Annotated in this window: 54 protein-coding genes and 1 pseudogene (2 of these 55 running past the window's edge); 23 read left to right on the top strand and 32 right to left on the bottom strand. The window is 65.2% G+C overall.

What is annotated here, in order from left to right:
* Nucleotides 1–234, top strand: the 3' portion of a protein-coding gene (locus NED97_RS00285) for an amidohydrolase family protein (protein ID WP_252488749.1). The gene continues 831 nt to the left of window position 1, outside the view; the window shows 234 of its 1,065 coding nt (coding positions 832–1,065); its start codon lies off the left edge, out of view; its stop codon occupies nt 232–234.
* Nucleotides 234–1,004 carry an iron-sulfur cluster assembly protein gene (locus tag NED97_RS00290; protein WP_252488750.1) on the top strand — a complete coding sequence of 257 codons (771 nt, stop codon included), beginning with the start codon at nt 234–236 and terminating at the stop codon, nt 1,002–1,004. Before NED97_RS00285 ends, NED97_RS00290 begins: the two co-directional genes overlap by 1 nt.
* Nucleotide 1,005: 1 nt before the next feature.
* On the opposite strand, the gene cgi121 is transcribed toward NED97_RS00290, so the two are convergent.
* The 4 genes from cgi121 to NED97_RS00310 all read right to left on the bottom strand — a co-directional run bounded on the left by cgi121 (nt 1,006) and on the right by NED97_RS00310 (nt 5,571).
* On the bottom strand, nt 1,006–1,509 hold the full coding sequence (gene cgi121 / locus NED97_RS00295) for a KEOPS complex subunit Cgi121 (RefSeq protein WP_252488751.1): 504 nt from the start codon (nt 1,507–1,509) through the stop codon (nt 1,006–1,008).
* Nucleotides 1,509–3,857: an ATP-dependent DNA helicase gene (locus NED97_RS00300; RefSeq protein ID WP_252488752.1), complete on the bottom strand. Its 2,349-nt coding sequence runs from the start codon at nt 3,855–3,857 to the stop codon at nt 1,509–1,511. Before NED97_RS00300 ends, cgi121 begins: the two co-directional genes overlap by 1 nt.
* A 98-nt stretch (nt 3,858–3,955) precedes the next feature.
* Nucleotides 3,956–4,228, bottom strand: a complete 273-nt coding sequence (locus tag NED97_RS00305; protein ID WP_252488753.1) for a hypothetical protein — start codon at nt 4,226–4,228, stop codon at nt 3,956–3,958.
* Complete coding sequence (locus NED97_RS00310) at nt 4,225–5,571, bottom strand: hemolysin family protein (protein ID WP_252488754.1); 1,347 nt, start codon at nt 5,569–5,571, stop codon at nt 4,225–4,227. Before NED97_RS00310 ends, NED97_RS00305 begins: the two co-directional genes overlap by 4 nt.
* A 203-nt stretch (nt 5,572–5,774) precedes the next feature.
* On the opposite strand from NED97_RS00310, the gene NED97_RS00315 reads away from it, so the two are divergent.
* Nucleotides 5,775–6,020 (top strand): ferredoxin, encoded by a 246-nt coding sequence (locus NED97_RS00315; RefSeq protein WP_252488755.1) that lies wholly within the window; start codon nt 5,775–5,777, stop codon nt 6,018–6,020.
* Nucleotides 6,021–6,134: 114 nt separating this feature from the next.
* Here the strand turns inward: NED97_RS00315 and mdh are convergent, their stop codons facing one another.
* Nucleotides 6,135–7,049: a malate dehydrogenase gene (gene mdh, locus NED97_RS00320; protein WP_252488756.1), complete on the bottom strand. Its 915-nt coding sequence runs from the start codon at nt 7,047–7,049 to the stop codon at nt 6,135–6,137.
* Between the two features lie 497 nt (nt 7,050–7,546).
* On the opposite strand from mdh, the gene NED97_RS00325 reads away from it, so the two are divergent.
* The 6 genes from NED97_RS00325 (at nt 7,547) to NED97_RS00350 (ending at nt 12,167) form a co-directional block, all read left to right on the top strand.
* Entirely contained in the window at nt 7,547–8,581 is a 1,035-nt protein-coding gene (locus tag NED97_RS00325) for a metal ABC transporter substrate-binding protein (protein ID WP_252488757.1), read from the top strand.
* Nucleotides 8,582–8,621: 40 nt separating this feature from the next.
* Entirely contained in the window at nt 8,622–9,365 is a 744-nt protein-coding gene (locus NED97_RS00330) for a metal ABC transporter ATP-binding protein (RefSeq protein ID WP_252488758.1), read from the top strand.
* Nucleotides 9,366–9,415: 50 nt separating this feature from the next.
* On the top strand, nt 9,416–10,351 hold the full coding sequence (locus NED97_RS00335) for a metal ABC transporter permease (RefSeq protein WP_252490664.1): 936 nt from the start codon (nt 9,416–9,418) through the stop codon (nt 10,349–10,351).
* Between the two features lie 135 nt (nt 10,352–10,486).
* Nucleotides 10,487–10,939 carry a TIGR00725 family protein gene (locus NED97_RS00340; protein ID WP_252488759.1) on the top strand — a complete coding sequence of 151 codons (453 nt, stop codon included), beginning with the start codon at nt 10,487–10,489 and terminating at the stop codon, nt 10,937–10,939.
* A 3-nt stretch (nt 10,940–10,942) separates the two neighbouring features.
* Complete coding sequence (locus NED97_RS00345) at nt 10,943–11,368, top strand: GNAT family N-acetyltransferase (protein WP_252488760.1); 426 nt, start codon at nt 10,943–10,945, stop codon at nt 11,366–11,368.
* A gap of 73 nt (nt 11,369–11,441) precedes the next feature.
* Complete coding sequence (locus tag NED97_RS00350; RefSeq protein WP_252488761.1) at nt 11,442–12,167, top strand: Sjogren's syndrome/scleroderma autoantigen 1 family protein; 726 nt, start codon at nt 11,442–11,444, stop codon at nt 12,165–12,167.
* A gap of 80 nt (nt 12,168–12,247) precedes the next feature.
* On the opposite strand, the gene NED97_RS00355 is transcribed toward NED97_RS00350, so the two are convergent.
* From NED97_RS00355 to NED97_RS00365, 3 genes are all read right to left on the bottom strand, one after another.
* Nucleotides 12,248–12,664 carry a thiol-disulfide oxidoreductase DCC family protein gene (locus NED97_RS00355; RefSeq protein ID WP_252488762.1) on the bottom strand — a complete coding sequence of 139 codons (417 nt, stop codon included), beginning with the start codon at nt 12,662–12,664 and terminating at the stop codon, nt 12,248–12,250.
* A 212-nt stretch (nt 12,665–12,876) separates the two neighbouring features.
* Nucleotides 12,877–14,466 (bottom strand): HTTM domain-containing protein, encoded by a 1,590-nt coding sequence (locus NED97_RS00360; RefSeq protein ID WP_252488763.1) that lies wholly within the window; start codon nt 14,464–14,466, stop codon nt 12,877–12,879.
* 255 nt (nt 14,467–14,721) lie between these two features.
* A complete protein-coding gene (locus NED97_RS00365) occupies nt 14,722–17,145 on the bottom strand; it encodes a DEAD/DEAH box helicase (RefSeq protein ID WP_252488764.1) in 2,424 nt (807 codons plus the stop codon).
* A 138-nt stretch (nt 17,146–17,283) separates the two neighbouring features.
* Between NED97_RS00365 and NED97_RS00370 the strand changes: the two genes are divergently transcribed.
* Nucleotides 17,284–17,784, top strand: a complete 501-nt coding sequence (locus tag NED97_RS00370; protein WP_252488765.1) for a TspO/MBR family protein — start codon at nt 17,284–17,286, stop codon at nt 17,782–17,784.
* A 458-nt stretch (nt 17,785–18,242) separates the two neighbouring features.
* On the opposite strand, the gene NED97_RS00375 is transcribed toward NED97_RS00370, so the two are convergent.
* A complete protein-coding gene (locus tag NED97_RS00375) occupies nt 18,243–19,169 on the bottom strand; it encodes a DUF6176 family protein (protein ID WP_252488766.1) in 927 nt (308 codons plus the stop codon).
* A gap of 83 nt (nt 19,170–19,252) precedes the next feature.
* Between NED97_RS00375 and NED97_RS00380 the strand changes: the two genes are divergently transcribed.
* Nucleotides 19,253–19,900 (top strand): helix-turn-helix domain-containing protein, encoded by a 648-nt coding sequence (locus NED97_RS00380; protein WP_252488767.1) that lies wholly within the window; start codon nt 19,253–19,255, stop codon nt 19,898–19,900.
* A 28-nt stretch (nt 19,901–19,928) separates the two neighbouring features.
* Here the strand turns inward: NED97_RS00380 and NED97_RS00385 are convergent, their stop codons facing one another.
* The 5 genes from NED97_RS00385 to NED97_RS00405 all read right to left on the bottom strand — a co-directional run bounded on the left by NED97_RS00385 (nt 19,929) and on the right by NED97_RS00405 (nt 25,103).
* Complete coding sequence (locus NED97_RS00385) at nt 19,929–20,519, bottom strand: diacylglycerol/polyprenol kinase family protein (protein ID WP_252488768.1); 591 nt, start codon at nt 20,517–20,519, stop codon at nt 19,929–19,931.
* A gap of 98 nt (nt 20,520–20,617) precedes the next feature.
* A complete protein-coding gene (locus NED97_RS00390) occupies nt 20,618–20,950 on the bottom strand; it encodes a HalOD1 output domain-containing protein (protein ID WP_252488769.1) in 333 nt (110 codons plus the stop codon).
* A 46-nt stretch (nt 20,951–20,996) separates the two neighbouring features.
* Nucleotides 20,997–22,124, bottom strand: a complete 1,128-nt coding sequence (locus NED97_RS00395; protein ID WP_252488770.1) for a bacterio-opsin activator domain-containing protein — start codon at nt 22,122–22,124, stop codon at nt 20,997–20,999.
* Between the two features lie 353 nt (nt 22,125–22,477).
* Nucleotides 22,478–24,259, bottom strand: a complete 1,782-nt coding sequence (glyS, locus tag NED97_RS00400) for a glycine--tRNA ligase (protein WP_252488771.1) — start codon at nt 24,257–24,259, stop codon at nt 22,478–22,480.
* Complete coding sequence (locus NED97_RS00405) at nt 24,252–25,103, bottom strand: CBS domain-containing protein (RefSeq protein ID WP_252488772.1); 852 nt, start codon at nt 25,101–25,103, stop codon at nt 24,252–24,254. Before NED97_RS00405 ends, glyS begins: the two co-directional genes overlap by 8 nt.
* A gap of 136 nt (nt 25,104–25,239) precedes the next feature.
* Between NED97_RS00405 and NED97_RS00410 the strand changes: the two genes are divergently transcribed.
* Both NED97_RS00410 and NED97_RS00415 read left to right on the top strand, forming a co-directional pair.
* On the top strand, nt 25,240–25,401 hold the full coding sequence (locus NED97_RS00410; protein WP_252488773.1) for a DUF7556 family protein: 162 nt from the start codon (nt 25,240–25,242) through the stop codon (nt 25,399–25,401).
* A 117-nt stretch (nt 25,402–25,518) separates the two neighbouring features.
* Complete coding sequence (locus NED97_RS00415; RefSeq protein ID WP_252488774.1) at nt 25,519–26,037, top strand: hypothetical protein; 519 nt, start codon at nt 25,519–25,521, stop codon at nt 26,035–26,037.
* Nucleotides 26,038–26,107: 70 nt separating this feature from the next.
* Here the strand turns inward: NED97_RS00415 and NED97_RS00420 are convergent, their stop codons facing one another.
* From NED97_RS00420 to NED97_RS00445, 6 genes are all read right to left on the bottom strand, one after another.
* A complete protein-coding gene (locus tag NED97_RS00420) occupies nt 26,108–26,263 on the bottom strand; it encodes a hypothetical protein (protein WP_252488775.1) in 156 nt (51 codons plus the stop codon).
* A gap of 242 nt (nt 26,264–26,505) precedes the next feature.
* A complete protein-coding gene (locus tag NED97_RS00425) occupies nt 26,506–27,822 on the bottom strand; it encodes an ABC transporter ATP-binding protein (protein ID WP_252490665.1) in 1,317 nt (438 codons plus the stop codon).
* Between the two features lie 16 nt (nt 27,823–27,838).
* Nucleotides 27,839–28,957: an ABC transporter ATP-binding protein gene (locus tag NED97_RS00430; protein ID WP_252488776.1), complete on the bottom strand. Its 1,119-nt coding sequence runs from the start codon at nt 28,955–28,957 to the stop codon at nt 27,839–27,841.
* 2 nt (nt 28,958–28,959) lie between these two features.
* Complete coding sequence (locus NED97_RS00435; RefSeq protein WP_252488777.1) at nt 28,960–29,955, bottom strand: ABC transporter permease; 996 nt, start codon at nt 29,953–29,955, stop codon at nt 28,960–28,962.
* A gap of 2 nt (nt 29,956–29,957) precedes the next feature.
* Nucleotides 29,958–30,956 (bottom strand): ABC transporter permease, encoded by a 999-nt coding sequence (locus tag NED97_RS00440; protein WP_252488778.1) that lies wholly within the window; start codon nt 30,954–30,956, stop codon nt 29,958–29,960.
* Nucleotides 30,957–31,057: 101 nt separating this feature from the next.
* Nucleotides 31,058–32,734, bottom strand: a complete 1,677-nt coding sequence (locus NED97_RS00445) for an ABC transporter substrate-binding protein (RefSeq protein WP_252488779.1) — start codon at nt 32,732–32,734, stop codon at nt 31,058–31,060.
* Nucleotides 32,735–33,008: 274 nt separating this feature from the next.
* Here NED97_RS00445 and NED97_RS00450 point away from each other — a divergent pair, with 274 nt between their 5' ends.
* The 5 genes from NED97_RS00450 to NED97_RS00470 all read left to right on the top strand — a co-directional run bounded on the left by NED97_RS00450 (nt 33,009) and on the right by NED97_RS00470 (nt 40,280).
* Nucleotides 33,009–33,428, top strand: coding sequence for a PPC domain-containing DNA-binding protein (locus tag NED97_RS00450; RefSeq protein ID WP_252488780.1), 420 nt, complete (start codon nt 33,009–33,011; stop codon nt 33,426–33,428).
* A gap of 1 nt (nt 33,429) precedes the next feature.
* Nucleotides 33,430–37,059 carry a DNA polymerase II large subunit gene (locus NED97_RS00455; protein ID WP_252488781.1) on the top strand — a complete coding sequence of 1,210 codons (3,630 nt, stop codon included), beginning with the start codon at nt 33,430–33,432 and terminating at the stop codon, nt 37,057–37,059.
* Between the two features lie 161 nt (nt 37,060–37,220).
* Nucleotides 37,221–38,756 (top strand): alkaline phosphatase, encoded by a 1,536-nt coding sequence (locus NED97_RS00460; protein WP_252488782.1) that lies wholly within the window; start codon nt 37,221–37,223, stop codon nt 38,754–38,756.
* Nucleotides 38,757–39,041: 285 nt separating this feature from the next.
* Entirely contained in the window at nt 39,042–39,341 is a 300-nt protein-coding gene (locus NED97_RS00465) for a DUF7130 family rubredoxin-like protein (RefSeq protein WP_252488783.1), read from the top strand.
* A gap of 39 nt (nt 39,342–39,380) precedes the next feature.
* Nucleotides 39,381–40,280, top strand: coding sequence for a ketopantoate reductase family protein (locus tag NED97_RS00470; RefSeq protein WP_252488784.1), 900 nt, complete (start codon nt 39,381–39,383; stop codon nt 40,278–40,280).
* A 94-nt stretch (nt 40,281–40,374) separates the two neighbouring features.
* Here the strand turns inward: NED97_RS00470 and NED97_RS00475 are convergent, their stop codons facing one another.
* On the bottom strand, nt 40,375–40,728 hold the full coding sequence (locus NED97_RS00475; RefSeq protein WP_252488785.1) for a NifU family protein: 354 nt from the start codon (nt 40,726–40,728) through the stop codon (nt 40,375–40,377).
* Nucleotides 40,729–40,799: 71 nt separating this feature from the next.
* Nucleotides 40,800–41,117, bottom strand: a complete 318-nt coding sequence (locus NED97_RS00480; RefSeq protein WP_252488786.1) for a DUF5783 family protein — start codon at nt 41,115–41,117, stop codon at nt 40,800–40,802.
* Between the two features lie 163 nt (nt 41,118–41,280).
* On the opposite strand from NED97_RS00480, the gene NED97_RS00485 reads away from it, so the two are divergent.
* Both NED97_RS00485 and NED97_RS00490 read left to right on the top strand, forming a co-directional pair.
* Nucleotides 41,281–41,664: a hypothetical protein gene (locus NED97_RS00485; protein ID WP_252488787.1), complete on the top strand. Its 384-nt coding sequence runs from the start codon at nt 41,281–41,283 to the stop codon at nt 41,662–41,664.
* Between the two features lie 514 nt (nt 41,665–42,178).
* Nucleotides 42,179–42,934: a CehA/McbA family metallohydrolase gene (locus NED97_RS00490; protein ID WP_252488788.1), complete on the top strand. Its 756-nt coding sequence runs from the start codon at nt 42,179–42,181 to the stop codon at nt 42,932–42,934.
* Here NED97_RS00490 and NED97_RS00495 read toward each other — a convergent pair.
* The 5 genes from NED97_RS00495 to hemC form a co-directional block, all read right to left on the bottom strand.
* Entirely contained in the window at nt 42,931–44,463 is a 1,533-nt protein-coding gene (locus NED97_RS00495; RefSeq protein WP_252488789.1) for a DHH family phosphoesterase, read from the bottom strand. The two genes, NED97_RS00490 and NED97_RS00495, sit on opposite strands and share 4 nt — an antisense overlap.
* A gap of 143 nt (nt 44,464–44,606) precedes the next feature.
* A complete protein-coding gene (locus tag NED97_RS00500; protein WP_252488790.1) occupies nt 44,607–44,957 on the bottom strand; it encodes a hypothetical protein in 351 nt (116 codons plus the stop codon).
* 184 nt (nt 44,958–45,141) lie between these two features.
* Entirely contained in the window at nt 45,142–45,885 is a 744-nt protein-coding gene (locus tag NED97_RS00505) for a uroporphyrinogen-III synthase (RefSeq protein ID WP_252488791.1), read from the bottom strand.
* A gap of 5 nt (nt 45,886–45,890) precedes the next feature.
* Nucleotides 45,891–46,703, bottom strand: a complete 813-nt coding sequence (cobA, locus tag NED97_RS00510; protein ID WP_252488792.1) for a uroporphyrinogen-III C-methyltransferase — start codon at nt 46,701–46,703, stop codon at nt 45,891–45,893.
* Nucleotides 46,704–47,840 carry a hydroxymethylbilane synthase gene (gene hemC, locus NED97_RS00515; protein WP_252488793.1) on the bottom strand — a complete coding sequence of 379 codons (1,137 nt, stop codon included), beginning with the start codon at nt 47,838–47,840 and terminating at the stop codon, nt 46,704–46,706. It lies immediately after the preceding gene.
* A gap of 128 nt (nt 47,841–47,968) precedes the next feature.
* Here hemC and NED97_RS00520 point away from each other — a divergent pair, with 128 nt between their 5' ends.
* Nucleotides 47,969–48,337, top strand: a complete 369-nt coding sequence (locus NED97_RS00520) for a group I truncated hemoglobin (protein ID WP_252488794.1) — start codon at nt 47,969–47,971, stop codon at nt 48,335–48,337.
* 29 nt (nt 48,338–48,366) lie between these two features.
* Here the strand turns inward: NED97_RS00520 and NED97_RS00525 are convergent, their stop codons facing one another.
* Together NED97_RS00525 and hemL are read right to left on the bottom strand one after the other, a co-directional pair.
* Nucleotides 48,367–49,053, bottom strand: coding sequence for a hypothetical protein (locus tag NED97_RS00525; RefSeq protein ID WP_252488795.1), 687 nt, complete (start codon nt 49,051–49,053; stop codon nt 48,367–48,369).
* 86 nt (nt 49,054–49,139) lie between these two features.
* A complete protein-coding gene (hemL, locus tag NED97_RS00530) occupies nt 49,140–50,486 on the bottom strand; it encodes a glutamate-1-semialdehyde 2,1-aminomutase (protein WP_252488796.1) in 1,347 nt (448 codons plus the stop codon).
* A gap of 106 nt (nt 50,487–50,592) precedes the next feature.
* On the opposite strand from hemL, the gene NED97_RS00535 reads away from it, so the two are divergent.
* Nucleotides 50,593–51,528: a DMT family transporter gene (locus tag NED97_RS00535; RefSeq protein ID WP_252488797.1), complete on the top strand. Its 936-nt coding sequence runs from the start codon at nt 50,593–50,595 to the stop codon at nt 51,526–51,528.
* A 77-nt stretch (nt 51,529–51,605) separates the two neighbouring features.
* Here NED97_RS00535 and NED97_RS00540 read toward each other — a convergent pair whose 3' ends face one another.
* From NED97_RS00540 to NED97_RS00550, 3 genes and pseudogenes are all read right to left on the bottom strand, one after another.
* Nucleotides 51,606–53,249, bottom strand: coding sequence for an ammonium transporter (locus NED97_RS00540; protein ID WP_252488798.1), 1,644 nt, complete (start codon nt 53,247–53,249; stop codon nt 51,606–51,608).
* 479 nt (nt 53,250–53,728) lie between these two features.
* Nucleotides 53,729–54,754, bottom strand: coding sequence for a porphobilinogen synthase (gene hemB / locus NED97_RS00545; protein ID WP_252488799.1), 1,026 nt, complete (start codon nt 54,752–54,754; stop codon nt 53,729–53,731).
* Between the two features lie 50 nt (nt 54,755–54,804).
* A pseudogene (locus tag NED97_RS00550) lies at nt 54,805–55,338 on the bottom strand (SDR family oxidoreductase); the annotation flags it as partial.
* A 184-nt stretch (nt 55,339–55,522) separates the two neighbouring features.
* On the opposite strand from NED97_RS00550, the gene NED97_RS00555 reads away from it, so the two are divergent.
* Nucleotides 55,523–55,544: the start of an MFS transporter gene (locus tag NED97_RS00555; protein WP_252488800.1), read on the top strand. The gene runs 1,151 nt beyond the window's last position; the window shows 22 of its 1,173 coding nt (coding positions 1–22); the start codon lies at nt 55,523–55,525; its stop codon lies beyond the right edge, outside the window.

A 55,544-nucleotide genomic window follows, 5' to 3' on the forward strand; every position in this document is an offset into this window, starting at 1 on the left:
GACTGGCTCGTCGAGGAAGTCGTGGAAGCGGAACTGACCCAGGAACACCGCGCGGAGTACGGCGTCGAGTGGGATCTCGAGACGAAGAAGAAGGTGATGGGGGAGAACGCGGCTAAGCTGTACGACATCGACATCGAGGAGAAGAAAGCTCAGTTCCGCGAGGACGAGATCAGCCGGGAGTTCGGCCTCGAGGATCACTACGCGAGCGAGGAGCCCGCGGCTGCGGACGACTGATGACCGAACGCACTCCCGACGGCCCTTCCCGCGAGGCCGTCCGCGACCGCCTGGATCGCGTCACCGATCCGGAACTCGACCGCTCGATCGTCGAACTCGAGTACGTCGACGCGATCGAGATCGACGGCGGCCGCGTTACCGTTCACGTCACGCTGCCGACGGCGTGGTGTTCCCCGGCGTTCGCCTGGATGATGGCGGCCGACGCGCGCGAGGAGGTCGAGGGGCTCTCCGGCGTCGCCGAGGGACGCGTCTATCTCCGCGAGCACATGCACGAAGTCGAGATCAACCGTGGGATGAACGCGGGGCTGCCCTTCGAGGACGCGTTTCCCGACGCCGACGACGCCGTCGACGCGGTGCGGGCGGAACTCGACCGGAAGGCCAGAACCGCCCGTCAGTACGACGCCGTCGAGACTCTTCTCGAGGCGGGGCTCGATCCCGCGACGATCGTCTCGCTCCGTCCGCGAGATCTCGAGCGCACCGACCGGGACGACCGCGCGACGATCTACCTCGCGGATCGAGCGGTCGCCGTCTCCGTCCCGGCGGAGCCGATCGACGACTACCTCGAGAAGGCCCGCGAAACGGGACTCGTCGAGACGTCGGCTGACCCGCTGTTCCTGACGCCCGAGGGCGAGCCGATCGACTCCTCGGAGTTCGAGCTGGTCCACCGTCGGGGACGGCTGGCGAAGGTCAACATGTCGAGCCAGGGCGGCATCTGCGACGGGTTGCGGGAGTCGAGGGAGCGACGGCTCGGCGACGCGGCGTCCGGCTGAGTCACTTCTCGACCTCGAGCAACGCCACCCGTTCGCGGACGAGCGCTCCGAGCCCCGCGTCGGTCGCCTCGCGTTCGGCGTCGGTGATCTCGAAGAACGACTCGAGGGTCCCCTCGTCGGGCTCCTCGAGCGTCGGTTCCGCGCCGGCGAACGCCTCGAGGCCCCGAACGTCCTCGAGCGCCGTCGCCTCGTTACCCTCGCTGCCGTCGACCAGCACCACCGCGCGGTTCTCGCCCTCGCCGACGCCCATCTCGAGCGCGCGGTCGATCTGCCGGCGGCCGGCGGCGTACAGCAGGATCTCGACGGCTCGATCGCGAGCGACGTTCTCGCCGCGGTCGATGGCCCGGTCGGCCAGGTCCGCGGCGCGCTCGAGGTGACGCCGGTCGGCGATATAGCGCGCGTCGAACGCCTGTATCGTCGTCTCGTGACGGTTACCGATCTCGCCAAGGTCGGCGACGAACGCGTCGAGGTCGTCGATCGAGAGCCGGCACTCGAGTAGCTCCATCAGAAGTCACCCAGGCTGGACTGGCTCTCGTCCTCGTCGGTCGCCGCCGTCGCGCCGTCGGTGGATCCGTCGCTCGAGCCCGTCGCCGTCGCGTCGGCCGCCGACTCGACCGCCTCGACGCCGTCCATCGACGGATCCTCCCGACCGACGTTCTCGAGGATGTTCTCGGCCGTCTTCTTCCCCTTGAGCGCGCCGAGTACGACGCCCTTGTCGGCGGATCTGAGATCGGCGGGCTCCTCGATGCCGACCTCGTACAGCTGTCGGGCGCGCTTGCGGCCCACGCCGCGGACCGAGACGAGCTCGAGTAATTCCTCGCTCACGCCGTGCTCGACGCGGGCGCGGGCCTCGCGGACGGCGACGGCCCACTCGCTGTCGATCTCGGTCGCGAGCGACTCGGCCGCCCCCAGTAGCCACTCGGCGGTGTCGACCTTTCCGCGGAGGTCGCCCGGACCGATCTTGTAACGCTCCGTAATCGCCTCCTCGTCGTCTTCCTCGGCCCAGTCCTCGAGTAACTTGCCGGTCTTCAGCGCGGCGAGCCAGTCCTCGAACCGGTCCTCTTCGAACTCGCTGGGCGCGTCGCCGAGCAGTTCGGCCTCGCGTTCGTAGTAAAGTTCGCCGAATTTCTCGTCTTCGCCCGAACGGAGGTAGAGTTCGTACATGTCCGGCGTTCGAGAGACGAGCTGGTAGAGTCCGACCGCGGTCGGCCGCTCGTCGGCGTCCTCGAGCCCGTGGACGATCTCGGCGGCGCTCATCGGATCGAGGTAGAGCCGCGAGACGGTGTGACCGAGGCTGGTGGCCTCGAGTCGCTCCTCGCGGCCGCCGCTCGCGTCGTCGGCGAGGTCGGCGGCGGAGGTGAACGCGCCGGCGTCGTCGGTTCCGTCGTCGCGCTCTCGCACGATGAAGTCGTTGCGCTCGAGGTAGTCGAGCACGTCGTCCGTCACGGTCTCGAGTCGCCGGGCCTCGGTCGACTGACTCGCGTACAGCGTCGCCTCGAGGAATTCGAGCAGTCCCTCTCGCGTGCGGGCGAAGCCGGAGGCGATAGTGGCGAGCACGTGGGTCCGCAGGGCGGGTTCGGCGGCGAGTTTCGAGCGGACGGCCTCGGGGTCGGCCCAGACGTAGCGGTCGAACAGCTCCTGGCTCTCGTCGTGGCTCTTGGCGAGCAGGACCGCCTCGCCGTAGGGGTCGAGCCCCGGTCGGCCGGCACGGCCCATCATCTGGTGGACCTCGAGGACGTCGAGCGGCGCCATCCCGCCGGCACTCGGGTCGAACCGCCGCCAGTCGCGGACGATCACGCGCCGGGCGGGGGTGTTCACTCCTGCGGCGAGCGTCGGCGTCGCCGAGATCACCTTCAGCAGGCGCTCGCGGAAGGCGTCCTCGACGATCGACCGCTGGGTGCTCGAGAGCCCCGCGTGGTGAAACGCAGATCCCCGTTCGACGCAGTCGGCGAGATCCCGGCTGGTCTCCGTGTCGCTGTCCTCGCGGATTTCCTCGGCTAGTTCGGACAGGTCGGCGCGCTCGCCGTCGGTCAGTTCGCGGCTCGTCACCTGGCCCAGCCTGCGAGCGGCGGCCTCGGCGTTCCGCCGGGAGTTGACGAACACGAGCGACGAACCGCCCTCCCGGACGATGTCGCGGACGAGCGCGGCCTCCTGCTTCTCGCTTCCCTCGACTGGCACCTCGCGCGTCGAGCCGTCGTCGAAGTTCAGCGCGTTGCCGTAGTGGACGCCCATCCGGAGGTCGATCGGGCGCCAGTCCGTGTCGACGAGCGAGGCGTCGAGCCAGTCGGCAATCTCGTCGGCGTTGCCGACGGTCGCCGAGAGCGCCACGGTCTGGAGCTGGGGATTCAGCTTCCGGAGTTTGGCGAGGGTTACCTCGAGCGTCGGTCCGCGGTTCCGGTCGTCGATGAGGTGGACCTCGTCGCTGACGACGCAGGTGAGCTCGGAGAGCCAGTCGGCGCCGTTGCGGACGAGCGAGTCGACCTTCTCGCTGGTGGCGACGACGATGTCCGTCGTCGCGAGCCAGTCGCTCGTCGACTCGTAGTTGCCCGTCGTCACGCCGACGTCGACGCCGAACTCCTCGTAGGCCTCGAACTCGGCCTTCTTCTCGCTGGCGAGCGCCCGCAGCGGGACGATGTAGAGCGCCTTTCCGCCTCGTTCGATCGCCGACAGCATCGAGAGCGCGGCGATCATCGTCTTCCCGCTGGCGGTCGGAACGGCGGCGACGAGGTTCTCGCCCTCGGTCGCGCCGGCCTCGACGGCCTTCGCCTGGGGCGGGTAGAGCTCCTCGATCCCCTCGCTCCGGAAGTGCTCGAGCGCGCCGGGCGGGAGCCCCGATAGCTCCTCGATATTCATTACCCGCTGTTGGCGCGTGCCTCGGTTTAAACTGTCGTCTCCGTCGCTCCTCGTCGACTTCCCCTATCCCGCTCTTTCGCCCTCGTACGCTCCCCCGCCTACCCGACGTAACCGAGCGCCTGCAGTCGCTCCTCGACGGCGGACCCGTCGGCTTCGTGCTCGAGAGCCGGCTCGTACGTCTCCCGATCCGTCGCGGACGTGGTCTCCCACGGAACCGTCCGAACCGCGGGGTGGAGACAGCCGACCGGGTGATCGTAGATCCCCCACTCGCCGACGTGACGGTCTATCGACTCGCGAGCTACTGGTTCGTGATCGCAGTCGGCGGCGCCGGGGCGCTCCGGGTGATCAAACGCGTCTGTCCGCCGTTTCACTCCTCCGAACTGACCTCGTCCGACTCCCGGAGGACGACGGTCGAAATCCGCATTCCCTCTACCTCCGTCACCTCGAGGGTGTAGCCTCCGACCGTCACCCGATCGTCCGTCTCCGGCGGCCGTCCGAGCCGGTCGAGAACCAGGCCGCCGACCGTCTCGACGGCCTCGTGTTCGAACTTGGTCTCGAGCGCATCGTTGACCGACGAGAGCGTGACGCCGCCGTCGATGACGATACCGTCCTCGAGTTGGTCGCGGTCGATCGAGGGTTCTCGCGCGGGGACGTCGAACTCGTCGCGGATGTCGCCGACGACGACCTCGACGACGTCCTCGACGGCGACGATACCCTCGAAAACTCCCCACTCGTCGATCACGGCCGCCATCTGGACCCGCTCGTCCTGTAGCTTCGAGAGGAGGTCGGCGACGGTCGTCGTTTCCGGGACCACCGGGAGATCGCGGGCGAGTTCGCCGGCGGTGACGGTCGCGGCGGTCTCGTCGTCGGGAAGCGTCTCGCCCGCCCGGATGACGTCCTTGGCGTCAACGAGACCGATCACCTCGTCGGGATCGTCGGGGTCCGTGACGGGGTAGCGGGTGTGTCCTTCCTCGACGATGACGCGTCGTAGCGCCGCCAGCGGAAGATCGGCGGGGACGCTTCGAACGTCGGGACGCGGGACCATCACCTCGCTGGCCGTAACGTCGTCGAGTGTGAACACGCTCTCGACCATCCGAACCTCCTCGGCAGCGACGTTCCCCTCCTCGCCGGCCCTCGAGAGGGCCATCCGAAGTTCTTCTTCGGTGAGCGTCTCGTCCGTTTCGGAGGCCGGCGGAATCCCGAGCAGTCGGGTGAAGGCGTTCGCCGTCCCGTTGAACACGATGATCCCGGGAACGAACAGGTAGTAGCAGAACTTCATCGGCGTGGAGACGAACAGCGCGATTCGCTCGGCCTGCGCGATGGCGATCGTCTTCGGCGCGAGTTCGCCGAACACCACGTGGAGGAACGTGATGGTGCTGAAGCCCACGGCGAACGCGACGAGGTGAACCAGTCCCTCGGGAAGGAACTGGCCGGCGACCGGTTCGATGAGCGCCGCAACCGCCGGTTCACCGATCCAGCCGAGGCCCAGCGAGGCGATGGTGATTCCCAGTTGGGTCACGGCGAGGTAGTCGTCCAGGTTGTCCATCGCCTCCTGAAGCGTCTCCGCGCCTCGCCGTCCCTCCGCGACGAGCGATTCGACGGCCGTCGCCCGCACGCGGACGTAGGCGAATTCGGCGGCGACGAAGAAGCCGTTCAGCGCGACGAGCACCAGCGCAGCGGCGATTCGGGCCGTGGAAAAGACGAGATCTACCATCGCCACTCCAGCGGCCGCGACTCGCTGCGTGCGGTTCGCGGTGACGGGTTCAAACGGCCGATCATGGGTACACAACCACCGGGCGGCATTAAACGATACTGGCAGCAACAGCCAGCGTGGCTCGAACGGGACGGGGCCGAAACCGGCGGCGCGTTCGAGACGTGACCGCTAACGATTTACGACGATCGATCCAACCCTCGCCCATGAAGGTCGAATTCGACGAGGACACCTGTATCGGGATGTACCAGTGCGTCGCCGAGTGGGACGCCTTCGAGGCAGACAAGTCGGCGGGAAAGGCGATCCTCGAGGGCAGCGAGGAGGCCGAGGACGGTATCTTCGTCCGTGAGGTCCCCGAGGACGCTGAACTCGACGCCAAGTTCGCCGCCCGGACCTGCCCGGTCGACGCGATCACGATCTACGACGACGGCGGCGAACAGCTGATTCCCTGATTCGCGGCCCCCGGCCGTTCGGCAGCTACGATATCCGCCCTCGCCGACGCGGTCGCCGCCGGAAATCAACTCGGTATCCGGCGGGCGCAAAAAAGCGGTCAACTCGCCGGTTGATTACGCGATCTCGTCGTACTGCTCCGAGAGCTTCTCGGCGGCCTCGCCGAGCTGGTTGCGCTCGAACTCGGTGAGATCCCACTCGACGATCTCCTCGACGCCGTTGGCGCCGAGCTTGACGGGAACGCCGAAGGCGGTGTCCTCGTGGCCGTACTCGCCCTCGAGCTTGACGCTCGCGGGGAGGACCTCGCCCGTGTCGCGGAGGATAGCCTCGACCATGTGGCCGACGCCGGTCGCCGGGCCCCACTCCGTGGCGCCCTTCTTCTCGATGACGTTCATCGCCGAGGTCTGGAGTTCCTCGAGCAGTTCGTCTTTCTCGTCGTCGGTGAACTCGAGGTCCTGACCGTTGACGCGGACCTTCGAGAAGGCCGGGACCTGCGCGTCGCCGTGCTCGCCGAGGATCGTCGCGTCGACGTTCTGGACGGGCGCGTCGAAGCGCCGGGAGATCACGTAGCGAAAGCGAGCGGAGTCGAGTCGGCCGCCGAAGCCGACTACCTTCTCGCGTGCGCGCTCGCCCGATTCGTAGAGGTGGCGGTTCAGCAGGTCGACCGGGTTCGAGGTCGTGACGGTGATGAAGTCGTCGTTGTGCTCGGCGATCGAGGAGCCGATGTCCTCCATGATCGGCGCGTTGTCGCCCGCGAGATCGATCCGGGTCTGGCCGGGCTGGCGCGGGATACCGGCGGTGATGACGACGACGTCCGAGCCGGCGGTGTCCTCGTAGTCACCCTGCCGAATCGTGGTGTTCGAGTCGTAGGCTGCGCCGTGATTGGCGTCGGCAGCCTGCCCGATCGTGTCGTCTTCCTTGTCCGGAATGTCGACGAAGACGAGTTCGTCTGCAACGTCCCGAAGTGCGATGTTGTAGCCTGCGGCGGCCCCGACCGTTCCGGCCGCGCCGACCACGCTAACTTTCGTCATACCACGTAAACCTGGACCTGCCCTCGCGTTAAATCCGTCGGATTCCCCACGATCGCTGGAGAATGACGATAGATGATACGTCGATCGTCGAACTTCTATCGCTCGCGAGCGGTCGCCGAACTCGGACGGCTCATTAGGCTCGTCAAATAAAGAAGTTGTAGTACTCTAACTCTAGCCGTACAGTACCCTCTATTCAACGGTGGGGTGCTAATTACGCACGGTGGAAACGCGTTGGCACGCGCATAAGCGCTGAGTGCCGGCGAAATTGGCCGACCAAAACTCTACCAGACTGGAGGAGTGTCGATCACTACCGTCAGAATTGCCTCGTTCGAGCCGATGACCGTCCGACAGTAACCATCAACGTGATAACTCCGTTATCGGACGAGACGAATCACTCCGTCACCAATAACGAGTCGGACTCGGAATGGAATTAGACTAGTCAAAATATATCTTTTGGACCGTAAACTTTATTAGTTGGGGATGGGGACAAACAGCTGATGAACGACGGCCCGAACCCTGGTGAATCGGAGCTGCATAGAATAACGCGTCGAACTGCCCTCGCCGGTGCTGGAGCTCTCGTTACCGGGCTAGCTGGATGTGCCGGCGACGCTTCGAACGAATCGACCGGGGAACGGAGCGTTGCCGTTGCGTCGTTCTTCACGTTCTACGATTTTGCGCGAAAAGTCGCTGACGGAACGCCCCTCTCGGTCGATAACCTCGTACCGACCGGCCTTCACGGGCACGGGTGGGAACCGGATCCGTCGATCACGCGAGATATCGTCGACGCGGATGCGTTTCTTCACGTCGGCGCCGATTTTCAACCGTGGGCCGATCGCGCTATTCGGACCGTCCAGGACGACGGTGCTGACACCCGCCTGATCAATGTTCGAGAGGGAATCGAGTTGATCGACCTCGCGGATACTCTCGAGGAGGAAGAACAGGTGGGCGACGGAAAGGACCCTCACTTCTGGTTAGATCCCGGGCCAGCGAAACGCTCCGTCGACAACATCGCAAGCGGTCTCGCGGAAATCGCTCCCGACTACGAGAGCGAATTCGACGAAAACGCCGAGGACGTCAGGTCGAAACTCGACGAGATCGACGCCGAATGGGAAGCGATCTTCGACCGGGCGGAGCGTGACGTCGTTTTCCTGGCCGCTCACAACGCGTTCGAATACGTCGCACAGCGGTACGATGCGACCATTCAGCCGCTGGTGACGAACCTCGCTGCGGATGACGACGTTCGACCCGCGGACATGGAGCGTGCACAGGATACTATCGCGGACAACGACATCCGCTACATCGGCGCAGCAGTTTTCGAACCGCGTCGTCCAGCAGAACAACTGCTCGACCAGACGGCCGTCGAAGCGTACTATCCGGTGACGCCGTACGCCGGTACCACGGAAGCGTGGAACGATCGAGGCTGGGGATACTTCGAAATCGCCCGGAACGTCAACATGGAGACGTTCAAGATCGTTCTCGATGCGGCGGAACCGGACTCCGGCTTCGACGAGGAATGGCGAAACTTCGAGTGAGAGATCGAACAACCCCAACAACCTGAAAAACACCCTACCAATGACACTCATAGAAGTCGCGAACGTCTCGTTCGGGTACACAACCAGTCCCGTCGTGCGAGACGTCTCGTTTACTACCGAATCCGGCGAGTACGTCGGAGTTATCGGTCCCAACGGCTCCGGAAAGAGTACGCTTCTCCAGTTGATCCTGGGACTGCACAAACCTGACGAGGGCGACGTTCGACTGTTCGGCCGTCCGTCGCGGGACTTCGTCGATCGAGAGCGCGTCGGCTACGTCGCCCAGGACGTCACCGAAAACACCAAAGAAATGCCGATCACCGTCGCGGAAGTCGTTCTCATGGGGAGGTTCCCCCACGCGGGGTTCGGTCGTGTCACCGCCGAGGATCGAGAGCGAACCCGCGAAGCGCTTCGGACGGTGGGCATCGAACACCTCGCCGACAGGCGCGTTACGAAGCTCTCCGGCGGCCAGCGACAGCGCGCCTACATCGCACGAGCGCTCGCGGGTGAGGCCGACCTGCTCGTGCTCGACGAACCGACCGTCGGGGTAGACGCCGAATCGGTCGAGGCGTTTTTCGACCTTCTAGATGCCCTCAACACCGATGGCATGACGGTGCTACTCGTCGAACACGATATCGGAGCCGTCCTCGACCACACGGATCGCGTGATCTGTCTGAACGGAGAACTGTACTTCGACGGGCCGCCGGCCGAGTTCGTCGATACCGACGCGTTGGATCGAGCCTACGGAACCGATATCCGTCGAGAAGACGGGGTGACGCCATCGTGACGTTCGAACTCGCCTGGGCGATCGGGTTACTCAGCGCCCCTTACGACGCGATGGTCTGGCTGCTCGAGCGCTGGAGCGATCTCCTGTCGTCCATCGGCGGCCAGTTCGGTATCGGGATGCTCGAGTACGGATTCATGCACCGGGCGTTTCTGGTCGGTATCCTCATCGCGGTGATGGCTCCGCTGATCGGCACGTTCCTCGTTCACCGCCAACTGGCGCTCATCGGCGATGCGCTCGCGCACACCGCGTTCGCCGGCGTCGCGGTGGGATTGTTCGTCAACGCCGTCCTCGGAACGGGAATCTCGCCGTATCTCACAGCAGTCGTAGTCGCCATGACCGCCGCGCTGGCGATCGAGTTGATCTCCGAGGTGACCGACGCCTACAACGACGTCTCGATGGCGATCGTCCTTTCGACGGGGTTCGCCCTCGGTGCCGTGTTGATCAGCCTCAATGCCGGTGGTCTCGCGGTTGGCGTCAACCAGTACCTCTTCGGAAATCTCTCGACGGTCTCGAACCAGAACGCGATCATCCTCATCGGGCTGTTCGTCGTGATCGCGCTCGTCGTCGGCATCACGTACAAGCAACTGCTGTACGTGACGTTCGACGAGACGGCTGCACGCGTCGCCGGACTCAACGTCCGCTGGTACAATCGGATTACGGCGATGCTCACCGCGATGGTCGTCGTCGGCGCGATGCAGATTATGGGTGTGATCCTCGTCGCAGCGATGCTCGTCGTACCGGTCGCCGGTGCGGCCCAACTCTCCCGGAGCTTCCGTGAGGCGCTGCTTGCCTCTGTCGTCCTCGCGGAAATCGCCGTCCTCGCCGGGATTACGCTGTCGTACCAGTACGAGACCACTGCCGGCGGAACGATCGTACTCGTTGCGGTCGCCATCTACATCGTCGCTGTCCTGATCGGCAAAGTACAATCGCGTCGGGAACCGGTCACGGAAACCCAGTCGATCGCAGACGAACAGCCGGCGGATTGATCTCTGTGGTTCCTCTCGACGGCCGCACGGACGGGGCTCGGTCTCGCCGGACGTCTCCTCGCCCGCTCTCGAAGCGAGTAGGCCGAGAGCGACGCGACCGAATCCGTCTTTGCGCTCGGCGTCGCGGTCTCGAGTATGCGCGTCAGCGTTATCGGCGGCGGTGCGATCACGAGCGAGGCGGAATCGCGAGCGGAGGAGATCGGTCGGGAACTCGGTCGACGGGGACACGCGGTCGTCTGTGGCGGCCGCGGCGGCACGATGGAGGCGGTCTGTCGCGGCGCGAAAGCCGAGGGTGGGACGACGATCGGTATCCTCCCCGGCGAGCGGCGGACGGCGGCGAACGACTCCATCGACACTGCGATCGCGACCGGTCTCGGCCACGCAAGGAACGCGCTCGTCCCGATGAACGGCGACGCGGTCATCGCGCTGGCCGGCAGCCACGGTACGCTCTCGGAGATCGGTTTCGCCGGGATCTACGATCGACCGATCGTCGGCCTCGAGACCCACGACGTTCCCGGCGTCGAAGCCGTCGAGACGCCCGCGGCGGCCGTCGACGCCGTCGAGAACGCGCTCGAGGAGGAGCGCTGATCGATGACGACGCACGATGCGGATCCCTACGCGATTCGCGAGGAACTGCCCGATCCCGAGACGTTCGCCGCGCTCCGGGAGGCCGCCGACATGCCCCCGCGTTCGCCGGAGGGCGTCGAACGCGGGCTGCCGAACTCGATCTACGGCGCGATCGCGGTCCACGAACCGTCCGGCGAGGTCGTCGGCATGGGTCGGATCGTCGGCGACGGCGGGACCGTCTACCAGATTTCGGACATGGCGGTCCACCCGGACCACCAGCGGCGGGGGCTCGGAACGCGGATCATGAATTCCCTGGAGGCGTATCTCGAGGCGGAAGCCCCGCCGCGAGCGTACGTCAACCTCGTGGCCGACGTCGACGGCTTCTACGAGCGGTTCGGCTTCGAGGAGACGCGTCCGGCCTCGAAGGGGATGTATCGCCGCACCGAGTGAGCCGAATTTCGAGGCGTCGAGCGGCGCGGCGGTCTCCGCAGCTTTTTCGACTTTCCGGCGCGTCGAGACGAGTATGAGCGACTTCGACAAGGAAGCCGAGCGCGAGAAGCTTCGCGAGAAGTACGAGCGCGACGAGGCCGACCGGAAGGCCACCCAGCGGATGAGCGATCTCCTACTGAAGGGCGCCACGATGACCAACACCCACTGTGGCACCTGCGGCGACCCGCTCTTCCAGCAGGACGGGACGACGTTCTGTCCTAGCTGTCACGGGAACCCCGACGCCGTCCAGGGGACGGATCTCGAGGCCCGGGCGGCAGAGGAGTCGGCTACCCAGTCGGCGATCGAGCCCGACGATACCGATCGACCCCAGTCCGGAACGGCCACCGACGACGACTCGGCTACCGCCGAAGACGCCCCCGGTGCGTCTTCGGAGACGCCCCCGAAGCGGACGGGACAGACCGCCGAAACGGACCCCGCCGGCGACTCGAACGACCATCCCTCGTCACCGCCGTCTCGATCGACGCCGGATCGCGACGTCCGAACCCAGTCGTCCGGAACCGACCCGTCTCGAGGGAGTGAGACGAACCGAGCGCAGCACGACGAACATCACTCCGGATCGAGCGGCACGCCCCCAACGAACGCGTCACCGCCGAGCGGTCTCGACGACGCCCACGGCTCGCTGGTCGCCGCGCTCGAGAAGTTCGCGCGGGAGGCCGCCGAGACGGACGATCCGCGGTACGCGAAGGAGTGTCTGGAAGCCGCTCGCGAGGCGAGCGAGACCCTCGACGTGCTTCGGTAGTACCCACCCCAGCGTCGACCGCAGGGTCGAACCGATCCCCACCGCCTGGTTCGACCCTGCAGGGCAGGCTGAGGACGTCACTAGTCGAGGAACCGTTCCTGGACGTTTCCGGTCGGCATCATACACTTGTCTTTCTTTCCGAACACCCGATACCGGTTGGCGGCGACCAGATCGTACCCCCAGTCGCGCAGTCGTCGCGGGAGGAATCGCAGCGGGCGAGCGAGCGCGTAGATCCCGCCGAGGATGGCGGCGATCCTGACGACGGCCGAGGACTTGACGTACGCGTCGTCGCCCTCGATCAGGACGATCGAGTCGAGTTCGTCGTCCGCGAGACCGTACTCGGCGAGCAGCCGCCGGCCGACGTCGGACTGGAGCGACGCGAAGTGAAAGACGCCCTCCGTGTCTCGCGGGACGAGAAACTGGACGAAGCCAGCACAGAGGTTACAGACGCCGTCGAAGAGCACGATCGGCTCCTCGTCGGGGATCTCCTTGCTCATCGAACGGGTGACCGTTCGCGCCGATCGAAATTCAGCGTTCCGGTCACCGTTTCGAGGGCGGCTTCGTGTCCCGTCGCTCTCGGGCTACGCGGTCTCGTGGATGAGAGTAACGACTGCAACGATTTACACACCGATCGCACTGTCCGCGGTTCTCGCTTGCTTCGCTCGCTCCGAACCGCGCTCCCGTCGTGCGATCGGGTGTGCACCGACTTTCAGTGGCCACTATAGCTCCCCGGCGGCTGTATCTCGGTCGGCTCGTTGCCGTCACAGCCGTACTGGTAGACGAGTCCCGTCTGTCGCTCGCGGTCCGCCGGCGAGGCCGTCGTGTTCATTTCCACGTTCTCGGTCACTCGGTACATGTTCACGTGGGTGAGCTCCGAACCGCGTTCGTTCTCCCACGCAGTGCAGATGTACTCGGCTAACTTCTCGGGCGCGTCGTTGATACCGTGGTAGCCGCCGCGGCGAACGCTGTTCATGTAAAACCGCTCTCGGTACGTGCCGTACTGTTTCTGGAGTTCGTCGTACGGCCGATCGTAGGAGACTGCAGCCCGGCCGTTGTAGACGTCGATCACGTCACCGTCCGCGGTCTGTGCCGGAAAGACGTAGTAGCCGTCGGTCGTCCGCGGCGTCGGCGCGAAGACGCTCCAGTCGGGTTGGTCGATGCTGAACTGCTGGGCGGTCCCCTCGATCCGTTCCTCGACGACCGTCTCTTTGTCGACAACTCCGATCGGCGCGAACGAGAGGGTCGTGAACAGTGCCGTCGAGATGACGATGACGCCGATGCCCGCGCTGTAGGTCGCCTGTCTCGCGCGTCGTTGCCGCTCGCTATCGAACCGGACGTTCGGGACGGAGGCCGCGAACCGACCGAGTTCGGCTCGTCGGTCCGCAAACCGGCGGCGGTCGATCTCGAGGTACCGAGCGACCGCCCGCAGATCCTCCCAGAACTGCGCCTGGAGGAACAGGGTGAGGCCGGCGATCGCGACGTACGCGAACGCGCCGATTCGCACCGTGAAGATGAACGACGCGTGACCCGCCATGAAGATCGCGGCGAGTAGCATTCGTCGCCGACCGACCACGAAGAGCAGCGCCCACGAAGACAGGAGCATGATGAACCACAGCAGCCCACCGATCTGAAGCAGGGTCTGGAACTCGCGGAGGTACGGCGCGAGGAAGTACGTCGTGTCGCCCAGTCCCATGATCAACGGGGTCGCCTCCCCGGTGGTCCACAGGTCGTTCTGCGCCTTGTGGTAGCCGTTGACGGAGTACATGAACACCATCTGTCCCAGGATGAGTGCGGAGGCGATATTCGCGACACTCGTCCGCGGTTCCCGGTCGGCGTGGACGGCGTCGACCGACCACCGTTCGCCGAGCGGGAGGAAGATGGCCCAGAACAGCAGCAGTCGGAACAGCGTGTCGGCGTAGCTCAGGACCAGCGGATTGTGGTGGTCCAGCGAGACGACGAAGAGAAAGGAGAGGATCGTCGCGATCCGCGTCTTGTAGCCGACGATTAGCTGTATCGCGATCAGTCCCTGCAGGATGAACAACGCGGCGATGAGCAGCGGATCGGTCGTCAGGTGATAGAACGAGAACGCGCCGTCGGCACTCATCGACCTCGCGAGCGACTGTGGGACGACGCCGTCGTTCGTGTAGAAGTACGTGAAATTTCGACTCCGAAGCAACAGATCCGCGACGATCAGCAGGCCGACGAACACGCGGAACGCGGCCAGCGCTCGCGTATCGATCCGGAAGGAGTCGGCGAGACCTCGCCCGATCCGACTCTCGAACCCGGTGTCAGTCGCCATCTGTCTCCGGCGTTATGTGTCGTTGGCTCACGTCCGTCGCGTTCGAGAGTCGCGCGTCGTTGCGTCTGGTCTCGCGGTGTAAGTCCTCGCTCATCATGAGAGATCACAGATCGATGTACTCTCCGCTCTCTCCCTGACCGAATTAGCGAGCGCCACTCGCGTCTACTCGAATCGCCTCTGGAGGGAACGGGTGGGTTATCTCTCACACAATCGACACCGAACTGATATATATTTTCCGCTCAGTCTCCGGCTCGCTTACTCGTCGTACTCGCTGCCGATGACCTCTCGGATCCGCTCGGCGGTCACTCGTCCGACCCCCTCCGCCTCCATCAACTCCTCTTCGGCCGCGATCATCACGGCCTCGACGGTGCCGAACTCACTGAGTAACGACCGCGCCGTGACGGGGCCGATCTCGGCGATCGAGGAGACGACGTACTCCTGCTGTTCGGCCAGCGTCTTCGCCTGCTTCTCGCCGTGGACCGAAACCTCCCGATCCGCGGTCTCCTGCTCGCGGCCGGCGATTACCGCGAGCAGGTCGGTCGTGTCGGCCTCGCTCTCGGTGCGGAGAACGCTCGCACCGAAGTCGACCGCGAGACTCGAGAGCGCGCCCCGGACGGCGTTCGGGTGGACGTCGCGCTGCTCGTACAGTCCCTCGCCCTCGACGATCACGATCGGACGCGCGTAGTGACGACCCATCGCACCGACCTGCTCGAAGACCGACCGTTCGCCGCCGACCAGCGAGTCGACGAAGTCGGCGACGGACTTTCGCTCGACGACGACCCGATCCGACAGGACGTAGTCGCCGACGTCGAGCGTCTCGAGGCGCACCTCGTACTCGTCGCGTCTCGAGAGTTCCCGCGCGATGTTGGCGTCCATCTCGCGCTGGTCGGCGACGACCTCGACGGTATCACCCTCGGCGTGGGGTTCGTGGGTTTCGACCACCTCGTCGCTGGTACTCGATTCCGAGTTCTCCTCTCCAAATTTTTGCAGTCCCGGCTGATCTGAAACCCCCTCGTTTCCGCTGGAACCCCCGCCTTCTGCTTGCGATTTCTCGTCTTTCCCGTCCACTTTCTCTCCGGTGTCGAACGCGGCCAGCGACTGCTGGGCGGCGTCGAGTTCGTCCTCGAGGTCGTCGGCTATCCCCTTCAATTCGCGCAGTTCCGACTCCATCTCCTTCTCGCGGCGCTGTGAGATCCAGAAGTAGGCCTCGTCGCGAGTGTCTTCGGCCATCAGGACGACGACCCGTCCCTCGGACTGACGCCCCGTTCGGCCCTTGCGCTGGATCGACCGAATCGCCGTCGGAACGGGTTCGTAGAAGAGCACGAGGTCGACCTCCGGCACGTCCAGTCCCTCCTCGGCGACCGACGTCGAGACCAGCACCTCGAACTCGCCGGCGCGGAAGGCGTCGAGCACCTCCTGCTGTTGGTTCTGGGTCATCCCGTCGGAGCCCTCCCGGTCCCCCTGTCCGACGAACCGTTTGGCGTCGAAGCTCTCGGAGAGGAAGTCGGTCAGGGCCTCGGCCGTGTCGCGCGATTCCGTGAAGATGATCACGCGCTCGCCGCCCTCGAGCCCCAGCGTCTCGGCGAGGAGCATCCGCGTCTTGCGGTACTTGGGGTGGAGTTCGTCGAAGTTCTCGGCCTTCCGCATCGCCTCGCGGACCCGCGGATCCGAGACCATTCGCTGGCTGGCCTTCGACGCACCCGACGAGCGGGCCTGGTTGCGCTGGCGATCGAAGTACCGCCGCAGGGCCTCGACGCTCTGGGTCTCGACCAGGGTGACCGCCTGCCGGAGTTTCATCACCTCCGCGTGGACGGACATTCCCTTGAACCCTTCCGACTGATCGTTGTTGATCAGCTCCTGGAGTTCCGCGCGCATCCGGTTCAGGTCCTTCTGGGACTGGTCGGGTTGGGTCGACGACGCGACGCCGAGTTCCTTGAGCTTCCCGAGGCGGTCTTTGATCACCTCGTTCAGCGCGTCGCGGATCTCGAGCACCTCGTCGGGGAGGTCGATCCGCTTCCACTCGACCTCGGTGTCGTGGGTGAACTCGGCGACGTCGGCGTCCTCCTCGGTCATCACCTCGACCTCCTGGAGACCGAGGTTCTCGCAGACCTCGAGGATGGCCTCCTCGTCGCCGCCCGGCGACGCCGACATTCCGGTGACGAGCGGCTCCCGGGCGTCGGCGTGGTAGCGCTCGGCGATGTAGTTGTACGCGTAGTCGCCGGTCGCGCGGTGGCACTCGTCGAAGGTGCAGTGGGTAACGTCGGCGAGCGAAATCCGACTGCCGACGAGATCGTTCTCGATCACCTGGGGGGTGGCCATCACGATCGTCGCCTCCTTCCATAGTTCGGCGCGGTCGTCCGGGCTGACGTCGCCGGTGAAGACGACGATCTCGTCGTCGGGAACCTTGAGCGCTTCCCGGTAGAACTCCGCGTGTTGCTGGACGAGGGGCTTCGTCGGGGCCAGCATGAGCGACGTCCCGCCGACCTCCTCGAGTCGCCGCGCGGTGACGAGCAGACTCACCGTCGTCTTGCCCAGCCCCGTCGGGAGACAGACGAGCGTGTGGTGGTTCGCGGCCGTCCCGGCGAGTTTCAGCTGGTAGAGCCTGCGCTCGAGGAAGTTCGGCTCGAGCAGGGGGTGATCGATAGTCGGCTGGCCGCCGTCCTCGTCCGTCGCTGCCATTGTCGGGCGTTCACCCTCGCTGCGAATAAGGGTTCTCGTACCGCGGTGAAAGTGGTACGGTCCGTCTGAACGACCGGGAGAGTAGAGAGTTCGGCTCGCTGGCCGCTGATATAAACGCCCACGCCTCCTGCGAACGGTATGGAAACCCGGACTTCGACTCGACGACTCCCCGACGGCGAGTCGATACTCGCCGCGATCGGGTTCGTCGTCCTCGTCAACGTCGTCGGCAGCGTCCCCGGCGTTCTCTCCTCGCCCGACACGGCCTGGTTCGGGAGTCTCGAGAAGCCGTGGTTCTACCCGCCCGATATCGCGTTTCCCATCGCCTGGACCCTGCTGTTCACGCTGATAGGGATCGCGCTCTGGCTGGTCTGGCGAAGCGACGCCGACGGTCGGCGACTCGCACTGGGGCTGTTCGTCGCACAGATGGCGTTCAACGTCGCCTGGACGCCGGCTTTCTTTACGCTCGAGGCGCCCCTGGTCGCGCTCGGAATCATTCTCGCACTCTGGGTGCTCGTCACGGCTACCGTCGCCGCGTTCCGGCGCGTCGACCGTCGTGCCGCGGCGTTGCTCCTCCCCTATCTCGCCTGGGTAACGTTCGCGACGGTGCTCAACTTCGAACTCTGGCGGCTGAACGCCTGATACGGGCCGTTCAAGAGCTTCGGCAATCGAGTACGCTCAACCGACCGTCCCTCGTGGCGCGCGCTGCGTCGCGGCGAGCGATAGCGAGGCGCGAGTGAAACGAGCGCCTCGAAAAGCGAATAGTGCGAGACCAGAGGTCTCGCATAGCATGCGAACGGACGCGTAGCGTCCGTGAGCAGACGGTGACCGTAGGGAACCGTGAGCCGAGCGAACCGCGGCACGAACTCGTGCGTGGGATGAGCGAGGGAGCGACGCGACCGAGCGTTAGCGCGGAACCGGCGGTTCCGCGAACCATGCGAACGGGTGCCGCGCACCCGTGAGCAGAAATCGGTTGGGGAGGGTGTGGTGACTCAGCGTGTTTCGCACGAGCAGGACGCTTTTTCTGGAAACCCACGGTGAAAGGCCCGGCTAGCTGGTTACCGCGACTCATTGCAGGCCATCGAATTTCGATCCGCGCCTCAACACTCGTCGGGTCGACGCGGCCGATCCGGATCGACCGCGTGTGCGAGTATTTCGACGTCGGTCTCGAGCGGATACTCGAGGATCTGTGCCGGGTCTTCGAGCACGCGTCCGAGCACGATCTCCGACCCTCTTGCGACCGGATTCCAGGTATCGTAGTAGGCGTCGTACACCCGTTCCATTTCTTCGGTCTCCATGTACCCGCAAAGCACGTAGCCGTCGGATCGGCGCTCGAGGAATATCGACTCGGTGTGCATGTTCTCGGCGTCGAGCATCTCCGCACTCCAGCGCTCGATCGGGCCGAGGTCGAGTTCGCCGCTCTCGACGCGACGCGAAATCCCGGCGAACCAGTCCGCGAATCGCTCCGGGAGTCCCGGCTCGAGCCCCATCTGCACCAGCTCGACGTCGACGCCGGTGTCCGGGCCGGCGACGACCGGCCCGTCCCGTTCGCCCGTCGCGGTGCGCGGCCGGACCGGGTTGACGGCGTGGACGAGCAGTTCGTGGTCGACCGCGTCCCCCTCGTCGGCGATCGCCTCGTGCTCGAGGGGAAAGGCCGCCTCGACCCGTGACTCCGGTTCGTCCCAGTCGACCATCGCGGACCGCGGGAGCTCGACGTACCAGATCACTTCTGAGTTCTCCCCGCCGGTGTCGAGAAACAGCGACGCCGTGGTCGCGCCCTCAAGGCCGAGCAACTGGTCGGGATCATCGTCGCCGCGCGTCTGCGAGACCGCTTCTCGAACCGACTCGAGTCGGCCCTCGTCGATGCGTCGGCGGACGAGAAACGCGCTCGCGTGGCGTTCGGTGATCACTCCAGGCTCGGTCGTGGCCGACGCGGAACGCCTCCGGTACCGCGCGTAGCCGATCCCAGCGGCGACGGTGATTGCTCCGAGAACGACGCTCCGGCGAACCCACGGACGGACGTTCATAGCAGATAGTTGGTGGCGATGGCGTTCGCAGTGTTCCCGAAACCTATCGCCATTTTAAGTGTCAAGCGCCTGTACGACCGGTCGTGAAGTCGGTCCGAATCGAACTGCAGTACGCGCCGGAGGCGCTCTCCCCGATCCACGAGGGGATCTGTTCGTCTCCCGATCTCGAGCGAGAACTGATCCTCGGCGGACAGGCGGTCGAGGGCGTCGAGACGATCACGTCGTTCGTCTTCGGCGATCCCAAGGCGTACGAGCCGCTGGTAGCCGACCGGGACCTGGTTCGCGAGTACGAGATTACGCCCGTCGAGGACGGCTTCTTTCTCTACCTTCGCCAGGAGCTCGGTCCGGAGGGACTCTCCTTACTGAACGCGCTCGCACAGGATACCGTCGTGGTCGTCCCGCCGATCGAGGTTCGATCCGACCGGACGATGCGACTGACGCTCGTCGGCCACCCGGACGATCTCAGAGCGATTCTCGAGACGGTTCCGGACGGGGTCTCTATGAGCGTGCTGTGGGCCCACGACGAGTTGACGGTGGCCGATCAGTCCGTTTCGGACCGCCAGCGCGAGGCGCTGCGGGCTGCTCGGAACGTCGGCTACTACGAGGTTCCGCGCCGGAACGGCATCGAAACCGTCGCCGCCGAACTCGAGTGTGCCGTCTCGACGGCCTCGGAACTGCTTCGCCGGGGCGAGGCTCGAGCGGTAGAACACGTACTCGACGGCGGGCCGTGAACGACAGCCGGCGGACGTCCCCGAACCGCTACGCCGGCAGGAAAACAAGCGCCAGATACGCCAGCACGCCCGCGTAGATCGGAATCGTCAGGTTGTCGTCGACGATGAAGTCGCCGACCCGTAGCTTGACGCCGTCGGCGATCGTCGCACCCACCGCCGCCCCGAGCACGGCGAGGGGATACTCGTAGAGGAATGGGGCGGCGAGGAGGACGCTCACGACGAACATCGTGACGAGCACTTTCGCTCCCTTGACCCGCTTCAGGCTGTTGTCCGACACCGCGCCGCTGATCGGATCGCCGACTGCGAGCATCAGCATCGACGGCAGGGCGATCTCGGCCGGAAACAGGAGGACGACGGCAGTCATGCTGACCATGTAGTAGCCGTAGCCGGCGAACTGGTTCCGCTCGTACTCGCGGGTCAGTTTCTCGTAGATCCACCACTCGAGACCGACGCGCAGTCGCAGGAACTCGAGGCCGATGACGCCGAGAGCGAGCACCACCATCAGGAGCTGAAACCGCTCCCAGGTGAGACCGAGATCGAGAGAGTCCGCGAGGAGATACAGCGCGACCAGCCCCGCCCCGCTGGCGTGGACGAGACGGCGCTTTAGTTCGTCAGCCATCACCGCAACCCTCGAACGACGATACCTTCAGTCCGTCGGTTACGTTCGCGACGCGACCGACCGCACCAGACGCAGTCGCGCGAGGCTCGTTCCGTGGCTCACTCGTCTGGCTGCTCGACGACCACAGTCCCGCGGCTCGAAACGGTTACTCGACAGCCCTCGTACGAAAAGCCCACTTCGACCGGCGTTTTCCGGGTCGACGCCACGAGCCCGGTGAGTGATTCGGGATCGATGGCCGCGAACAGCGGTTCCATGGCCGCGGGTTCGCGGTTCGTGACGGCTGCCACGGTTTCGACGATCGTCACGACGACCGTGTTGTACTCCGTGTCGAAACGAGCGTGTGACGCTTCCGTCGCCGGGTCGTGTCCCACGCCGTCCTCATCGAACGGACCGACGGGCGTGGAATCCGGTGTGGTCGTATTATCGTTCATTACCCTCCCTATAGCAGACGTCGTGGTAAGAGGGCACGCTGACCAGTCAGCGTGCGTCCGCGCCGGACTTCTCGAAGAGGTGGCGAAAGACCGTCTGCTGAGCCTTGCGAAGGTGCTGGTTGAAGGTCTGTCGCGTCACGCCGAACCGGTCCGCCAACTCGTCGCCGGTGCTGGTCCGCGGCGTGTCGAAGTAGCCGCCGAAGTAGGCGGAATTGAGCACGGCGAGTTGCCGATCGGTGAGCGCGTCTGCGACGATATCGTACAGCAGATGCGGCGAGTAGACGAGTTCCTCGGACACCAGTTCGACGCTGGGGTGGAACCGCCGAATCCCGTCCGCGGCCAGCCGGGGATCCACGTCGCCCGGAATCTCTCCGCGGAACCTGACCTCGTCGGAAGCGATGGCGATGTCGCGGGCGCGGCCGCCGAGGGAGAAAAACACCTGGGATACCGTCTCGGATTCCGCGTGGGCTTCGATGCGATTGTGACCGTCGATCGAACTGAGCAACCGTGCGTCGGTGAAGTGCGGGACCTCTTCAACGGCGTTGACGAAGTCACTCGCCGAGAGATCCGGCGTTCCCATGTACTGTACGGCCGTCCCGTCGGGGAGCAAGACGACGGAGTCGATGCCGATCCGCGTTTCGTAACCCTCAGTGCGAAGGGAGGGTGGGACTGCCGACTGCTTCGCGCGGAACTCGAGGTGCCGGACGTGGTCGCTGGTCAACTGTTCCTCGCGTCGCTTCAACGCGGTCACGTCCTCGAACGAGACGACGACGTACTCGACGGCTCCGTCCTCGTCCAGAACGGGGGCCGAATTGCTCGAGAACCATCGCTCGGAACCGTTCGGAAGCTCGATCCAGTGTTCGAAGCCGAGCACCGGTTCGCCACTCTCGAAGACGCGTGTGACCGGGTTTTCGGATACCGGAACGGGCGCTCCATCGTCGTAGTAGATGTTCCAGTCGGAGTGATCGTACGCTCGGTCGGCGAGTTCCTCGTTCGTGAGACCGAGCACCTCTACTGCACGTCTGTTTGCAAAGGCGAAGGCGCCCGTCGAATCGACCACGACGGTGCTAACCGGATTCACGTCGAACACTCGCTGGACGAGGTCCTCCAGGGGCCTGCGCCCCGGCTCGTCCGTCCGGCGGTCGGCCGATTCGTCGTCGCGAAGTTCGCTCATCGACGAATCCGTCACGGCTTCATCGTCCGTCGGAGGTGTCGACGGTCTCCTTCGAAACGGCTACGTCCGTCGCTTCCCCGTTCGCTACTGCGATAGCCAGGTCCCGTTCGTCGCCCGTGGACCCAACTGACGCTGCGTCCGAACGACGCCCCGCCGAATCGATGTCGGTCCATACCCTCGGTATGGATCCACCGGATAAATGTGTTCCACTGGTCTCAAATTTGAACGGACCACGGTACGACAGCGCGTCCCCGACGAGTTGCCGCGCCGTTCGCGCTCGATGGCGGGGTGGCGCGGCTCTCACCGGAAGCCGCGGGGCTCACGGTCCGGCCGAAACGACGTCGAGTTCGCGTCTACAGTTCCTCGAACTCGAGTTCGCCGGCGCGAAGCGCCGCCAGCGTCTCCGGCAGGTCGTCGATCGGCAACCGCTTCTGGCCGGTCGAGTCGCGCTCTCGGACCGTAACTGACCGCTCGTCGGCCTCCACGGTCTCGTAGTCGACCGTCACGCAGAACGGCGTGCCGACCTCGTCCTGGCGACGGTAGCGTCGGCCGATGTTGCCCGAGTCGTCGTACGTCACGGCGAGCCCTTCGGCGCGAAGCGCCGCGGCGATGTCGCGGGCCTCGGCCTCGAGCTCGTCGTCGCTCTGCAGCGGGAAGACGCCGACGAAGGTGGGTGCGACCTCCGGATCGAGGTCGAGGTAGGTTCGTTCCTCGCCGTCGACCTCGTCCTCGCTGTAGGCGTGGTGCAGGACGGTGTAGACTAATCGGTCCACCCCGAAGGAGGGTTCGACGACGTGCGGCGTGATGTGTTCGCCCGCCTCGGTCTGCTCCTCGACCGCGAAACCGGCCTTCTCGACGGGTAGCCCGTGGCTCTCGCCCTCGAGGACGATCTCGACCGACTCACCCTCGAACGCCGACCGATCGCGGCTCGCCAGCTCCTCGAGCTTCCGTACGACGGCCTGTGCGTCGCCGCCGAACTCCGGACCCAGGTAGCTCATGTCGGGATCGACCGTCGCGCGTTCGACCGTCTGTGGCTCGTCGTACTGCTTGAAGACGGTGAATCGGTCGTCGGAGTGCTCCTGGTGTTTCGAGAGGTCGTAGTCGCTCCGGTAGGCGAAGCCGGCCATCTCGATCCAGTTGCCGTCGATCTCGCTCTCGGCGTCCCAGCAGTCCGCGGCGTAGTGGGCCCGTTCGCCGGAGAGGTGCTGACGGAACCGGAACCGTTCCATGTCGACGCCGACTGCGTCGTACCACGGCTTGGCGACGCCGAGGAAGTACGCGACCCACGGACTGCCGATGACTCCCTCGTCGACGGCGTCACCGATCGTCATCCGGATCTCCTCGCCGTCCTCTTTGTTCTGCTCGCTCGCAGAGTAGAGCGTCACCTCGACGTCTTCGACGCGCTCGAGCGGCGGTTCGTCCGCCTCGGGGTCGATAAAGTACTCGAGTTCGGCCTGCGTGAACTCGCGGGTCCGAATAATGGAGCGGCGCGGGCTGATCTCGTTGCGGTAGGCCCGGCCGATCTGGGTGACGCCGAAGGGAAGCTGATTGCGCGCGTACTCCTTGAGGCGGGGGAACTCGACGAAGATGCCCTGGGCCGTCTCCGGGCGCAGGTAGCCGGGATCCGAGTCGCCGGGACCGATGTTCGTCGCGAACATGAGGTTGAACGCCTCGACGGCCTGACCCGCGAGTCCGGCACCGCAGGAGGGACAGACGAGTTCGTACTCCGCGATGACGTCCTCGACCTCCGGGATCGGAAGGCTCTCGGCGTCCTCGTACTCGGTCTCGTCCTCGACGACGTGGTCCGCGCGGTGGCTCTCGCCGCAGTCCGGACACTCGACGAGCATGTCGTCGAAGCCGTCGAGGTGGCCCGACGCCTCGAAGACGGGTTCGGGCATGATCGTCGGCGCGTCGATCTCCATGTTCCCCTCCGCGACGGCGAAGCGGTCGCGCCAGGCGTCCTCGACGTTGCCCTTCAGCGCGGCGCCCTGCGGACCGAAGGTGTAGAAGCCGCCGACGCCGCCGTAGGCGCCGGAGGACTGGAAGAAGTAGCCCCGCCGCTTGGCCAGTTCGACCAGTTTCTCGCTCGTCGATTCGTCCGTCTCGTCGACGTTCGTCTGCTGTTGTTCACTCATAGAGTGCCTCCAGAAGATCGACGTCGCGGGCGATGCCGACGAGTTGCTCGCCTGAGACCATCGGGATCTGTTCGATGTCGTTGCTGATCATCAGCTGTGCGGTTTTCTGGACCGATCGCTCGGCCGAAACCGTCACCACGTCGTCGCTCATGAACTCGCGAACCGGGCCGTTCGGGATCTCGATGTCCCGCGTCGGCAGGTAGCGGCTCCCGACGCCCTTGACGCCCTCCCACGACCACTCGGAGTCCTGGTCGGGGAAGTTGTCGCCGGTCTCCTCCTCGCCCTCGACGATGCGGGCGACCTCGATGATGTCGACCTCGGTAAGCACGCCGCTCATTCGGCCGTCGTCGTCCAGTGCAACCGTGTAGGGGACGTTCGCGTAGTAGAGTTCGCGCTCCGCGACGGGCAGGGGCGCGCCCTCGTAGGTCGTATTCACGTCCTCGCTCGCGTGCGAGCCGACGGCGGCGTCGGTCTCCTGGTCTCCCGCCGCGATCGCGTGGATCACGTCGGTCACGGTGACGATCCCTTCGAACTCTCCATCGACGACCGGTACACGACGTGCGCTTTCGTCGACCATCAGCCGCGCGACCTCCTCGAGCGTGGTCTCGGCCGTCGTCGTCGGGACCTCCTCCATCAGCATGACGAGCTGGTCCTCGTCCGGCTGCTCGATCAGCGCGTCCCGGGAAACCAGTCCTCTGTACTCGAGCCCGTCGTCCGTCTCCGTGACGACCGGGACGGACGAGAACGACTGTTCCTGCAGGTACTCGAGGACGTCCTCGCGAGTACCCGGAAGTTCGACGGTTACCACGTTCTCCCGCGGCGTCATCGCGTCGACTACGTTCATATTCCCACGGTACGGCCAAAATAAGTATAAACCCAGTGTTTCACGCGCTTCCCCGTCTGTTCCGTTTTCCGAGCAGTCGCGAAACCGGATGTTCCGATTCGACGCGTTTATATGTGGGTGGTATTGACATACGTACATGGTGTTAGACACTCACACTGTCTCCTCCGAGGATACGGTCGTCGGCTCGATCGACGCGACCGAGTCGAGCGACGAGTTCATCATCGCGGACATCGCCGTCGACGACGCGTGGCTCTCGATGCGGGCCGACGACGCGCCGACGCTTCCGGCGATGCGGTGAGTCCCGCCTCCTGGAGACGTTCGCTGCGAGTGCGCCCCAGCGGAACGAATTCGCGCGAGTGATCGGTTCCCCGCGCATCGTACACTATTTGATTCTCAGGCGCCTGAGTCGCGATAGATGGTTGGTCCGCGCCCTCGAGACGACCCTGGACGGGACGCGAGTAACGGACGCCGAAGCGAAACGGATACGTCCCGGTATACGACCGCGACCTTCCTTTCGGCGCTCATTCCGGCGGCGGTCGCCCGGCGGGTCGTCCGGGTTTCTATCGAGACCGACCGGGACGTCTACGACCGCGACGACCCCGTCGAGATCACCGTCGACTTCAAGAACCCGCTGCCGGTTCCCGTCAACGTTCCGACGCCCGAACAGCGCCGCTGGGGGTGGACGATCGACGGCCGACTCGAGGCCAGCGACGAACGACGGTACACCCGTGACCGCCCGTCCTCGTTCGACTTCGGCGGCGGCGAACGAAAACGAACGTCGTTCACCTGGAACGGTCGGTTCGAACGCGTCCGCGACGGGGCGCACCGCGAGTCCGTGCTTCCTGACCCCGGCGAGTACGAGATTCGCGTCTTCGTCGCGACACACGAGGGTGCCTTCGAGCCTAGCGACTCCACGACGATTACGATTCGGTAGCGGACGAACTGCGGTCAGCGGAAAACGAGAACTGCTCTCCGTCCGGTCACGCCGAAATCGCCTTACCGAGTTATCCCGTGAGGAACCCGCCCGCGGGAATCTGCGTATCCGGACGCCCGTCCTCGCCCCCCTGTACGCCCGAGAACCGCGGGGAGTGATCGATCGTGCGCCGTACCTTCGCGGTGATGCCGATCGCCGTCGTCAGAACTGACATAATCTTACTCATGTACGAGTTAATAATGGCGTCAGTGGTTTAAGGCTTTTTGCGGTTATTGACCGTGTTGTATAATCGCTATCAACGATATTAGTGAACCACTCACAACGTGATAGAATATCAGTAAACGGGATAGTGCCGTCCGAGTGACGTTCGACGTCCCGTGAATCGGTGCTCGACATCGATCCCGCCCGACGGTCGATCGTTGACGCCCCAGAAACCGCGAAAATCAGCGATTCGTCCGTTTCGACTCGCTATCGGTGGAGGTGACAGGCCGCGAAGTGGGTGTCGGTCCCGTACTCCGGTTCGATCTCGTAGGCGGGCTGTTCCGTCGCACAGATGCTCCGCCGGGCGAACGACTCGAGCAAGCGTTCGCGCGCCTCGTCCCAGTCCTCCTGGTACTGTTCGTCCTCGTCGCGCCGCTGCTTGCGACCGGTGGCGATGAGGCCGATTGCCTCCTCGACGATCGCTCCCGCCTCGCCCTCGGGAACCGTGCCGCCGAAGAACTCGAGGCGGAGTTCCTCGGCCGTCATCGGTTCGAACGTTCGTCGCTTGACCGCGCGCATGAACGCCCGGGTCTGGTCCCACTTCTCCTCGGTCAACTCGTACTCGTCGGGCGCGATCAGACGCGGACACCGGGTGCGGAACCGACAGCCCGAGGGCGGGTTGACCGGGCTCGGAACCTCTCCCTCGAGGACGCCGCGTGCGTCACTCTTTCGCGGATCGGGAACGGGAATCGACTCGAGCAGCGCCTTCGTGTAGGGGTGCTGTGGGTTCTCGAAGAGCTCTTCCTTGTCGGCGAGTTCGACGATGTTCCCGAGGTACATCACCGCGACGCGGTCGGAGATGTGCCGGATCACCGAGAGGTCGTGGGCGATGAAGAGGTAGGTGAGTCCGAACTCGTCCTGTAACTTCTCCATCGTGTTTAGCACCTGCGCCTGGATGGAGACGTCCAGTGCGGAGACGGGTTCGTCACAGACGATGAAGTCCGGATTGACCGATAGCGCACGCGCGAGGTTGACCCGCTGGCGCTGCCCGCCGGAGAAGGCGTGGGGATGTCGGTTGTAGTGGTGGGGGTCCAGTCCGACCTTCTCGAGCAGTTCTTTCGCCCGCGACTCTCGACCCTCGTCGTCTAACATGCTGTGGGCGCGCATCGGCTCCTCGATGATCTGGCCGACCTTCATCCGCGGGTCGAGCGACGCCTGCGGATCCTGGAAGATCATCTGGATCTCGGAGCGCTTCCGGCGAAGTTCCTCGCCGCTCAGCGTCGCGAGGTCGTCGCCTTTGAAGTTGATGGTCCCCTCGGTGGGCTCGAGGAGCCGGAGGATCGTCCGTCCGAGCGTACTCTTTCCACAGCCGGACTCGCCGACGAGTCCGAGGGTCTCGCCGCGCCGGATGTCGAAGCTCACGTCGTCGACCGCCTTGACGCGCTGTTGTCCGACGCTGATCGGCGGGAACTGGCTGGAATCGAACGAGACGCCGCTCAGCAGACCCGAGTCCTGGGTGAAGTACTTCTTCAGCCCGTCGACCTCGACCAACGACTCGCCGTAGGCGATGTCCTCGCCGCTCATCTCGGAGCCGAGCGGACTACTCACTCTCCTCACCTCCGCTCGGCGTGCCCGCGGTCATCTGCGGCTCCTTCTCGAGCGGAACGCTCTCGTCGTAGCCGACGTCGAAGACGTCGTGCTTGACGCAGGCCGCGTTGTGGGGGTGGTCGTCCGCTCGATCGACCTCCCTGTTCTCGGGATGGACTCGCTGACAGACCTCCCTGGCGTCCGGACAGCGCGGGTGGAACCGACAGCCGGAGGGCGGCGAGATCGCCTCGGGCATCACGCCCTCGATCGGCTCGAGTTCGCCGACGGTCTTGTCCGGACGCGGCATCGAGTTCAGCAGCGCCTCCGTGTAGGGGTGCTTGGTGTCGTGGAACAGTTCGTCCACCGGCGCCTGCTCGATGATCTCCCCGAGGTACATCACGTTCACCCGGTCAGCGATCTCCGCGACGACGCCCATATCGTGGGTAACCCAGATGAAGCTCGTGTTGTACTTTTCCTGGAGATCGTCGACGAGGTCGATGATCTGGCCCTCGACGGTGACGTCGAGCGCCGTCGTCGGCTCGTCGGCGATGATGAGGTTCGGTTCGCAGGCCAGCGCCATCGCGATGAGCACTCGCTGGCGCATCCCGCCCGAGAACTGGTGGGGATACTCCTCGTAGCGCTCCTCGGGGTCGGGAATGCCGACCTCCCGGAGCATAGTGATCGCCTCCGTCCGGGCGTCCTTCCCCGAGAGGTCGCGGTTGAGTTCGATGAACTCCCGGAGCTGTCCCCCGACGGTAAACACCGGGTTGAGCGTCTCCATCGGGTCCTGAAAGATGACGGCGATCTCGTTGCCCCGAATGCGGGTTCGAATCTCCTCGTCCGAGAGCGTGTCGTCGCGCTTCCGGAGCTCGCCGTCGGGACCTTCCTCGAGACCGAAGATGGTCTCGCCCTTGTAGGTGATTTCGCCGCCGACGATCTCGCCGGGACTCTCGACGAGCCGGAGCAGACTCATCGAGGCGACGCTCTTGCCGGCACCGCTCTCTCCGACGAGTCCGACGATCTCGCCCTCGTGAACGTCGAAGGAGATCCCGTCGACTGCGCGTACTGTACCGGCGTCCGTAAAGAACTGCGTCTTAAGGTTCTCGACGCGGAGTAGTGGTTCAGAACTCATTGTTAGTCGTTAATTCGTGGGTCGAGTGCGTCCTGTAAGCCGTCGCCGAAGAGGTTGAAGCCCATGATGGTGATCATGATCGCCAGTCCGGGCCAGATAGAGAGCCAGACGTTCGAGTGCATGTAGCCGTGAGAGGTCTGGAGCATCGCACCCCAGTCCGGGGTGGGCGGCTGGGCGCCGAAACCGAGGAACGAGAGCCCGGCAACGATGAGTATCGTCACGCCGATCTGGAGCGTCGCGTACACGAGCACCGGCGCGAAGCTGTTCGGGATGACGTGGCGCAGAATGATATTGCGATCTTTCACCCCGGCGGCTCGGGCCGCTTCGATATAATCCATCTCGCGGACGGACAGCACCTCGCTGCGGATGATCCGCGCGAACACCGGGATGAAGGCGATTCCGACGCCGACGATCGCGAACCGGACGTCCGGGCTCCCGCCGCTGACGAAGACCGTGAAGACGATGATGAGGATCAGCGGGGGGATCGCGTACACCGTCTCGATGGCTCGCATCAGGACGTCGTCGACCCAGCCGCCGTAGTAGCCGGCGACCGCGCCGATGGCCGTGCCGCCGACCAGTCCGAGGAAGGTCGCGGCGAGCCCGACGCTGACCGAAACCTGCGCACCGTAGATGATCCGGGTGAAGTAGTCCCGTCCGTTCGGATCGGTTCCCAGTGGGTGTGAGAGCGATCCGTCGGCGTGGAACACCGGGGGCTGGTTCGTTTCGGCTTCGCCGGGCGCCGGCAGCCGTTCCGGATGCTCCAGGATGGGGAGCGCCTCGGCGATCGCAAAGTCCGAGACCGTATCGAACGTGATTCGGGAGAGGTTGCTGTCGATGATAGTGAAGGCCGTAATGGCCAGCACGAACGAGATGACGTACAGTCCCCAGCGTGCGGTCGTATCCCGTTTGATCTTCCCGAGGGTGTTTCTCCACCCCGTCTGGGTCTCTTTGGTAGCCGGTTCGGTTCCGCTTTCGACCTGTGTTTCACCTACAGCCATCGTTACTCAGCCTCGCCGTACGTGACGCGCGGATCGATGTACGCGTACGCGATATCTGTGATAATGACGCCGATAACGAACATTGTTGCAATAACCATCGTGATGCCCATGATAAGCTGGTAGTCCAGCTGGATGATCGCCTCGTAGAACAACCGTCCGAGTCCGTTGATGTTGAAGACGAACTCGGTGAGGACGGCGCCGCCGAGCGCCGTCGACAGGTTGAGTCCGACGATCGTGATGATCGGCAACTGGGCGACCTGAAACGCGTGCTTTCGGAGGATCGTTCGCTCGGGCACGCCGTACGCCCGGGCGAGCTTGACGTACTCGCCCTGTAACGACTCGATCATCTGGGTGCGTTCGACGCGCATTAGCGTCGCCATCTGCAGCGTTCCCAGCGCGACCATCGGCAACAGCAGGTATCGGATAGTCTGGTAGAAGTGCTCGAGGTAGCCGCTGTGGCCGTAGACCTCCGGCGACCACCACGGGTAGACGAGCCCCGCCGACGGGAGCCAGCCGAGCTGGACGGCGAAGATCAGGATCAACATGATTCCGATCCAGAACGACGGCGTGCTCACGCCGATCAGCGCGATGATCCGGGAGACGTGATCGAACGGCTCGTTGCGCCGCTTCGCGGCGAGGATTCCCAGCGGGATCGAGGTGATGAGCGCGAACACGTACGCCGATAGGATGAGCAGCAGCGTCGGTCCGATTCGACTGGCGATCAGCTCCGAGACGGACCGATTTCGGTGGAAGCTGTAGCCCATATCTCCCTGTACCAGTCCCGCCATATAGTCGAGGTACCGTTCGTGAAGCGGCCTATCGAGGCCGTACTGTGCCTCAATTCGCTCGATCTGTTCCGGAGTGACCTCCTGGCCTTGTACCATGAGTCTGACCGGATCCCCCGGTGTCAGGTTCGCGAGGATGAATGTAAGGATAGAGATACCGATCAGGACCGGGATTGCTTGGATGAATCGATAGGTTGTGTAGCGAAGTAGTCCCATATCTTGGACTGTATTCGGATTATTCTTCGTGATTATTTAGTTCCTTCTTTGCTCTCCCGCGTAAGCGAGGAGGAAAACGATGCGCCGCGCGCTGACGCGCGTTACTCGTCGATCCAGGTGTTCTGGTAGTCGGAGACGATGCGCGGATTGTAGCTCACCGAGGGGTGGGCGTGGAGGTCTTTGACCTCCTCACGGGCCGCCATCGTGTTGTGTTCGGAGTAGGCCGGAAGCACCGGGAGATACTCGATGATCTCCTCGGTGACGTCGACGTACAGATCGCGCCGTTCGTCCTGGTCGGCGCTCTCTCGGGCGTTCAGGATGTTGTCGTGGAAGTCGCCCTCTCCCTCGTAGAAGTGGCCCTGGCCGACTCCGGCCTGACTCTCGTGGAACAGGTTGTAGTAGTACACGTCCGGGTCCGGACCGCCGGTCCAGCCGAGCAGGTACATCTCGTAGTCGTCGACGTTACCGGTGTTGTACGTGTCGACGAGCGTCGCGAACGACATCCCCTGTACGTCCGCACCGTAGCCGATCTCGCTCAGTCGCGAGCCGATCCGCTCGGCCAGTTGCTCCCGCGGACCGCCCTCCGGGGCGATGATCCGCGGCTCCCAGTCGTCCGGGACGCCGGCACCCTCGAGGAGTTCTTGAGCCTGATCGGGGTCGTACTCGGGCATCTCGTCTTCCCACTCGTCCATCGGGAACTCCCAGCCACCCGACTCGTTCGTGACCTCCGGGATGGGGCTCGACAGCGGGTCAGCGGCGGGTCCGAGGTGCTCGTTGACGAACTCGCGCATCGAGAACGAGTGACCGACGGCGCGTCTGACGTCCGGATCGGTCGTCTCACCCTCGTTGCAGTTGAACGCGAGGTACATGTACGAGGGGCTCCGGCTTCCGTGGATACGGACGCCGTCCGCTCCGTCCACTTCGTCCCACTCGGTCGCCGGAACGGTGTCGATGACGTCTGTGTCCCCTGCGAGGACCTGGGCGACGCGGTTGGCGTCGTCCGGTGCCGCTTCGAAGCGGATCCGCTGGACGTACGGCTGCGGTTCGTCCCAGTAGTCGTCCCACCGCTCGAGTTCGACGTACTCGCCGGGCTGGAACTCGGCAAACTGGAACGGACCGGAGCCGACCGGGTCCGTGTTGAAGGCCTCGGTGTCTTCGGTCCGGACCGCTTCGGGGACGACCGGGACCGCCATCGTCGACATCGTAAACGGACCGTACGGGTGCTCGAGGGTGACCTCGAGCTGGTAGTCGTCGACCGGTTCGGCCGACTCGATCATCCCGTACGTCGCCGCGTTCTGGGTTTCCTCCTCGACCGGTGCCGTAAAGGAGTGGGCGACGTCGCTGGCGGTGACCTCGTCACCGTTGTGGAACTCGATTCCCTCCTGAATGTCGAAGAAGTACGTCTCGCCGTCGTCCTCCTCTTCGGGCATCCCATCTGCGATCTTCGGCTCGAGGTTGAGTTCGTCGTCCCACTCGTAGAGGCCGTCGAATACCAGGTTCGCGACCTGCATACTGTACGAGTCGAAGGAGACGACGGGATCGTAGTCCTCGTCCGGATCCGCCGGCTGCAGGAACTCGAGTTCACTCTGCCGGGCGGCTTCCTCGTCGTCCGGCTCTTCCCGATCGTGCTGGTACTCGCTGATGTCTGCGACCTCGTCGTCGCCGTTACCGTCGTCGTCTCCGTTCCCCCCGATGCACCCTGCAATGGTTGCTGCGGAAACTGCACCACCCGTGGCGAGAACTCGCCGTCGGGCCCATAATTGCTGGTTGTTTGCCATTCTCACAGTAATGGCCGTGATAACAAGACATATATGTTTTGGTCTATCGTGAATGATACCAGTTATCACCTCTCAGTTCGGTAGGCCGATCCCCTCTCGTCCCTCTGGCTGAATTTTTTCGTGATTGTAAATATATAATTTAAGCATTCAGACATCTGGGACGCACCCCGTTTCGTCGGGACGACGCCATCAGAATTGAGACTGCGCTCTCGCGAGTCGCCCTCGTCGTAGGCGACCAGTGGTCTTTTTCTCTCGGCCGATACAGTAGTTGCGTATGAACTATCGAGCCGTCGAAACCGTAGACGAGTACGTCGCTCGCCTCGAGACGGGAGCAGACTGGCGTGCAGAGATCGAATCGCTCGCGGACGAGGTCGACGCCGACGCCGGCTGGTTTAGCGCGCTCGGAGCGGTCCAGGACGTCGAACTGTGGTTCTACGACCAGGACGAGTGCGAGTACTATCCGATCGAGTTCGACGAACCGCTCGAGGTCGCCAGCTGCGTCGGCAACGTTTCCCTGCTCGAGGGGGAGCGCTTTGCACACACTCACGCGGTCCTTTCCGATCCCGACGGCACCACCTACGCCGGCCACCTGAACGAAGCGACGGTGTGGGCGGGCGAGGTCCACCTGCGCGTCTTCGAGGAGCCTCTCGAGCGCGAGTACGACGAGACGACCGAACTCGACCTCTGGCTCTGACATGCGCGAGGCAGACGAACGCTACTTCCACCGACTCGAGTCCCAGTTGGACGATGCGTTCGACGTGGCCGAGCGGGCCAAAGAACGCGGCGGGGATCCCGTGCCCGAGGTCGAGATTCCGGTCGCGAAGGACATGGCCGACCGCGTCGAGAACATCCTCGGGATCGACGGCGTCGCCGAACGCGTCCGCGAACTCGAGGGCCAGATGAGCAGGGAGGAGGCGGCGCTCGAACTCGCGGAGGACTTCGCCGAGGGTCGAGTCGGTGACTACGAGACGAAAGCCGGCAAGGTCGAGGGGGCGGTCCGGACGGCCGTCGCACTGCTCACGGAGGGCGTCGTCGCCGCACCGATCGAGGGGATCGACAAGGTCGAGATCCTCGAGAACGACGACGGTACCGAGTTCGTCAACGTCTACTACGCCGGTCCGATCCGCTCGGCGGGCGGAACCGCCCAGGCGCTGTCGGTCCTCGTGGCGGACTACACCCGTGCGCTCGTCGGAATCGAGCAGTACGACGCCCGCAGCGAGGAGGTCGAACGCTACGCCGAGGAGGTCGGCCTCTACGACAAGGAGACGGGCCTGCAGTACACGCCGAAGGACAAGGAGACGAAGTTCATCGCCAAACACCTCCCGATCATGCTCGACGGGGAGGCGACGGGCGACGAGGAGGTCTCCGGCTTCCGCGACTTAGAGCGCGTCGACACCAACAACGCCCGCGGCGGGATGTGTCTCGTCATGGCCGAGGGGATCGCCCTCAAGGCGCCGAAGATCCAGCGCTACACGTCGGCTCTCGACGAGATCGACTGGCCCTGGCTGCAGGACCTCATCGACGGCAACTACGGCGGTGACGAGGGGGCGGACGCCGACGCGGACGACTCCGACGAGAGCGACGCCGACGCGGATGCGGAAACGGAAGCGGACGAAGCCGACCCCGATGCGAGCGACGAAGCGGCGGGACCGCCCCGGGTCGAGGAGTCGACGAAGTTCCTCCGCGACCTGATCGCGGGCCGACCGGTCTTCTCTCACCCCTGTGCCAACGGTGGGTTCCGGCTCCGGTACGGCCGAGCGCGCAATCACGGCTTCGCGACCGCCGGCGTCCACCCCGCCGCGATGCACCTGGTCGACGACTTCCTCGCGACCGGCACCCAGATCAAGACCGAGCGACCCGGGAAAGCGGCCGGCGTCGTCCCGGTCGATTCGATCGAAGGACCGACGGTCAAACTCGCCAACGGCGACGTCCGGCGGGTCGACGACCCCGAGGAAGCCCTCGAGATCAGAAACGGCGTCGAAAAGATCCTCGACCTCGGCGAGTACCTCGTCAACTACGGCGAGTTCGTCGAGAACAACCACTCGCTCGCGCCGGCGTCGTACACCTACGAGTGGTGGATGCAGGACCTCGAGGCTGCGGGCGCGGACGTTCAAGCGCTTCGGGACGACCCCCGGATCGACCTCGAGTTCCCGCCGGCCGAAAACGCCCTCGAGTGGGCCCGCGAGTACGACGCGCCCCTCCACCCCGAGTACACCTACCTCTGGCACGACCTCTCGGTCGAGGACTTTTGCACCCTCGCCGAGGCCGTCGCGGACGGCCGGATCACGGCCGACGGCGAGACGCTCGTCCTCGGGCGCACCGACACCGTCCGCGCTGCGCTCGAGCGGATCGTCATCGAACACCGCCAGCGAGAGGACCGCCTCGAGATCGACGACTGGAAACCGTTCGTTCGCTCCGTCGGCTGCGAGATTCGACGGACGGCGACCGACGGCGCCTCCGAGCGATCGGCCGGCGCCGCGGACGGCCCCGAACTCGACGAACCGGAAATCGGCCTCGAGCGAACCTGGGCCGACGACGACCTCTCCGAGCGCGCTCGGACCTGGGGGCACGAGATGGAGGGTGACAACGCAATCGAGGCGGTCAACGAGGTGGCTCCCTTCGCGGTCCGCGAACGCGCACCGACGCGAGTCGGGAACCGGATGGGCCGACCCGAGAAGTCCGAACGCCGGGATCTGAGCCCCCCGGTCCACACCCTCTTTCCGATCGGCGAGGCCGGCGGCGCACAGCGAAACGTCGCGGACGCGGCTAAACACGCCGAGACGATGTCGGACACGCCCGGCGTCGTCGAACTCCAGATCGGCCGCCAGCGGTGCGAGTCCTGCGGAACGGAGACGTTCGAGAACCGCTGTCCGGACTGCGGCGACCGAACGACGCCCGACTACCGCTGTCCGGACTGCGACAGCCGAATCGAACCCGACGAGGCCGGGCGCGTCGAGTGTGGCCACTGCGAGGTCGAGGCGACCTGCGTCGAGCGGCGCGAGATCGACATCAACGAGGAGTATCGCGACGCGCTCGAGTCGGCCGGTGAGCGGGAGAACGCCTTCGAGATCCTGAAGGGCGTCAAAGGGCTGTCCTCGGCGACCAAAATCCCCGAACCGATCGAGAAGGGTGTTCTGCGGGCGAAACACGACGTTTCGTCGTTCAAAGACGGCACCGTCCGTTACGACATGACCGACCTGCCCGTCACCTCGGTCCGGGCGAGCGAACTCGACGTCGACGTCGGCCAGTTCCAGGCGCTCGGCTACGAGGAGGACATCCACGGCGAACCCCTCACGCACGAGGATCAGCTGGTCGAACTCAAGGTTCAGGACATCGTCCTCTCGAACGGCGCGGCCGAGCACATGATGCAGACCGCCGCCTTCATCGACGACCTGCTCGAGCAGTACTACGGCCTCGAGCCGTTCTACGAACTCGAGGATCGCCAGGACCTGGTCGGCGAACTCGTCTTCGGGATGGCACCCCACACGAGTGCAGCTACTGTCGGAAGGGTGATAGGATTTACGAGCGCTGCGGTCGGATACGCACATCCGTACTTTCACGCCGCTAAGCGGCGTAATTGTGACGGAGACGAGGATTGCGTGATGCTTCTGATGGACGGCCTGTTGAACTTTAGTGAAAGCTTCTTGCCGGATCAACGAGGCGGGAAGATGGACGCACCCCTGGTCATGTCCTCGCGCATCGATCCCTCCGAGATCGACGACGAGGCGCACAACATGGACATCGTCTCGCGGTATCCGCGGGAGTTCTACCTCGCCACCCTCGAGCAGGCCGATCCCGAGGAAGTCGATATCCAGATCGGCGAAGATACCCTCGGAACCGACGGCGAGTACACCGGGTTCGAGCACACTCACGACACCACCGACATCGCGATGGGTCCCGATCTGTCGGCGTACAAGACGCTGGGATCGATGATGGAGAAGATGGACGCCCAGCTCGAGCTCTCGCGAAAGCTCGCGGCGGTCGACGAGACCGACGTCGCCGAGCGGGTCATCGAGTACCACTTCCTGCCGGATCTGATCGGCAATCTCCGGGCGTTCTCCCGACAGGAGACGCGGTGTCTCGACTGCGGGGAGAAGTTCCGTCGGATGCCCCTGACCGAGACCTGCCGGGAGTGTGGCGGCCGCGTGAACCTCACCGTCCACCAGGGATCGGTCAACAAGTACATGCAGACGGCGATCGAGGTCGCCGACGAGTACGACTGTCGAACGTATACGAAACAGCGCCTCGAAGTCTTAGAACGGGCGCTCGAGAGCGTCTTCGAGAACGACAAGAACAAACAGTCCGGAATCGAGGACTTCATGTAATTTTCCGGATTCGTCGGACCAACACCGTACGACCCCCACGGTTCTCCACCGAACGGCTCGAACGTCGATTACTCGTAACTCTACCGTGCGATATACCAGTACAAATTCGACATTCATATTCATGGCTAAGGTATATGAAATAATTCCACCACCGTGGGGGTGTGTCACACGATAACTGTTGTAGTGGCGGTATCGCACCCGATCCGGACGACATTCCATCCATCGCGACCGAACGCCGGTCGTTCATCAAGGGAGTCAGTGCGTTAACCGGCGGCGCCGTACTCGGTGGCCGGGCGGGCGCCGACGACGAGGCGGACGATACAGGCGACGACCGGGTGGCGGAGTGCCGAAACGCGATCGTGTTCATCCACGACGGGATGGGGCCGACGCAGGTCACGGGCGCCCGGTACCTGAAGGCCTATCAGGAGGATTCCGACCAGTTCCCGATGAACGCCGATCCGGCGGAGACGCCGCTTCACATGGATCGTCACGAGGCCCACGGGACGATGACTGTCTTTCCGGACGATCCGAACGAGGTCGTCATCGACTCGGCGGCCGGAGCGACGAGTCCCGGCGTCATCGACTGCGCCGCGTCGGCCACCGGGATGGGCGCCGGCGTCAAGACGTACAACGGCGCGATCGGCGGTATCAGAAACGAGGACGGGGAGTTCGTCCCGACGGAGACGATCCTCGAGGCGGCGCGCGACGCGGGGCTCGCGACGGGACTGGTAACGACCACGCGGATCACTCACGCAACGCCGGCGGCGTTCGCGGCGCACGTCCCGCACCGATCGATGGAGGACGAGATCGCCGAACAGTACATCGAGGAGGCCGACGTCGACGTGCTCCTCGGCGGTGGGAAGGCCCACTTCGATCCGGACCAGCGTGACGACGGGAAGGACCTGCTCGGCGCCGCGGAGCGGGAGGGGTACCGGATCGTCGAAACGGCGGAGGAACTCTCCGACGTCGACCAGATGCCCGTTCTCGGACTGTTTACGGAGGACGACAGCCACCTGAACTACTATCTCGACCGGCAGTCCGGGACGACGCAGCCGGGGCTGGTCGGGATGACGAACAAGGCGATCGAGTTACTCTCCCGACACGACGAGGGCTTTTTCGTCATGGTCGAGGCGGGCCGCGTCGATCACTGCGGTCACAAGAACGATCCGGCGATTCTCGACGAGCAACTGGAGGGCGACCGAGCGGTCGGCGCCTGCCTGGACTTCGCACAGGGCGACGCGACGGCCCCGACGACCGTCGTGACGACCGCCGACCACGAGTGCGGCGGCTTCTCGCTCGGCCGGGACGGGATCTACAACGTCGACTACGAGATGATCGACGCGCTCGAGGCGAGCGTCACGGAGGGAATCGTGCCGGCGATCGACGAGGAGGTCGAGTCGGTCACGGACCTCCGGCGAGTCATGTCGGAGGTCGCGGGGATCGAACTCGAGGACGTGGATCGAAACCACTCCGAAGCAGATACGTATCGTGCGATCGATCTCGGGCCGCTCTACGCCGAAATTCCCGCACTGCGAAACATGCTCAACCGACAGATGCTGATCGGCTTCACCTCGCACGGTCACACCGGCGTCGACGTTCCGCTGTACGCCGACGGTCCGAACGCCGAATTCTTCAATCGACCGCGGGACAACACCGACATCGCCGACGTGATGGCCGACGCGCTGGGAATCAAGTAGCCGGGACGGGACGGGTCCCGACTCCGGCCGTTCATTTCGTTCTCCCCCGAAACGGCAATAGTCGAGTGATACTGTCGAATCCAGCGTGAACGACGACGAATCTCCCCGAGGAGAACCGTACGTCCATCGTTCCTTCGCCATCCCGATTTTGTATCGCGTCTATTGGTTTACCGACCGATCACTCCCGGAACTCGAGCGGACGCTGTGAAACTCTCCGAACCGATCAACTCCGACGATCTGGACCCCGTGCTGTCTTTATAGTGGTACGGGATGTCAGGGAAACACATGGCCGAAGAGCAAGAACCACCGCATCTCGGATTCGGCACGAAAGTTTACACGGAAGACGGAACGAAGATTGGTCGTATTCGCGGCTTCGACGAGGAGGGGTTCTACGTAACGGCTCGGGAGGGTCTCGAGGGGATGAGCGTTCAGCACGTCCGCTCGGGCAAGAATCTCGGCGAGGCGGAGCTGATGTGGCGTTGCCTTGAGTGCGGCGAGATGGGCAACCTCGACGACGAACTCCCCGAGAACTGCCCGTCCTGCGGGGCCGAGCGAGAGGAGCTGTACTACTGGACCGAGGACTAGGAGGAAAACGGTTTTTACCGGGCTGGTCCACCTGCAGGCATGGATATCGTCGTTTTCGGCGCCGGCAGCCTCGGGACTCTCGTCGGCGCCGCCCTCGCGCGTGAGCACGCGGTGACGCTCGTCGGACGCGCGGATCACGTCGACGCGATCCGCGCGAGCGGGCTCTCCCTCGAGGGTGAACTCGAGGCAACGGTCAACCCGCGGGCGGCGACCGACGGCGAGGGACTCGCCGCCGATCTCGCGATCGTCACCGTCAAATCGTTCGACACAGAGGCGGCCGCCGACACGCTCGCGACGGGGGCGTTCGACGTCGTCCTCTCGCTCCAGAACGGGATGGGAAACGAGGAGACGCTCGCTGCCGGGCTCGAGGCTCCCGTTCTCGCGGGGACGGCGTCTTACGGCGCGATGCTCCGGGAGCCGGGCGTCGTCGAGTGTACCGGAGTCGGCGAGATTGTGGTCGGCGACCGGCGAGGCGGTCGCTCGCGGCTCGCCGAGCGAGTCGGGGACGCGTTCGCGTCGAGCGGTCTCGAGACGATCGTCACCGACGAGATGCCACATCGGCTGTGGGAAAAGCTCGCCGTTAACGCCGGGATCAACGCCGTGACGGCGCTGACGGCGACGAACAACGGAGCCGTCCTCGAGACGCCGGCGAACGATATCGCCCGCGCCGCCACCCGCGAGACGGCACGCGTCGCTCGCGCGGACGGCATCCGGCTCTCGAACCGCGAGGCGCTCGCCGCGATGGAACGGGTCGCCGTGGAGACTGCCGCGAACGCGTCCTCGATGCGCCAGGACGTCCTCGCCGACCGTCGGACCGAAATTGACGCGATCAACGGCTACGTCGTCGATCGAGCGGCCGATCGGGGGCTCGAGGTCCCGATCAACCGTACGCTCACGACGCTCGTCCGCGCCTGGGAACGCGGCCGTGGGTACGGGTAACGCGGCGCTACGGGTCGCGGGGCCGAAGCGCGGCGTGACGACTATCCGTCGATAAAAATACGAAGAGAAGACCGCCGCCCAAGCGACGACCCGGTTAGAACGGTGCTTCGGGGCCTTCGTCCGCTTCGCCGTCGTCGACGGTTTCACCGGGGAACGAGGGACTCATGCCGCCCGCGTCGTCGCCGCCCTCCATTCCGGTGTGGGCGTTGACCTTCTCGATCTCGGGGATCTCCTTGACCATCCGACTCTTGATCGCCTGGATCGTCATCGGCGAGATCCCACAGCCGCTGCAGGCGCCGCCGAGCGCGATCGAGACCTCGCCGGTCTCGCGGTCGAGATCCTGGATCGCTGCGCTGCCGCCGTGCATCTGAATCTGCGGGAAGTTCCGTCGCAGGAAGTTCGCGACGCGGTCCTCGAGGTCGTCTCCGTCCTGGGTTTCGGTGCTCATGTCTCGCCGTTGGGGACGAGCCTCCCTAAACCTTCCGTCGTTCCCGTTCGCCCGTCGCGCGCGGACCGAATTCAGGCAAACCCGAAGACGCGCTCGAGTTCGGATTCGATCTCCTCGACGTGGATTTCCAGGACTTCTTCGAACCGGTCCTCCTCGACGAGGACGCCGGTCACTCGGTCGTACGGATCGTCGGGGAGTTCGACGCGAAACTCCCCGTCCCCCTCGTAGAAGGGCTCGCTCTCGTTCAACACCTGCTGGTCGATCGCGTGGACGATCTCGGAGTCGTAGCGGTCGTTCATCCGGTTGAACGCGTTCTTGTACGCCTGCTGGAGTTCGGGAAAGTAGTTGGCGTACTTGTCTTCGAACTTCTCGGGATCGAACTCTGCCATACCGGATAGAGCGCGAGCGAGGACAAAAGTCGGACGATCGGACGGCCGTTCGTACTCTCTCTGCTAAACGAATCAGTTGCACGACACGGTAGGGGTATCCTACATACGGAGGATGCGTATGCAAGCGGAACCGACACTCCCGCCACCGCGATACCAGAGTACAATGTCTTTCGATCAGCATCCCATTCCGCGGGAGGCGCTCCCACCGGAGTGGGGCCCCGCCGAGTGTTGCGACGGCTACCTCGCGTACCGTCACACTCGGCTTCCGGTCGAACTCATCGCGGATCGTACTCCCGCCGATGGGTCACATCCCGGACTCGGACTGGGCTACTGCTGGGAGCTTCAGTATCGGTACTCGCTCGACGATCGTTCGATCACCGAGTTGATCGGGCGGGTCTCGACCCGCCACGCCGCAGTCGAGGGTATCCTCGAGTGTATGTCTCGCGTCTACGACTCCGTCGAGAACCCGACCGATCCGGTCGAGATACTGGGCGTCCTCGAGGGGGTCGCCCTCGCGGACTCAGTTCCCATCGGATGGTCGGCGTAGCGACGACGTCCGAACGGAACGCTCGAAGCGTCACACGCCGATTCACTGTGCCGAGAATTGATTTATTGAACCGGTTGTGCACGCGTTTCGACGGTCGAATCGAGTGCGCCAGCAGTTCGCTCGCGCACTGACAGGTGAAGCGATCCGGGGTATCGTTCTTCCTCGATCGGGGCCCGTCTTTCGCTACGACCGACGCTGCGAGAGGGCTCTACTTTCGCTCTCGTTTCTGGCGATTCGAACCGTTCTCCGCCGATCTTGCGAACGCCGGAACGAAGGCCGCGAGTATGAACGACAGCATCGCGTGGGTGGCGGCATCCTCCGGAATCCATCAGATTCCGTTCTCATCGGTAGCGTCTCGATCGGACGTCACCGGATGCCTCGTTCGTGTCAGGATACTCACCAATAAATTCTATATTACGATACGAAAGCTCGCGTTCTCCGTCGTCGACCGTCGTCGGAGCGCTTATGCAATCGTCCGGAGTACCGTCTGTAACGGTTTCCCCAGTACGGTCCCATGACATCTCAGATCCCCTTCGCGATTGACTTTCACGTCCACTCGGACGACTCCTACGATGGACACGAGCCGATCGAGCTCATTCTCGAGCACGCGGCCGATATCGGACTCGACGGTATCGTCGTCACGGATCACGACGAGATCAGCGAGTCACTCCGGGCCGCGGAACTCGCCCCAGAGTACGGACTCGTCGGTATCCCGGGCGTCGAGGTATCGACGCGACACGGACATCTGCTCGCGATCGGCGTCGAGGAGCGGCCCGATTCCGGCCAGCCGTTCACGGAGACCGTCGACACCGTCCGCGAACTCGGCGGTGTCGCGATCGTTCCGCATCCCTTCCAGCGAAGTCGCCACGGCGTTCGAAAGCGCCACATCCGTGATGCCGACGCGATCGAGGTCTACAACTCGATGCTCTTTACCGGGTACCGAAACCGCCGTGCGCGGACGTTCGCCAGGCGGCGCGGCTACCCCGAGATCGGCGCGAGCGACGCACACTACCTGCCGAACGTCGGCCGCGCCTACACCGAAATCCTCGTCACTCCCGACGAAGCGAACCCGACCAAGGCGGATATCGACGGGGACGACCTCATCGACGCCATCCTCGAGGGACGCACGCAGATTCGCGGGAAGCGCACGCCGGTTCACAAGAGCACGACCCAGTACGCTAAGGGTGCGGTCAGAAAGTCGACGTACCTGCTAACCTCGCGCGCGCCGCTGGTGCCGACGGTGCCGGCGTCGATGGATCGATCGAGCTAATCGAGCTGGTCGCCGACGATCTCGTCGGCGCGCTCGACGAACTCCTCCTCGTTTCCTTTCGGCACCGTCGCACCGGCAGCGACGTCGTGACCCCCGCCGTCGCCACCGACCGCTCGAGACGCCTCGCCCATCACCCGCGAGAGGTCGAGTCCCCGGCGGACCAGGCTGTGGGTTCCGCGGGCCGAGACCTTGACCTCCTCGCCGTCTCCGCCGTCTCGCCCGTCTTCGTCCTCCGCGGCTTCGCCGCTTCGGTTCGCGGGGCTACGCTCCGCGCTCTTCTCCGCGAACGCGAGGATCGGTTTCGATCGGCTGACGCCGTCGTTGCCCATCGCCATTCCGGCGACGATGCCGACGATCGTCTCGCGGATGCGGTCGCCGGCGTGGAACCACTGGACGTGTTCCTCCTGGGTAACCCCTTCCGTCGTGACGAGGTCGATCCCCTCCGAGAGGTTTCGGCGGTGGTTCCGCAGGAGGCTGCGGGCGCGCTCGAGCGCACCGTCCCGGTTACCGAGACAGACCCCGAGGCCGACGTCTGCCCTGTCGTACCGAGCGGTCGCGTTGAGGAGCGTCGAGAACTCGCTCGCGTCTCGAAGCTCCGTCCCGACGGGTTCCGCACTGAGGACGTAGCTGGTCCCGACGAGCTGGTCGATCTTCTTCGCGGGAACGCCGCGCGAGACGGCCCGTTTGACGAGCGCGCTGGCGACGGTCTGTTTCTCCTCGTTCGTGAGCGCCGCCCAGCAGCGCCACTCGCCGTCGCGTTTCAACTCGAGGTCGAGTCCGTCGAGGAATCGCAGCGCACCCCCCTGGTCGTTCGAGATGCCGGGAATGTAGACGTCCGTTGCGTACTCGAGGAACTTCGGCAGCGGACGGGTCTGTTTGCCGTAGAGCGCGAGATCCGTCCCGGTCTCGACGACGCCGGCTTCGACGCCCTCCGCGACGATCTTCGCGTTCGCGCCGTGGAGTTCGCCCTCGGAGTCCTGCATGTCGCCCACGGCGCCGACGACGGCGAGGGCGGCGAGATCGCGGTTGTCGGCGCGGGCTGTCGTCGCTCCGCCGTCCGTCGCAGCCACGTTTCCGGTTCCTTCCGAGATGTTCGCGAGCGCCCGCGCGAGAACGTAACTTGCACCGGCCCCCGACAGCTCCGAGGCACCGTTGATCCCGAACAGAAGCGGGTTGAGGTGGTACTCGGTCTCTCGGTCGGCCGGCTGGTGGTGGTCGGCGATGACCGGCGTGAACGCGCCGTCGTCCTCGCGCTCGCCGATGATGTCGAGTTGGCCGCTCCCGAAGTCCGTAAAGAGGACGGTATCGTACGCGGTCGCCGCGATGTTCTCGACCGCCGCCTCGTCGAGTTGCTTCTCGAAGACGGTTTCGAAGGGGATCCCCGCACGCTCGAGCGCCTGCGCGGCGACCGCGGCGCTGGTCAGGCCGTCGGCGTCGATGTGCGAGGCGAGCAACACGCGGTCGCAGTCGGTGAGATGCTCCGCACACGCGGTCGCTCGATCCTCGAGTTCTGGAACCGGCCCGGTCATCGGTTCATCGGTCGATGATGGGTCGTCATACGGGATAAACTTCCGGTCCTACAGGTCGGTCGTGGCTACCGCGAAGACGGCGCACTGATCCCCTCGAGACGGCTCTTTCGTCGACGTTCGGACGGCGAAAATCCGCCGATCTCTCAGAAGTTCACCAGCGATTCCCGGAAGAGGAGCAGGAGGACGTTGTTCGCCGCGAGCGCGAGGTACACTCCTACCATCGTTCCGACGAATCGACGATCGACCGGGTCCCAGAGGACGTAACCGATCGTGATCACAGCCCCGGCGTAGCAGATCGCCGCGAGAACGACGCCCGGCAGTCCGAACAGCCCGTAAAAGTAGACGGTGACGGGATTGAGCTCGGTCGCGTAGGGGACGAGAAAGAAGAGGACGGCGGCGACCATGTCGATGCTCCAGAGCGCGAGAAATGCCAGTCGTAGCCCGATCGATCCCGGTGGAGCCAGATTGGTCTGGTGAACTGATCCTGTGCTCATGTACTCGTTACCAGGCGCTCAGCGAGATTAGGGGGATGCCTTGCTAAATCCGGTTGAGACTGAATGGCACGGCTTTCGAACCTACCGATTCGATCGCCTTTGGAGTTCGCACGCTCGCGAGCGTATCGAACGGTTTCGAGCGTCCCCCCGACCGATCGCTCGAAACGGGTCGTCTGCGGGCCGATCAGTCGTGGTACGTCGGCGCCGCCGTTTCGACCGTCTCACAGGCTAACGCGTCGAACGTCGCCTCGCTCGCGACCACGTCGACGTCGATGTCGTGTCCGGCCGCGGTCTCCCGCGTCGGCTCGCCGATGACGCCGACGGTCGCGTCCTCGAGCCCCGTGATCGCCGCCTCGTGCACGCCGCGGTCGGCGGCGGCCTCGAGGAAGTGTTCGACCGTCAGCGACGAGGTGAAGCAGGCGGCGTCGAGCTCGCCGGCTGCGGCCAGCTCGGCCGACTCGCCGCTTTCCTCGGGACGAACCAGCCGGTAGAGGATCGTCTCGTGGACGTACGCGCCGGCGGCCTCGAGTCCGTCGAGCAGCACCGGACTGCCGTGATCGCTGCGGGCGACCTCGACGCGCGTCCCCTCGACATCGTCTTCGAGCGCGGCGACGAGACCGCTCGAGGTGTACTCGTCCGGAACGAGATCGACTTCGTATCCCGCCTTGCGAACGGCGTCGGCCGTCTTCGGACCGATTGCACAGACGGTCGCGTCGCCGGGGTTCCACTCCGCGTCCGCGACCAGTTCCGCGCCGGTCTTGCTCGTCAGCACGACGTAGTCGGCGTCCTCGCGGGGCGTCGCGCCGGTCGATTCGACCGACAGCATCGGGTCCGGAACCGGCGTCGCGCCCAGCGAGTCGATCAGTTCGACCGCGTCGGCGAGGCGCTCGTCGTCGGGCCGGAAGACGGCGACGGTGAGGTCGCGCATTCGGGCTACACCTCGTCGCTCGCGGTCGCCGTCCGTTCCTCGTCGGCCTCGTTCGCGAGGAACTCGAGCACCTCGTCTCTGGTCGCGGCGACCTCGCCGATCACGGTCACCGCGGGCGGTTCGATCTCGGCCTCGTCGCGTGCGTCGACGATGGTCTCGAGCGTGCCGGTCGCGACCCGCTGGCCGGGCCAGGTGCCGCGTTCGACGAGCGCAACCGGCGTCTCGGGGGCCATGTCGGCCTCGAGCAGCGCCCTCGTGTAGTCGGGCAATCGGCCCACCCCCATCAGGACGACGATCGTTCCCCCGGTAGCGGCCAGGGCCTCCCAGTCGACCGCGGACTCCTCCTTCGTGGGGTCTTCGTGGCCCGTGACGAACGAGACCGAGGAGGCGTGATCGCGGTGGGTGACCGGAATCCCGGCCACCGCGGGAGCGGCGATAGCCGAGGTGACGGCGGGGACGACCTCGAACGGAACCTCGTGGTCGGCGAGGTACTCGGCCTCCTCGCCGCCGCGGCCGAAGACGAACGAGTCGCCGCCCTTCAGCCGGACCACGGAGTTGCCCTCGCGGGCGAGTTCGACCAGCCGCTCGTTGGTCTCCGACTGGGGCGTGCGCTCGCCGCCGGCGCGCTTGCCGACGTCCTCGCGGCGGTCCTCGGGAAGCATCTCGATGATCTCCGGACCCGGCAACTTGTCGTGGAGCACGACGTCCGCGGACTCGAGCAGCCGCTTCGCCTTCACGGTCAGCAGGCCGGGATCGCCGGGACCGCTGCCGACGAGGTAGACGGTTCCCGGCTCCGGGTCGGTCGTCGTCTCGGGCATCTACTTCCCCTCCGGCTGATCTTCTTCGCTGGGCTCGTTTTCGCTCTCGGCGTCTCGCTGGGCCGCCTCGATCAGTTCTTCGGCGCCGCGGTCGGCGAGATCGGCGGCGAACTCGCGGGCGGCCTCCGCGTGGTGTTCGACCGGCAGGTCCCGGTTCGCGGTCACGGACTCCTCGCCGTCGCGGTCGAAGACGGTCACCGACGCGCGGACGTACTCGCCCTGGAGGACGGCGTAGACGCCGATCGGGGCGATACAGCCCCCGCCGAGCTCCGCGAGCACGGTGCGCTCGACGGTCGTCTCGATGCGGCTCCGGGGGTGATCGATCAACGACTGGATCTCGCGGGCGGTCTCACCGTCGGTCGCGGTGACGGCGAGCGCGCCCTGTCCCGGCGCAGGGACGAACGAGGAAGTCGGCAGCCGCTGGTAGTCGACGTAGCGGGCGAGTCCGCTGCGCTCGAGTCCGGCTTCGGCGAGGACGATGGCGTCGTAGGCAGTCTCGATCTCGCGACCGAGCGCCTGCTTCTCGAGTTCCGAGAGGCCGTCGAACCACTCGTCGACGTTCTGATCGAACTCGGGTTCGAAATCGTCGTTCCCGGTATTCCCCTTGCGTTCTTTGTCCGCCTCGGTCCGTTCTTCGTGTTCCGCCTGTAGCGCGGGCGCGAGCAGCTTTTCGAGGCGCGTGTCGACGTTGCCGCGCAGGGGCTCGACCTCGAGGTCGGGCCGCTCGGACAGCAGCTGTGCGCGGCGGCGCAGGCTCGAGGTGCCGACGGTCGCCCCCTCGGGTAGCTCCTCGAGCGTCGTTCCGTCGGGTGTCACGAGGGCGTCGCCCGCCCGGCCCCGTTCCGGGACGGCCGCGGTCACCAGCTCTTCGGGCTGGTCGGTCGGCATGTCCTTCATCGAGTGGATCGCGCCGTCCAGTTCCCCCTCGAGGACTCGTTCGTCCAGTTCGCGGACGAACGCGCCCGTCTTCCCCAGTCGGTGGATCAGTTCGTCCCGGATCTGGTCGCCCGTCGTTTCGACGGTCACGAGTTCGACCTCGTACCGTCGGTCCTCGAGCGCCTCCTTTACGAGTGCGGCCTGCCGTCGGGCGAGTGAAGAGCCCCGCGTCGCCAGTCGCAACGTCCCGCGCGTTCTCATGGGCGGTACTCGTCGCCTGGGGTATGAAAAGCGCACGCTTGTCCCGCCGGCTGTCAGCGTCCCGACGTTGACTATCGACACATGTTCGGGAGGAAGTTTATTTAACCAGAACCGGTACGAATACTTGAATGAGTGACACCCTGTACGATCGGCTGGGTGGGCGGGACGCGATCGCCGCCGTCGTCGATCGATTCTACGAACGCATGCTCGAGGACGAGCGGGTCGCGCACTTCTTCGAGGATATCGACGTGCAACGCCAGCGCGCCCACCAAACGCAGTTCCTGAGCGCGGTCGCCGGCGGCCCCGTCGATTACGCGGGCCGAGATATGGAGACGGCACACGCGCACCTCGAGATCACCAGAGCGGAGTTCGCCGTCGTCGCGACCCACCTCGAGGAGACGCTCGAGGAGTTCGGCGTCGAGGAGGGCGATCGGGAGGCGGTCCTCTCGGCGTTCGGCGACTACGAGGAGGCGATCGTGACTGCGACGGCCGACTGAGACCGGAACGCATCTGCTGCGGTCCCGGCTCAGGGAACGCCGAGCGCTCGCCGCCGTCGGAGGAGGTAGTACCCCGCGAGAATCGGATGCAGCGGCGGGACGAACAGACTCAGAAACGCGAGTCCCAGGTACAGCCCGGGGTTCGGTCGCCACCTGTCGGCCTCCGTGCAGACGTAGGCCGCGTCCTGGTGGATCGCGATCGGGAACGCGCCGAACGAGACCGCCCCGGCCAGTCCGACCGCGGTCGTCAGCAGCCGCGGGAGGGAGAAGACGACGGCGATCACCGCCGCAACGGTCCCGATCAGCGTCGCTGCGAGCGAAACCGCGACGACGACCCACCAGCCCGACCAGGCCGGCGGCGTCCCGAAGCGCCGGTGCCGGCGGGACAGATAGACGACGCCCGCGACCGGTGCCCAGAGCAGCGCGAAGATGGCGTTGAACAACGGGTTCGGCCGCCAGTGGCCGCTCGCCTGCGGGCGCCGCCTGACCCGTCGAGCGTCGAGAAAGAGCGCGGCCGCCAGCCCGAGCGACAGGAACGTGTACCCGAACGAACTGAACAGGACCAGCCCCCACTGGAGGCCCGGCACGCCGAGTTCGGCGTCCCGGAGGATACCGACGATCCCGACGCCGATCACCGGCGGGAAGAGATAGAGCAACCGCTCGACGACACGAGCCCAGTCGACCTCGTCGACGTTCGACGGAACCTCGAGCGCCATCAGTCGCCGTCCGTGAGTATCCGGCGGCCGGTCGTCTCGATCGTCGTCCGGCCGTCGTCATCGTTTTCCGGCATCTGGGGGCGCGACTACAGCGCCTCCTTGTACGCCTCGAGGGTCTCCTCGACGTCTTCCTCGGTGTGGCCGTAGCTGACGAACTGGCACTCGAACTGGTTCTGCGAGAGGAAGACTCCCTGCGCTTTCATCTGGCCCCAGAAGATGCGGCGCCAGCGATCCGTCTCGGCGGCTTTCACGTCGGCCGCGCTCTTCGGACAGTAGTCGTAGCGCGGGCAGGTCGGATTCTGTCGGCAGCCGGCCGAGCACTGCTCCTCGAGGGAGTCGGGACCCGGCCCCTCGCGCGTGAAAATGACCTTGAACATGCTGTCCGTGCCGGTGACGGTGTAGCTGGGCGCCTGGTCGGCGACGATGTCTGTCAGGCCGCTCCGAAGTCGATCGCCCAGCCCGTTGACGTGGCCGTAGACGTCGTTCTCGGCGGCGAACTGCAGCGTCTCGAGGCCGGCCGCCATCGTTACGGGGTGGCCGGAGAAGGTGCCGGCCTGGAAGACGTCGCCGGAGGGGGCGAACTGTTCGACGATCTCGGCCCGGCCGCCGATCGCGCCGACGGGGAAGCCGCCGCCGACGATCTTGCCGAACGTCGTCAGGTCGGGCGTGATCCCGAACTCGCTCTGGGCGCAGCCCAATCCGCCGACGCGGAAGCCGGTGATGACCTCGTCGAAGATCAGGAGCGAGCCGTGCTCGTCGGTGATCTCGCGGAGGAACTCGTGGTAGCCCTCTTCGGGGTGGACGATCCCGTAGTTGCCCAGGATCGGCTCCGTGAGGACGGCCGCGATGTCGTCGCCGTGTTCCGCGAACACCTCGCGCACCGCGTCCTCGTCGTTGAACGGCACCGGGAGGGTGTGCTCGGAGAACGACTGCGGGATGCCGGCCGAGGAGGGAGACGGGTTCTCGGCGTCGCCCTCGACCAGCGTCGACTCCTGGGCGCCGTGGTAGCCGCCCTGCATGACGACGATCTTGTTCCGACCGGTGTAACCGCGCGCGAGTCGCACGGCGGAGGTGGTCGCTTCGGTGCCCGAGTTGACGAACCGGATCTTCTCGACGCTCGGGACGTGCCGGACGACGAACTCCGCGAGGTCGACCTCGATCTCGGTCGGGGTGCCGTACATCGGCCCCTCGCTCGCCTTCTGCTGGATCGATGCCCGAACCCGTTCGGGAAGGTCGTGGCCCAGAAGCAGCGGGCCCAGTCCCATCACCCAGTCGACGTATCGGTTGCCGTCGGCGTCGATGACGTGACCGCCGTCGCCCTTCTGGACGAAGAACGGGTAGGGCTCGATCGCCGCACGAACCGCCGAGTTGACGCCGCCGGGCATCACCGACAGCGCCCGATCGTACAGGTCGCGTGAGTGGTCGTCGTTCATGCGGGGGGCTTAGCGATCGGAGGGGAAAGTAGTACCGAGGTTCGATCGCCGTCCGGGGATCAGTACGGTTAAACGGCTGCTTTATCGACTCGCTGAATACTACCGTATGCGCTACCGAACCCCGCTCCTGTTTCTGCTCGTCGCCGCCATCTGGGGCTCGACGTTTCCGGCCGTCCGCGCCGGCGTCGAGGTCGTCCCGCCGGTCCTGTTCGCGGCGCTTCGTTTCGACGCCGTCGCGATCCTCGTGCTCGGCTACGCCGCCGTTCGCGGCTACCGAATTCGCCCCCGTCGGGACGAGTGGATCGGCATCCTCGCGGGCGGCGCGCTCCTGATCGCGCTCCACCACGCACTGTTGTTCGCCGGCCAGCAGTACGTCACGAGCGCCGTCGCCGCGGTCGTCGTCGCGACGGTACCGATCATCACCGCGGCGCTCTCGCGGCTCCTCCTCCCGAGTACCGGCCTCGGCATCGTCGGCGTGATCGGCCTCGGTCTCGGCTTTCTCGGGACGGCTATCGTGGCCAACCCCGATCCGGCGGCGCTGTACACGGCCGAATCGCTCGGCGTCCTGCTGGTCCTCGCCGCCGCCGTCGCGTTCGCGCTCGGGGCGGTCCTCACCCAGCGAACCCGGAGCTCGCTTCCGGTCGCCTCCCTTCAGGGGTGGATGATGCTCGTCGGCGCGCCGATCCTGCACGTCGCGAGCGTCTCGCTCGGCGAACCGCAGTCGGTCGAGTGGACGCCGGCCGCGGCGCTCGCGTTCGTCTACCTCGTCCCGGTCGCCGGCGGGCTCGGCTACCTGCTGTACTTCGATCTGCTCGACCGACTCGGCTCGGTCGAACTCAACCTCGTTTCGTACCTCCTGCCGGTGTTCGCCGCGCTCGTCGGCTGGCTGACGCTGGGCGAGGCGCTCGAGTCGACGACCGTCGTCGGCTTCGTCGTCGTCGCGGTCGGCTTCGCGCTGGTCAAGCGACGCGCGCTGGCGCGACTCCTCGACGGACGAACTCGCGGCGCGTCGAAAGTGGCGGGAGAGAACGACGGCGGATAGGGTGACGTGAGAGAACGAACACGGATAAGAAGCGGAGGGCTGCGGCGGAGGACCGTTCTCGAGTCGTTTCGACCGGTTCAGACCGCGTCAGTGCCGGTCTTCCCGGTGCGGATCTGCACGGCGCGCTCGACGGGCGTGACGAAAATCTTCCCGTCGCCGGGTTCGCCGGTGTTCGCGCCCTCGCGGATCGCGTCGACGACCTCGTCGGCGGGGATGTCGGCGACGACGCACTCGATCTTGACTTTCTGGTGGAGGTCGACCGTGTACTCCTCGCCGCGCCACTGCCCCTTCTTTGCGGGCTGTGAGCCGCGACCGGAGACGTTCGTGACGGTCAGCGACGGGGCACCGGCTTCCGCCAGCGCCTGCTTGACCGCGCCGAGGCGGTCGGGACGGACGATCGCGGTGACCATCTTGATCTGCCCGTCGTTCGGCTCGCCGCCGTCCGCACGAATCACGTCGCCGCTGCCGTCGGCGGCGACGTCGGGCTGTCCGAATTCGGGGTAGGTGTCCACGCCGTGCTCGGAGACGTCGAGGCCGTCGCGCTCGTGTTCGGGCGTGACCCGTGCCTGTCCGACAGCCTTGAACGCGAACCAGATGAGGCCGGTCGCGCCGACCGTCCAGGCGGTGATGAGAACGACGCCGGTGAGCTGCGCGACGAACGCGTTCGCGACGCTATCGACGACGCCCGGTGCGGCGACGAACGGGAACAGCAGCGTCCCGAGGACCCCGGCGGAGCCGTGGACGGGGAACACCGCACAGACGTCGTCGATTTTCAGGCGTCTCTCGACGAATTCGAAGACGATCGGCAGCTGCGCGCCGGCGAGACCGCCGACGACGAACGCGCCCCACCAGGCGACGGTGTCTGGAATCGCGGTGATGCCGACCAGGCCGGCTAACAGCCCGTTTGCGACGTACAGGGTGTCGACCTTGCCGGTCTTGAACCACGCGACGAGACCGGCTCCCATCGCGCCGCAGGCCATCGAGACGGTCGTGGCCATGGCGACGCGACCGAGCTGGTCGCCGAGGAACGCGCTCTCGCCCAGGATGGCCGAGGTGCCGACGTTGAAGCCGTACCAGCCGAACGCGAGGATGAGCGTTCCCAGCACGGCGAAGGTCAGCGAGTGACCGGGGATGACGTTGGGGCTTCCGTCGTCGTTGTACCGATCCATGCGCGGGCCGAGCACCCACGCGGCGGTGAGGCCGGCGATCCCGCCCATGCCGTGGACGATCATTCCGCCCGCAAAGTCTGCGAACGGCGTCCCGGTGAGAGTCTCGATGTGGCCCCCGGCCCACGTGATCCCGGTGACGACCGGGTAGATGACCGCGGCCAGCAGGAACGTGTAGGTGACGTACGCACGGAGCTTCGCGCGGCCGGCGACGGCTCCCGAGACGATGGTCGCCGCCGTCATAGCGAACACGGCACCGTACAGCCAGTCCATCCAGCTCGTCGCGTCGCCCGTGAACGCGGGCTCGAACCCGCTGCCGGCGACGACTCCCTCGATGCCGACGCCGACGAGGAAGAACACCGTCACGCCGACGCTCCAGGTCAGCAGGTTCTTCGTCAACTGGTTTGCCACGTTCTTCGAGCGCACCTGACCCGCCTCGAGCATGGCGAAGCCGGCGTGCATGAAGAAGATGAGGAACGTGGCGATCAGGATCCACGTGTAGTTGATCGCTTCCATCAGCATCTCGGTCTCGGCCTGGAGGACGATGTGCTCCATCAGCCGCACACCTCCGTCGTATCTCCTCCGCTACCGGTAATCCGTAGACACTCGTCCATATTTGATCCATTCTGGCTCATGGTTGTCTTCTGAATCACGTCTAATCCGGATGAACTATCTATATATAAGGGTTAGCGTTTAAAACGTCTAAAAACACTCGAGTAATAGGGACGACCGGGCGAATCTAAAGGCGATTTAATGTGTATAAGGATGGAAAATTTCGAATCTTTTTCGAACGATGGCTATCGTCTTACGAAGAAAACTTAATTTATAGAGTATAATTGACGCAGGATTGGGGCGGGACTCGAGACGAGGCTATCGGCGCTGCGCGCGGAAAATATTGTCGCGCGTCTACCGGTCGCGGTGCTCGTCTGGACGTTCGTCAGAATACCGCTCTGATCGCGGCCGGATCGCAGGCGAAATCGCCGACCGGCGACCCGATCCGGCGTATCGAGTGGGGCGCGGCGCGGTTCGCCGAACTACGATCGGTTCCCGGACAGCCGTTCAGCGACGTCCTCGGCGAAGTAGGTCAGGATCAGGTCCGCACCCGCGCGTTTGATCGACAGCAGCGACTCGAGGGCGGCCGCCTCGAGGTCGAGCCACCCCTTCTCGTCGGCGGCGTGGAGCATCGCGTACTCGCCGGAGACGTTGTAGGCGGCGACGGGATGGTCGAACTCCCGCCGAATTTCGCTGACGATGTCGAGGTAGGGCAGCGCCGGTTTGACCATCAGCACGTCCGCACCCTGCTCGGCGTCGAGGCGGACCTCCCGCACCGCCTCGCGAGCGTTCGCGGGGTCCATCTGGTAGTGACGCCGGTTGCCGAACGCGGGTGCGCCGTCGGCAGCATCTCGAAACGGTCCGTAGAAGGCGCTCTCGTACTTCGCGGCGTAGCTCATGATCGGGACGCGCTCGAATCCCTCGCGGTCGAGACCCTCCCGGATGGCGGCGACCATGCCGTCCATCATCCCGCTCGGGGCGACCATGTCCGCCCCCGCTTCGGCGTGGGAGACGGCGATCCGCTCGAGGCTCTCGAGGGTCGCGTCGTTGTCGACGGTCTGGATCGGATCGCAGGCGGGGCCGCCCTCCGCGACGTCCTCGCCTCGAAGTTCTTCCTCCAGCGGGCCGCAGTGACCGTGGTCGGTGTACTCGCAGAGACAGACGTCCGTGATGACGTAGGCGTCGGTCGCTTCGGCGATCCGCCGCGCCGCCGCCTGGACGACGCCGTCGTCGGCCCAGGCGCGGGTTCCCTCGGCGTCTTTCGACTCGGGAATCCCGAACAGCATGACGGCCTCGACGCCGGTCTCGAGCACTTCCTCGACGCGGGCGACGGCGTCGTCGATCGGAACGCGCTCGTGGCCGGGCATCGATTCGATCGGCTGGCGCTCGTCGGTCGTCGCGTCGACGAACACCGGGGCGATGAAGTCCGAGGGCTCGAGGCTCGTCTCGCTGACGAGCCCGCGAACCCGGTCCTGTCGGAGCCGTCGGGGGCGGTGGGTGAGATCCATATCGGTCCTACTGACGGAACGTGCAAAAGCGGTGCGCTCGAGGGTGACTCTCAGGTCGTCGCCTCGTCGCTCGCGTCCGGGTTCTCGCGGACGAACGCGACGAGGTCGTCGAGACAAGACTCGAACGGCGGTGCCTCGATTCCGATCCCAGCGAGTGCGCGCCGGGTGTTCGGACAGGCGTATCGCGTCGGATGATCGAGGTAGCCGAGCGTCGCGGGCTCTGCAGGTATCCCTCGCGCTGCGGCGACTTCCATCAGGCGCTTCGTGAGCGGTTTCGATCCGGGTACCGAGACGACGCGGTGACTCATCGCGTCGGCGACCGCGTCGACGAACGCCGGCATCGACAGCGGCGCCGGATCGCAGAGCTGGTAGACTTCGCCGACGGTGTCCTCGCGAGCACTCAGGTGAGCGATGGCCCCGACGACGAAATCGCGCGGGACGACGTTGGGTTCGCTGTCCGCCCCACCGGGAAGGCTGGTCGTAACCGAGCACCACGACGGCTGTGAGAGAAGCATATGGATCAGATAGTAGGCCCCGTCGTACTTGCCCGTCTCGCCGGTCTCGTTGTCACCGACGACCATCGCGAGAGTGATCGGATCGGTAAGGCTTTTCCAGCCCAGTTTTCCTTTATAAGACACTTAACCGGTCGTCAATTGAAGGACAACGGATCGTTGCGGTCTCGGCTGCCGGTATCAACGCCCTCATACCGTCCCGACGATGACGGTCAGATGGTCACTCGTACTGACTGGCAGGTGACGCTATACGACGATGCGCTGGCGATATCAGGAGA

The sequence above is a fragment of the Natronococcus sp. CG52 genome (assembly GCF_023913515.1).
GTDB classification, from domain to species: Archaea; Halobacteriota; Halobacteria; order Halobacteriales; family Natrialbaceae; genus Natronococcus; species Natronococcus zhouii.

What these genes read in the sequence shown, in the direction of transcription:
- cobA (WP_252488792.1), bottom strand. Translation starts at nt 46,703, where the DNA reads ATGCCCGAGACGACGACCGACCCGGAGCCGGGAACCGTCTACCTCGTC.
- NED97_RS00475 (WP_252488785.1), bottom strand. Translation starts at nt 40,728, where the DNA reads ATGAGCACCGAAACCCAGGACGGAGACGACCTCGAGGACCGCGTCGCG.
- NED97_RS00420 (WP_252488775.1), bottom strand. Translation starts at nt 26,263, where the DNA reads ATGAGTAAGATTATGTCAGTTCTGACGACGGCGATCGGCATCACCGCG.
- NED97_RS00435 (WP_252488777.1), bottom strand. Translation starts at nt 29,955, where the DNA reads ATGGCTGTAGGTGAAACACAGGTCGAAAGCGGAACCGAACCGGCTACC.
- cgi121 (WP_252488751.1), bottom strand. Translation starts at nt 1,509, where the DNA reads ATGGAGCTACTCGAGTGCCGGCTCTCGATCGACGACCTCGACGCGTTC.
- NED97_RS00310 (WP_252488754.1), bottom strand. Translation starts at nt 5,571, where the DNA reads ATGGTAGATCTCGTCTTTTCCACGGCCCGAATCGCCGCTGCGCTGGTG.
- NED97_RS00450 (WP_252488780.1), top strand. Translation starts at nt 33,009, where the DNA reads ATGAACTATCGAGCCGTCGAAACCGTAGACGAGTACGTCGCTCGCCTC.
- NED97_RS00390 (WP_252488769.1), bottom strand. Translation starts at nt 20,950, where the DNA reads ATGAACGATAATACGACCACACCGGATTCCACGCCCGTCGGTCCGTTC.
- glyS (WP_252488771.1), bottom strand. Translation starts at nt 24,259, where the DNA reads ATGAGTGAACAACAGCAGACGAACGTCGACGAGACGGACGAATCGACG.
- NED97_RS00300 (WP_252488752.1), bottom strand. Translation starts at nt 3,857, where the DNA reads ATGAATATCGAGGAGCTATCGGGGCTCCCGCCCGGCGCGCTCGAGCAC.
- NED97_RS00415 (WP_252488774.1), top strand. Translation starts at nt 25,519, where the DNA reads ATGGTTGGTCCGCGCCCTCGAGACGACCCTGGACGGGACGCGAGTAAC.
- NED97_RS00410 (WP_252488773.1), top strand. Translation starts at nt 25,240, where the DNA reads ATGGTGTTAGACACTCACACTGTCTCCTCCGAGGATACGGTCGTCGGC.
- NED97_RS00525 (WP_252488795.1), bottom strand. Translation starts at nt 49,053, where the DNA reads ATGGCGCTCGAGGTTCCGTCGAACGTCGACGAGGTCGACTGGGCTCGT.
- NED97_RS00325 (WP_252488757.1), top strand. Translation starts at nt 7,547, where the DNA reads ATGAACGACGGCCCGAACCCTGGTGAATCGGAGCTGCATAGAATAACG.
- NED97_RS00370 (WP_252488765.1), top strand. Translation starts at nt 17,284, where the DNA reads ATGGAAACCCGGACTTCGACTCGACGACTCCCCGACGGCGAGTCGATA.
- NED97_RS00350 (WP_252488761.1), top strand. Translation starts at nt 11,442, where the DNA reads ATGAGCGACTTCGACAAGGAAGCCGAGCGCGAGAAGCTTCGCGAGAAG.
- NED97_RS00480 (WP_252488786.1), bottom strand. Translation starts at nt 41,117, where the DNA reads ATGGCAGAGTTCGATCCCGAGAAGTTCGAAGACAAGTACGCCAACTAC.
- NED97_RS00315 (WP_252488755.1), top strand. Translation starts at nt 5,775, where the DNA reads ATGAAGGTCGAATTCGACGAGGACACCTGTATCGGGATGTACCAGTGC.
- NED97_RS00395 (WP_252488770.1), bottom strand. Translation starts at nt 22,124, where the DNA reads ATGAGCGAACTTCGCGACGACGAATCGGCCGACCGCCGGACGGACGAG.
- NED97_RS00340 (WP_252488759.1), top strand. Translation starts at nt 10,487, where the DNA reads ATGCGCGTCAGCGTTATCGGCGGCGGTGCGATCACGAGCGAGGCGGAA.
- NED97_RS00330 (WP_252488758.1), top strand. Translation starts at nt 8,622, where the DNA reads ATGACACTCATAGAAGTCGCGAACGTCTCGTTCGGGTACACAACCAGT.
- hemC (WP_252488793.1), bottom strand. Translation starts at nt 47,840, where the DNA reads ATGAGAACGCGCGGGACGTTGCGACTGGCGACGCGGGGCTCTTCACTC.
- NED97_RS00425 (WP_252490665.1), bottom strand. Translation starts at nt 27,822, where the DNA reads ATGAGCGGCGAGGACATCGCCTACGGCGAGTCGTTGGTCGAGGTCGAC.
- NED97_RS00440 (WP_252488778.1), bottom strand. Translation starts at nt 30,956, where the DNA reads ATGGGACTACTTCGCTACACAACCTATCGATTCATCCAAGCAATCCCG.
- hemB (WP_252488799.1), bottom strand. Translation starts at nt 54,754, where the DNA reads ATGGATCTCACCCACCGCCCCCGACGGCTCCGACAGGACCGGGTTCGC.
- NED97_RS00405 (WP_252488772.1), bottom strand. Translation starts at nt 25,103, where the DNA reads ATGAACGTAGTCGACGCGATGACGCCGCGGGAGAACGTGGTAACCGTC.
- NED97_RS00490 (WP_252488788.1), top strand. Translation starts at nt 42,179, where the DNA reads ATGACATCTCAGATCCCCTTCGCGATTGACTTTCACGTCCACTCGGAC.
- mdh (WP_252488756.1), bottom strand. Translation starts at nt 7,049, where the DNA reads ATGACGAAAGTTAGCGTGGTCGGCGCGGCCGGAACGGTCGGGGCCGCC.
- NED97_RS00445 (WP_252488779.1), bottom strand. Translation starts at nt 32,734, where the DNA reads ATGGCAAACAACCAGCAATTATGGGCCCGACGGCGAGTTCTCGCCACG.
- NED97_RS00485 (WP_252488787.1), top strand. Translation starts at nt 41,281, where the DNA reads ATGTCTTTCGATCAGCATCCCATTCCGCGGGAGGCGCTCCCACCGGAG.
- NED97_RS00495 (WP_252488789.1), bottom strand. Translation starts at nt 44,463, where the DNA reads ATGACCGGGCCGGTTCCAGAACTCGAGGATCGAGCGACCGCGTGTGCG.
- NED97_RS00535 (WP_252488797.1), top strand. Translation starts at nt 50,593, where the DNA reads ATGCGCTACCGAACCCCGCTCCTGTTTCTGCTCGTCGCCGCCATCTGG.
- NED97_RS00455 (WP_252488781.1), top strand. Translation starts at nt 33,430, where the DNA reads ATGCGCGAGGCAGACGAACGCTACTTCCACCGACTCGAGTCCCAGTTG.
- NED97_RS00505 (WP_252488791.1), bottom strand. Translation starts at nt 45,885, where the DNA reads ATGCGCGACCTCACCGTCGCCGTCTTCCGGCCCGACGACGAGCGCCTC.
- NED97_RS00470 (WP_252488784.1), top strand. Translation starts at nt 39,381, where the DNA reads ATGGATATCGTCGTTTTCGGCGCCGGCAGCCTCGGGACTCTCGTCGGC.
- NED97_RS00520 (WP_252488794.1), top strand. Translation starts at nt 47,969, where the DNA reads ATGAGTGACACCCTGTACGATCGGCTGGGTGGGCGGGACGCGATCGCC.
- NED97_RS00290 (WP_252488750.1), top strand. Translation starts at nt 234, where the DNA reads ATGACCGAACGCACTCCCGACGGCCCTTCCCGCGAGGCCGTCCGCGAC.
- NED97_RS00465 (WP_252488783.1), top strand. Translation starts at nt 39,042, where the DNA reads ATGGCCGAAGAGCAAGAACCACCGCATCTCGGATTCGGCACGAAAGTT.
- hemL (WP_252488796.1), bottom strand. Translation starts at nt 50,486, where the DNA reads ATGAACGACGACCACTCACGCGACCTGTACGATCGGGCGCTGTCGGTG.
- NED97_RS00345 (WP_252488760.1), top strand. Translation starts at nt 10,943, where the DNA reads ATGACGACGCACGATGCGGATCCCTACGCGATTCGCGAGGAACTGCCC.
- NED97_RS00430 (WP_252488776.1), bottom strand. Translation starts at nt 28,957, where the DNA reads ATGAGTTCTGAACCACTACTCCGCGTCGAGAACCTTAAGACGCAGTTC.
- NED97_RS00365 (WP_252488764.1), bottom strand. Translation starts at nt 17,145, where the DNA reads ATGGCAGCGACGGACGAGGACGGCGGCCAGCCGACTATCGATCACCCC.
- NED97_RS00335 (WP_252490664.1), top strand. Translation starts at nt 9,416, where the DNA reads ATGGTCTGGCTGCTCGAGCGCTGGAGCGATCTCCTGTCGTCCATCGGC.
- NED97_RS00360 (WP_252488763.1), bottom strand. Translation starts at nt 14,466, where the DNA reads ATGGCGACTGACACCGGGTTCGAGAGTCGGATCGGGCGAGGTCTCGCC.
- NED97_RS00375 (WP_252488766.1), bottom strand. Translation starts at nt 19,169, where the DNA reads ATGAACGTCCGTCCGTGGGTTCGCCGGAGCGTCGTTCTCGGAGCAATC.
- NED97_RS00355 (WP_252488762.1), bottom strand. Translation starts at nt 12,664, where the DNA reads ATGAGCAAGGAGATCCCCGACGAGGAGCCGATCGTGCTCTTCGACGGC.
- NED97_RS00540 (WP_252488798.1), bottom strand. Translation starts at nt 53,249, where the DNA reads ATGGAGCACATCGTCCTCCAGGCCGAGACCGAGATGCTGATGGAAGCG.
- NED97_RS00385 (WP_252488768.1), bottom strand. Translation starts at nt 20,519, where the DNA reads ATGGCTGACGAACTAAAGCGCCGTCTCGTCCACGCCAGCGGGGCGGGG.
- NED97_RS00500 (WP_252488790.1), bottom strand. Translation starts at nt 44,957, where the DNA reads ATGAGCACAGGATCAGTTCACCAGACCAATCTGGCTCCACCGGGATCG.